The 57,671-nt window shown below is 68.2% G+C and carries 40 protein-coding genes, 5 tRNA genes and 1 rRNA gene (1 of these 46 running past the window's edge); 24 read left to right on the plus strand and 22 right to left on the minus strand.

Annotated elements, in window-relative coordinates:
- The first annotated feature begins 179 nt into the window (after positions 1-179).
- Positions 180-296 (plus strand): 5S ribosomal RNA (gene rrf / locus KGQ19_RS12540).
- Positions 297-699: 403 nt separating this feature from the next.
- Here the strand turns inward: rrf and KGQ19_RS12545 are convergent.
- From KGQ19_RS12545 to KGQ19_RS12580, 8 genes are all read right to left on the minus strand, one after another.
- Positions 700-773: transfer RNA gene (locus KGQ19_RS12545), tRNA-Ala, on the minus strand.
- Between the two features lie 59 nt (positions 774-832).
- Positions 833-1,651 carry a SepX/GlpR family protein gene (locus KGQ19_RS12550; protein WP_212009281.1) on the minus strand — a complete coding sequence of 273 codons (819 nt, stop codon included), beginning with the start codon at positions 1,649-1,651 and terminating at the stop codon, positions 833-835.
- A gap of 150 nt (positions 1,652-1,801) precedes the next feature.
- On the minus strand, positions 1,802-2,464 hold the full coding sequence (locus tag KGQ19_RS12555) for a GNAT family N-acetyltransferase (protein ID WP_212009319.1): 663 nt from the start codon (positions 2,462-2,464) through the stop codon (positions 1,802-1,804).
- A 68-nt stretch (positions 2,465-2,532) separates the two neighbouring features.
- The gene (locus KGQ19_RS12560) at positions 2,533-3,003 is read right to left on the minus strand and encodes a MogA/MoaB family molybdenum cofactor biosynthesis protein (protein WP_212009282.1); all 471 of its coding nucleotides are present in this window, start codon (positions 3,001-3,003) and stop codon (positions 2,533-2,535) included.
- Positions 3,004-3,125: 122 nt separating this feature from the next.
- Positions 3,126-3,199: transfer RNA gene (locus tag KGQ19_RS12565), tRNA-Phe, on the minus strand.
- A 119-nt stretch (positions 3,200-3,318) separates the two neighbouring features.
- A complete protein-coding gene (locus tag KGQ19_RS12570) occupies positions 3,319-3,720 on the minus strand; it encodes a YccF domain-containing protein (protein WP_212009283.1) in 402 nt (133 codons plus the stop codon).
- Between the two features lie 185 nt (positions 3,721-3,905).
- Positions 3,906-3,980, minus strand: a tRNA-Asp gene (locus KGQ19_RS12575).
- Positions 3,981-4,096: 116 nt separating this feature from the next.
- Positions 4,097-4,169: transfer RNA gene (locus tag KGQ19_RS12580), tRNA-Glu, on the minus strand.
- A gap of 196 nt (positions 4,170-4,365) precedes the next feature.
- Here KGQ19_RS12580 and KGQ19_RS12585 point away from each other — a divergent pair.
- Positions 4,366-4,438, plus strand: a tRNA-Lys gene (locus KGQ19_RS12585).
- Between the two features lie 175 nt (positions 4,439-4,613).
- Here the strand turns inward: KGQ19_RS12585 and KGQ19_RS12590 are convergent.
- Positions 4,614-4,850, minus strand: a complete 237-nt coding sequence (locus tag KGQ19_RS12590) for a site-specific integrase (RefSeq protein ID WP_212009284.1) — start codon at positions 4,848-4,850, stop codon at positions 4,614-4,616.
- 1,353 nt (positions 4,851-6,203) lie between these two features.
- Complete coding sequence (locus tag KGQ19_RS49510) at positions 6,204-6,641, minus strand: hypothetical protein (RefSeq protein WP_230418557.1); 438 nt, start codon at positions 6,639-6,641, stop codon at positions 6,204-6,206.
- On the opposite strand from KGQ19_RS49510, the gene KGQ19_RS12595 reads away from it, so the two are divergent.
- Entirely contained in the window at positions 6,598-10,290 is a 3,693-nt protein-coding gene (locus KGQ19_RS12595) for an FtsK/SpoIIIE domain-containing protein (RefSeq protein WP_230418558.1), read from the plus strand. The two genes, KGQ19_RS49510 and KGQ19_RS12595, sit on opposite strands and share 44 nt — an antisense overlap.
- A gap of 179 nt (positions 10,291-10,469) precedes the next feature.
- Positions 10,470-11,600 carry a hypothetical protein gene (locus KGQ19_RS12600; RefSeq protein ID WP_212009286.1) on the plus strand — a complete coding sequence of 377 codons (1,131 nt, stop codon included), beginning with the start codon at positions 10,470-10,472 and terminating at the stop codon, positions 11,598-11,600.
- Positions 11,601-12,193: 593 nt separating this feature from the next.
- On the opposite strand, the gene KGQ19_RS12605 is transcribed toward KGQ19_RS12600, so the two are convergent.
- The 3 genes from KGQ19_RS12605 to KGQ19_RS12615 all read right to left on the minus strand — a co-directional run bounded on the left by KGQ19_RS12605 (position 12,194) and on the right by KGQ19_RS12615 (position 14,940).
- Entirely contained in the window at positions 12,194-12,571 is a 378-nt protein-coding gene (locus KGQ19_RS12605; RefSeq protein WP_212009287.1) for a hypothetical protein, read from the minus strand.
- A gap of 124 nt (positions 12,572-12,695) precedes the next feature.
- The gene (locus KGQ19_RS12610; RefSeq protein WP_212009288.1) at positions 12,696-14,489 is read right to left on the minus strand and encodes an alpha/beta hydrolase; all 1,794 of its coding nucleotides are present in this window, start codon (positions 14,487-14,489) and stop codon (positions 12,696-12,698) included.
- Between the two features lie 118 nt (positions 14,490-14,607).
- On the minus strand, positions 14,608-14,940 hold the full coding sequence (locus KGQ19_RS12615) for a hypothetical protein (protein WP_212009289.1): 333 nt from the start codon (positions 14,938-14,940) through the stop codon (positions 14,608-14,610).
- A 275-nt stretch (positions 14,941-15,215) separates the two neighbouring features.
- Between KGQ19_RS12615 and KGQ19_RS49515 the strand changes: the two genes are divergently transcribed.
- The 13 genes from KGQ19_RS49515 to KGQ19_RS12680 all read left to right on the plus strand — a co-directional run bounded on the left by KGQ19_RS49515 (position 15,216) and on the right by KGQ19_RS12680 (position 28,022).
- Complete coding sequence (locus KGQ19_RS49515) at positions 15,216-15,809, plus strand: prepilin peptidase (protein ID WP_212009290.1); 594 nt, start codon at positions 15,216-15,218, stop codon at positions 15,807-15,809.
- 1,262 nt (positions 15,810-17,071) lie between these two features.
- On the plus strand, positions 17,072-17,512 hold the full coding sequence (locus KGQ19_RS12625; protein ID WP_212009291.1) for a hypothetical protein: 441 nt from the start codon (positions 17,072-17,074) through the stop codon (positions 17,510-17,512).
- A 491-nt stretch (positions 17,513-18,003) separates the two neighbouring features.
- Positions 18,004-18,534, plus strand: a complete 531-nt coding sequence (locus KGQ19_RS12630; RefSeq protein ID WP_212009292.1) for a hypothetical protein — start codon at positions 18,004-18,006, stop codon at positions 18,532-18,534.
- A gap of 40 nt (positions 18,535-18,574) precedes the next feature.
- Positions 18,575-19,234, plus strand: a complete 660-nt coding sequence (locus tag KGQ19_RS12635; RefSeq protein WP_212009293.1) for an SAF domain-containing protein — start codon at positions 18,575-18,577, stop codon at positions 19,232-19,234.
- 41 nt (positions 19,235-19,275) lie between these two features.
- Positions 19,276-20,055 (plus strand): CpaE/TadZ family protein, encoded by a 780-nt coding sequence (locus tag KGQ19_RS12640; RefSeq protein WP_212009294.1) that lies wholly within the window; start codon positions 19,276-19,278, stop codon positions 20,053-20,055.
- A 146-nt stretch (positions 20,056-20,201) separates the two neighbouring features.
- Positions 20,202-21,536 (plus strand): TadA family conjugal transfer-associated ATPase, encoded by a 1,335-nt coding sequence (locus tag KGQ19_RS12645; RefSeq protein ID WP_212009295.1) that lies wholly within the window; start codon positions 20,202-20,204, stop codon positions 21,534-21,536.
- Positions 21,533-22,450, plus strand: coding sequence for a type II secretion system F family protein (locus tag KGQ19_RS12650; RefSeq protein WP_212009296.1), 918 nt, complete (start codon positions 21,533-21,535; stop codon positions 22,448-22,450). The genes KGQ19_RS12645 and KGQ19_RS12650 overlap by 4 nt, the downstream gene beginning before the upstream one ends.
- Before the next feature lie 68 nt (positions 22,451-22,518).
- A complete protein-coding gene (locus KGQ19_RS12655) occupies positions 22,519-23,364 on the plus strand; it encodes a hypothetical protein (protein WP_212009297.1) in 846 nt (281 codons plus the stop codon).
- Positions 23,365-23,415: 51 nt separating this feature from the next.
- Positions 23,416-23,649 (plus strand): hypothetical protein, encoded by a 234-nt coding sequence (locus tag KGQ19_RS12660; RefSeq protein ID WP_212009298.1) that lies wholly within the window; start codon positions 23,416-23,418, stop codon positions 23,647-23,649.
- Entirely contained in the window at positions 23,646-24,101 is a 456-nt protein-coding gene (locus KGQ19_RS51825; protein WP_212009299.1) for a TadE/TadG family type IV pilus assembly protein, read from the plus strand. Before KGQ19_RS12660 ends, KGQ19_RS51825 begins: the two co-directional genes overlap by 4 nt.
- Positions 24,098-24,535 carry a TadE/TadG family type IV pilus assembly protein gene (locus KGQ19_RS51830; RefSeq protein WP_212009300.1) on the plus strand — a complete coding sequence of 146 codons (438 nt, stop codon included), beginning with the start codon at positions 24,098-24,100 and terminating at the stop codon, positions 24,533-24,535. The genes KGQ19_RS51825 and KGQ19_RS51830 overlap by 4 nt, the downstream gene beginning before the upstream one ends.
- Positions 24,520-24,966 (plus strand): TadE/TadG family type IV pilus assembly protein, encoded by a 447-nt coding sequence (locus KGQ19_RS12675; protein ID WP_212009301.1) that lies wholly within the window; start codon positions 24,520-24,522, stop codon positions 24,964-24,966. Before KGQ19_RS51830 ends, KGQ19_RS12675 begins: the two co-directional genes overlap by 16 nt.
- A complete protein-coding gene (locus tag KGQ19_RS12680) occupies positions 24,963-28,022 on the plus strand; it encodes an AfsR/SARP family transcriptional regulator (protein WP_212009302.1) in 3,060 nt (1,019 codons plus the stop codon). The genes KGQ19_RS12675 and KGQ19_RS12680 overlap by 4 nt, the downstream gene beginning before the upstream one ends.
- Before the next feature lie 107 nt (positions 28,023-28,129).
- Here the strand turns inward: KGQ19_RS12680 and KGQ19_RS12685 are convergent, their stop codons facing one another.
- The 3 genes from KGQ19_RS12685 to KGQ19_RS12695 form a co-directional block, all read right to left on the minus strand.
- Entirely contained in the window at positions 28,130-28,498 is a 369-nt protein-coding gene (locus KGQ19_RS12685; protein WP_212009303.1) for a hypothetical protein, read from the minus strand.
- The gene (locus KGQ19_RS12690; RefSeq protein WP_307856405.1) at positions 28,495-33,066 is read right to left on the minus strand and encodes an RHS repeat-associated core domain-containing protein; all 4,572 of its coding nucleotides are present in this window, start codon (positions 33,064-33,066) and stop codon (positions 28,495-28,497) included. Before KGQ19_RS12690 ends, KGQ19_RS12685 begins: the two co-directional genes overlap by 4 nt.
- Positions 33,067-33,941: 875 nt before the next feature.
- Entirely contained in the window at positions 33,942-34,319 is a 378-nt protein-coding gene (locus KGQ19_RS12695) for a hypothetical protein (RefSeq protein WP_212009305.1), read from the minus strand.
- Positions 34,320-35,286: 967 nt separating this feature from the next.
- Between KGQ19_RS12695 and KGQ19_RS12700 the strand changes: the two genes are divergently transcribed.
- Together KGQ19_RS12700 and KGQ19_RS12705 are read left to right on the plus strand one after the other, a co-directional pair.
- Complete coding sequence (locus KGQ19_RS12700) at positions 35,287-35,976, plus strand: response regulator transcription factor (RefSeq protein ID WP_212009306.1); 690 nt, start codon at positions 35,287-35,289, stop codon at positions 35,974-35,976.
- A 6-nt stretch (positions 35,977-35,982) separates the two neighbouring features.
- Positions 35,983-37,248: an MFS transporter gene (locus tag KGQ19_RS12705; RefSeq protein WP_212009307.1), complete on the plus strand. Its 1,266-nt coding sequence runs from the start codon at positions 35,983-35,985 to the stop codon at positions 37,246-37,248.
- On the opposite strand, the gene KGQ19_RS12710 is transcribed toward KGQ19_RS12705, so the two are convergent.
- From KGQ19_RS12710 to hppD, 6 genes are all read right to left on the minus strand, one after another.
- Positions 37,232-38,122, minus strand: a complete 891-nt coding sequence (locus KGQ19_RS12710) for a TIGR01777 family oxidoreductase (protein WP_212009308.1) — start codon at positions 38,120-38,122, stop codon at positions 37,232-37,234. The genes KGQ19_RS12705 and KGQ19_RS12710 overlap by 17 nt on opposite strands.
- Before the next feature lie 84 nt (positions 38,123-38,206).
- Positions 38,207-38,857, minus strand: a complete 651-nt coding sequence (locus tag KGQ19_RS12715; RefSeq protein WP_212009309.1) for a hypothetical protein — start codon at positions 38,855-38,857, stop codon at positions 38,207-38,209.
- Complete coding sequence (locus KGQ19_RS12720; RefSeq protein ID WP_212009310.1) at positions 38,854-39,813, minus strand: ATP-binding cassette domain-containing protein; 960 nt, start codon at positions 39,811-39,813, stop codon at positions 38,854-38,856. Before KGQ19_RS12720 ends, KGQ19_RS12715 begins: the two co-directional genes overlap by 4 nt.
- 11 nt (positions 39,814-39,824) lie before the next feature.
- The gene (locus tag KGQ19_RS12725; RefSeq protein WP_212009311.1) at positions 39,825-41,207 is read right to left on the minus strand and encodes an aminotransferase-like domain-containing protein; all 1,383 of its coding nucleotides are present in this window, start codon (positions 41,205-41,207) and stop codon (positions 39,825-39,827) included.
- A complete protein-coding gene (locus KGQ19_RS12730; RefSeq protein WP_212009312.1) occupies positions 41,204-42,304 on the minus strand; it encodes an alpha-hydroxy acid oxidase in 1,101 nt (366 codons plus the stop codon). Before KGQ19_RS12730 ends, KGQ19_RS12725 begins: the two co-directional genes overlap by 4 nt.
- Positions 42,304-43,392, minus strand: a complete 1,089-nt coding sequence (gene hppD / locus KGQ19_RS12735) for a 4-hydroxyphenylpyruvate dioxygenase (RefSeq protein WP_212009313.1) — start codon at positions 43,390-43,392, stop codon at positions 42,304-42,306. Before hppD ends, KGQ19_RS12730 begins: the two co-directional genes overlap by 1 nt.
- A 183-nt stretch (positions 43,393-43,575) precedes the next feature.
- Between hppD and panD the strand changes: the two genes are divergently transcribed.
- The 5 genes from panD to KGQ19_RS12760 all read left to right on the plus strand — a co-directional run.
- The gene (gene panD, locus KGQ19_RS12740; protein WP_212009314.1) at positions 43,576-44,010 is read left to right on the plus strand and encodes an aspartate 1-decarboxylase; all 435 of its coding nucleotides are present in this window, start codon (positions 43,576-43,578) and stop codon (positions 44,008-44,010) included.
- 71 nt (positions 44,011-44,081) lie between these two features.
- Positions 44,082-45,311 (plus strand): cytochrome P450, encoded by a 1,230-nt coding sequence (locus KGQ19_RS12745; RefSeq protein ID WP_212009315.1) that lies wholly within the window; start codon positions 44,082-44,084, stop codon positions 45,309-45,311.
- The gene (locus KGQ19_RS12750) at positions 45,311-46,477 is read left to right on the plus strand and encodes a nucleotide disphospho-sugar-binding domain-containing protein (protein ID WP_212009316.1); all 1,167 of its coding nucleotides are present in this window, start codon (positions 45,311-45,313) and stop codon (positions 46,475-46,477) included. The genes KGQ19_RS12745 and KGQ19_RS12750 overlap by 1 nt, the downstream gene beginning before the upstream one ends.
- A gap of 57 nt (positions 46,478-46,534) precedes the next feature.
- A complete protein-coding gene (locus KGQ19_RS12755; RefSeq protein ID WP_212009317.1) occupies positions 46,535-49,708 on the plus strand; it encodes a non-ribosomal peptide synthetase in 3,174 nt (1,057 codons plus the stop codon).
- A 9-nt stretch (positions 49,709-49,717) separates the two neighbouring features.
- Positions 49,718-57,671: part of a non-ribosomal peptide synthetase coding region (locus KGQ19_RS12760; RefSeq protein WP_212009318.1), annotated on the plus strand (this coding region is incomplete at its 3' end). Its footprint extends 6,797 nt past the window's final position; the window shows 7,954 of its 14,751 annotated nt.

Genomic DNA, 57,671 nt, shown 5'->3' on the forward strand with positions numbered 1-57,671 from the left:
GGCCGGGCGTGGAAGCTCCGTGAGGGGTGTAGCGGACCGGTACTAATAGGCCGAGGGCTTGACCACAAAGCTGATTCTTTTAAGCAAGATTCTTGCTGCTCGCATCCACTGTTTAGATCTGAGACCCCTACTGGCTTCAGGGACCGTCACGCGGTTTCTGGCTGGTTGTCTCGTAGTGTTACGGCCGCCATAGCGGTGGGGAAACGCCCGGTCCCATTCCGAACCCGGAAGCTAAGCCCGCCAGCGCCGATGGTACTGCCAGGGGGACCTGGTGGGAGAGTAGGACGCGGCCGGACTAAATTTGCCAGTAGGCCCCCGACAGGTTTCTGTCGGGGGCCTACTGCGTTTCCCGGAACTATGTCGGCCACATTCATTCAGCGCCATGCGCCCTGGTTTCGGCCGCGGGCGGGTTCGAGCATCAGGCGCCTGGGCTCGAGGCCCCACTCAGTAGCGATGCTGGGCCCGGCCCTTCACTGCGATCGCCGGCGACCCCTGCAGGACCCCGCTCGGCCGTCATGCCCGGCGCGCTAGCGCTCAGTTCCGCCGCTGGAGGTCTCTCACGGGTCGCCAGCGGGGCCGCGACTCCCGGTTAGCTCTGGCGGCCTCACTGCCTCGCTTCGCAGCCTTCTGTGGTGCCCCAGCTGGCGCCACGCACCAACAAAAAAGTCCCGGTCGACAATCGACCGGGACTTCTTTCTGTGGACCTGAGGAGATTTGAACTCCTGACCCCCTCGATGCGAACGAGGTGCGCTACCAGACTGCGCCACAGGCCCTCCAACGAGTCAGAAATCTATCACATGGCCCGACCCGTTCCGAAACTCGTTTTCCGGCGTTAGCCGTTGGCGGCCCTGCGGTACTCGTGCGGGGACTGGGCGGGGCGCCACACCGTGGACTCCGGATCGCGGACCAGAGGATCGGCGGAGCCTGGGGCCGGTGCTGAGGTGCGCTGGTCGGCCTGGCGCTGCTGGCGGTCGCGGCGGCGGTCGGCGGCCAGGGCGGCTTGGCGGCGGCGGTAGCGTTCGCGGGCGCGCTGCTTCTCGTCGCGGCGGATGTAGACGACGTAGCCCGAGAACAGGGCCGCGGGGGCGAGCATCGCCCCGATGTAGGCCAGGCCAAGGACAGTGCTCACGATGGCGCCCAGGGTCGCCAGGGCGAACAGGGCGGCGACCACGCGGCGGCGGCGCATCAGCAGCACTCCGCGGCGGCGGGCTGCCGTCGTGGCGCGCGTGGGCTTGGTGATCGACTGCTGGTGGGGCGGCAGTTGTGCGGTGACGGCCTTGCGGGACTGGGCGGCGGCCGGGGTCGGCTTCGCCGGCGGCTTGGGCATCGGGGCCGCGGCCGGCTTCGGCTTGAGGTTCTCCACCGGTGTCGGGAGGACGGCCGTCTTGCGCAGTGGCTGCTTCTTCTCCGCGGGACGCCTGTCCCCGGGGCGCGGGGAGAGGGCGCCGTCGGTGCCGGTGGCCGCCAAGGCCTCGTCGGCGAGCACCTTCTTCTCGAAGCGTTCGCTGCGCCCGAGGGTGCGGATGGCGGCCGCGTAGCGCGCCTTCTCGCGCGCCTCGTTCAGTTGCTCTTCCCTGCGCAGCCACACTGGGACGAGGTACACGGCCCAGGCGCCGACGATTCCCGCGTAGATGAGGCCGCTGCTGCTCACAACACAGCACAGTAGAGGGGCCGACGATCATCAAGGCGCATTCTGTCGGCGTGTCGTTGAGGTTGTGACGAGACTGTTGTGACAGATGGGGCCAGTTGATCAGTCTAGGGTGTCCGCTGTTCCCCCATCAAGCACGGTCCACACCATTTGTCACCCGGCTGGAGTAGTGCCGCTGCTCGAAAGAGTGACGCGCCAGCGGGCCAGCAGTCCGTCCGGCACCTCCTGGGAGGTCAGCGCGAACGCCTCGTGGTCCCGCCAGTCGCCGTCGATGTGCAGATACGCCCGGCGCAGCCCCTCGGGGCGGAAGCCGAGCTTGTGGACCACACGCAGACTGGCCGCGTTCTCCGGCCGGATGCACACCTCGATGCGGTGCAGTCCGGCGGCGCGGAAGCAGTGGTCGACGGCCAGGGCGACGGCGGTCGGGGTGATGCCGCGGCCGGCGACGGTCTCGTCGACCCAGTAGCCGATGTTCGCCGAGCGCAACGAGCCCCAGGTGATGCTGGTGACCGTGAGCTGGCCGACGAGCCGGTGGGCGACCGGCTTGGCCGGCCGGCGACCCCGGCGGCCGCCGTGCTCGTGTTCGGTGTCCGGCAGGCCGTCGAGCACGTCGGCGGGGTCGGAGGGCTCGGCGTAGTCGATGGCGAACGGCAGCATCCGGCCGGCCAGCGCCTCGGTGCGCAGCCGCCGCACCATCTGCCGGAAGGTGATCCGCCCGCTGGTGTCACCGGGCGGCACGGTGGCCTCCCAACGCGACAGCCAGGACCGGTTGCGCTCCTTCAGCTCCCGCCAGGCCGGGGCGTCGGACAACGCCAGCGGGCGCAGCCGTACTGCTCCGTCGCCCAGGACCGCCGGCCACGCGGCGCCCCACCCGGCGGGCCGGTTCAGTGGTCGCCCCCGTGCAACTGGTCGAGCGCGTGCGCGAGCACCCGCCCCAGGACCGCCATGCCGTCCTTCACCCCGCCCGGGGAGCCCGGCAGGTTGACGATGAGGGTGTTCCCGGCGACGCCGGCCGTGGCCCGGGACAGCGCCGCGGTCGGCACCTTCGCCAGCCCCTCGGCGCGGATCGCCTCCGAGATCCCGGGCACCTCGTAGTCGAGCACCCGCCGCGTCATGTCCGGGGTCTGATCCGTCGGCGAGATCCCGGTGCCCCCGGTGGTGACGATCACGTCGTAGCCCAGCGAGAGCATCCGCCGCAGCACGACCTCCACCGGCGCCCCGTCGGGCACCACCTCAGGCCCCGCGGCCGCGAAGCCGTGCTCGGCCAGCCGCTCCACGATGATCGGGCCCGTGGTGTCGGCGTACACCCCCTGAGCCGCGCGGTTGGACACCGTGACGACCATCGCACGCCGCATCGCGCTCCCCCTGTCAGGCTGAGTGTCGCCCGCCAACGCTACTCACTTTCCTCTCCGGGTGAGACTGGAAACGAAAGAACCCCGCCGGTCACCCGACGGGGTTCTGCACGCGTTCTTCGAGGTGGCCAGGGCCGGGGTCGAACCGGCGACCTTCCGCTTTTCAGGCGGACGCTCGTACCAACTGAGCTACCTGGCCCCACCGCGAAAGCGTCCGGTCGCCCGGACACCTGGAACAGCATACCGGATGGCGGGGTATACCTCCCACCGGGTTTGCGAAGCCCGCTTCCGCGGTACCGGGCAGTGCCGGAGGGCCGCTCAGCGGTATCCGTACCGGTGGTCCGCCTGGCGGGTGGTGACGATCTCCTTGCCCAGCGGGGCCAGCGAGACCGGGATCAGCTTGAAGTTGGCGACGCCCAGCGGGATGCCGATGACCGTCAGGCACAGCAGGACGCCGGTGATCGCGTGCCCGATGGCCAGCCAGATCCCGGCGACCACGAACCAGACGACGTTCCCGAGGAACGACATGGCCCCGGCCCCGGGCTTGTCGACGATGGTCCGCCCGAACGGCCACAGCGCGTAGTTGGCGATCCGGAACGAGGCCAGGCCCCAGGGGATGGTGATGATCAGGACGCAGCAGATGATCCCGGCCAGCACGTAGCCGATGGCCATCCAGAAGCCGCACAGCACCAGCCAGATGATGTTCAGAATGAAGCGCATGTCTCCCCGCATATCCTCGCGCCGGCTGTTCGAACGGAGAACGCCTGAGCCGATCATCGCGTTCCATCGCGCCCACGGCCAGCCCTGAGCGGCTGCTCGGGCGGCAACCGGGCCGAGCAGACCGAGCAGACCAGGAGTCCGGGGCGGAAAAGCAGAAGAGCCGCCTCGCGGCGGCTCTTCGTATGCGGTCCCGACGGGATTTGAACCCGCGACCTTCACCTTGACAGGGTGACGAGCACTCCTAGCTGCTCCACGGGACCTTGTATGTACTTGTACTGCCTTACGTTCCCAGCTCGGCCGGTTCCCCGACCGCTCGGTAGAGCATATCGGATTACCGCCGCAGTTCCTAACCACTTTCGGCCCAACTGGTACCGCGTACCCCCAACGGGATTCGAACCCGTGTTACCGCCTTGAAAGGGCGGCGTCCTAGGCCTCTAGACGATGGGGGCTGGTCTGCCCTCAACGTCCATCCGTCCGTCGGGGACGAGTTGAAGCATAGAGCACGATCAGCCCCGGGGCCAAAATGATTAGCGGCCCCACCCGCCCATTCGGTCGGCATGCGAGTCGCGGGCGAAGCAGTAACCGGTTCTGTTAACGACGACCGACCCGCTACCCTGGTACGCGACACACGCCAGGGGCGTGTGTGGGGCGCTAGCTCAATTGGCAGAGTAGCGGGCTTTTAACCCGTGGGTTGTGGGTTCGAGTCCCACGCGCCCTACGAACGAGTGTTCTGTATCCCCACTTTGGGGCGCCTTTTTGCTGGTCAGGGCGTCGTCTGGCAGGTCGGCGCCATTTCTAGCGTTGCCCTTGTTTGAGTACTCTGTCGCGCGCGGACGCGACTTTGATCATGGTTGATCGAAGATCGCGGCAAATACGCGGATAGGGTTTGGGCTCTACGCGTCCTCGTCGTCGTTCCAGTCGAGAGCACGCTCGATGCGCTTGCGGGCGACGTCCTCCTGGCCGTCGACGCATTTGGCGTAGGTGGACAGCAGCATCTCGACGCTGTGCCCGGCCCATTCGGCGACCTGCGGTGCCGGGACACCGGCGTTGAGCCGGGTGGACACGCATGTGTGCCGCAGGTCATAGGGGCGTTTGCCGAGCGGGGAGTCGTACTGGACCTTGGTCGGCACGTCGAGGCGGGCGCCGGCCCAGATTTTGGCGTAGGTGGCCGGTCGGATTTTCTCGCCATCTTCGCGGGTGAACAGCCGTCCGTCTTCGGGGGTTCCATACTCGGCCAGGTGGGCCCGTAGGATCTTTACAAGGCCCGGGCAGGCTGCGAGGGCCTCACTTGGGCGGAGCCCCGCGTAGTAGAGGATTGCGAAGAACGCGGACAGATGTGCTCCAGTGCGGCCGCGGCCTTGGTTTTTTACTGCGGCGATGAGCTCGCGGGCCTGGACCGGGCTGACGACGACGCGGCGGTCGGTCGTGGTGGCTTTTGCGCGGCGCGGACTTGGCGATCCAGTCCAAGGGGTTGACCCCCAGGCGACCGAGTTCGATGGCGTACTTGATGGCGGCGGACAGGCCCTTCATCTTATTTAGGAGGCACAGCCGCAGCCGTCGCTGCGTCGGCAACCGGGTTCTGAGACATTCGGCAGATCAGATCGCCGACTTGAGCTCAGACCGTCCACGGTGGTTCAGAACGCCGGTGGCGCGCCGCCGTGGCCAGGCGATGGCGGTCGGTTGAGGCGCGGCCACCAGGACACTGATCTCCACGCAGCTGATGACCGGCTTGGACGAACGCGACGGCTTCGCGAGCGTGACACCGATCGACGGTATCGAAGTGCTCTGGTCCTGCATGAAAGGCCACTACCGAGTCGACATCGACGCGCACGGGTAACAGGAGCTTGACAAATCAGGCCCGCTAGAGTTGAAGCTGATGTAATCAGGGAAGTTCCACTGTTGATCAGAGCTTTGACTCACGCAGCTGGCGAAGTCGATAATCGACGCACGATGGGCCGTGATCTGCGGTCTGAGCTCGCCGCATCCGACGAGGGGGAAGAGTCGGTGGAGCCAGGTTCAATTGCGTGTGCGCGCAGCTCCGTGATTTCGTCGGATACCGATCCGACGCGGCCTATGCGGCATGTGCATACGGTGCCGAAGTCACAAGCGTACGCAAGCATGGTGGATGACACTGTGGGGTTTCGGCGCAGTGAGTGAACTACCTGGTGGCGCCATATGCGCATGACCTTGACGATCGTCGATCCGCTCCAGGCAGCGAAGGCGGATATCGTACTGTCTGCCGACGACCAGACTCCTATAGCGAAGATCGCTGCGCTGCTGGCGAGACTGGTCGGTAGTCCCGGACCGAATGCGCCGGCCTTGTTCGTCGGCGGGGAGTTGGTCGGTCCGCACCACACCCTCGCTTCTTCACCGCTCCTGGAAGGGGCGGTGGTCTCGTTGCACGATCCGTCCGGGGGCCTGCCGTCCGAGCCGAGCGGGGCGTTCGAGGTACGAATTGTCGGCGGGCCGGCGGCTGGTCCGGTTCACCGCCTAGCTCCTGGCAGCGTCGACGTGGGCCGGGCACCCGGGATGCAGATTCGCCTGGACGACCCTGCGGTGCCGGACTCCGCGCTTCGGATCAGCCTCGACGTAAGCGGCGTGGTACGCGTCGCCCCGTTCGAGGGGACCGCCGCCACGTTGGACCAGATGCCGCTGGAGACACAGGCCGTGTGGCCTGTGGAGTCGCAGATCGCTATCGGGTCGACGCTGCTCGAACTGGGGCCGTACATGCCGCCGGACGCGGCGTTGATCGTGGCGGAGGACGGCACCGCACTTGAGTTCAACCGGCCGCCGCGGATCCTGCCGCCGGAGCGGCAGACCCGGTTCCGGCTGCCGGCGCCGGTCAGCGAGGAGCACAAGCGCCCGTTCCCGATCGTGATGCTGGTCGCGCCGCTGCTGATGTCGGTGGCGATGGCGGTCATGATGAAGCGGCCCGAGTACCTGATGATGGCCGCGATGTCGCCGGTGATGATGCTCGGCAACTTCTGGCAGGACAAGAAGTCCGGCAAGAAGACATTCGCCCAGCAAGCCGCCGAGTATGAGGAGAAGAAGGCCCGGATCGAGCAGGAAGCCCGAACCGCTCTGACCGCCGAGCGGCGGGCCCGGCTGCATGCCTGCCCCGACGCGGCGATGATTCTGGACATCGCCACCGGCCCGCGGATGCGGCTGTGGGAGCGGCGCCGCGAGGACGAGGACCACCTACTGCTGCGGGTCGGCACCCTGGATCAGCCCAGCGAAGTCGTTCTCGATGACCCCGAGCAGGACGAGCACCGGCGCCAGGTGGCGTGGACCCTGCCCGACGCGCCCGTGACAATCTCGCTGCGTGAGCGCGGTGTGATCGGGCTTGCCGGGACTGGGGACACCCCTCGGGCGATCGCGCGGTGGCAGCTCGCCCAGACCGCGACCTTGACCAGCCCTACGGACGTCCAGATATATCTGCTGACCGATCGTGAAGCCCAGCCGGTTTGGGATTGGCTGCGCTGGCTGCCGCACGTTAGTGCCGGAGAAGGTACACAAGCCAGCGCTTTGATCGGTCTCGACGCCACGACCGTTGCGCAGCGCATCGCGGAGCTCAACGCCGTAGTCACCGCCCGGACGAAGGCGGTAGCCACGGACCAGCATCGGGAGGCACGGTTCGAGGAACCTGACATCATCGTGGTCCTCGACGGCGCGCGGCGGCTGCGTGCCATGCCGGGCATGGTCCAGATTCTGGCGCAAGGGCCTGCGGTCGGCGTTTACGCTATCTGTCTTGATGCCGAGCAACGGTTCTTGCCTGGCGAGTGCCAGGCAGTTGCCGTCGCGGGCCCGGATGGTCTGCGGGTCCAGCAGGTCGGCGAGGAAGTTCTGCGAGGAGTCCGGCCGGATGCAGTCTCGCCGGTGTGGTGTCAGCGTTTGGCGCGTGGTCTGTCAGCTGTTCGGGTGGTAGCCGAATCCAAGGACGAGACCGGGATTCCGACATCGAGCCGCCTGCTCGATGTGTTGGGTCTGGAGCCGCCGACCAGCCAAGCGATTGCTGCGCGCTGGAGCATGGGCGGCGAGACGACGATGGCGATGTTGGGTGAGTCGTTCGACGGCCCGTTCGGGATCGACATTCGTCGCGATGGTCCGCACGGTCTGATCGCCGGTACCACTGGTGCCGGTAAGTCTGAGTTGTTGCAGTCGATCGTGGCGGCGTTGGCGGTGGCGAACAAGCCGACGGCGATGACGTTCGTGTTGGTGGACTACAAGGGCGGTTCGGCGTTCAAGGACTGTGTGCAGTTGCCGCACACCGTGGGTATGGTCACCGACCTGGACAACCACCTGGTGGAGCGGGCGCTGGAGTCGTTGGGCGCGGAGCTGAAGCGCCGGGAGCACATCCTGGCCGAGGCTGATGCTAAGGATATTGAGGCTTACGGCGACATCCGGAAGAAGGCTGCGTCGACCGAGGGGCGTCAGCAGCTGGACCCGATGCCGCGGCTGCTGATCGTGATCGACGAGTTCGCGTCGATGGTGCGGGAGTTGCCGGACTTCGTCACGGGTCTGGTGAACATCGCTCAGCGTGGTCGGTCTCTGGGTATTCACTTGCTGCTGGCCACGCAGCGGCCCTCGGGTGTGGTGTCGCCGGAGATCCGGGCCAACACCAACCTTCGGATCGCGCTGCGGGTGACCGACGGGAACGAGTCGACGGACGTCATCGATGACCCGTCGGCCGGGTTCATTTCGAAGTCGACGCCCGGTCGTGCCTATGTGCGGCTGGGTGCCAACTCGCTGGTGCCGTTCCAGGCCGGCCGCGTCGGCGGTCGCCGCCCCGGCGCGGCCGTCACAAACGTGCCTGCTCCTTGGGGAACCCATCTGTCGTGGTCTGCACTTGCTGTCCAGCCTCCGCGCGAGCCGGAGCCTCCCAAGGCCGAGGACGACGCGGAGATCACGGACTTGAAGGTGCTGGTCGACGCGATCCGCGAGGCGAACACGGCGATGCAGATCCCGCCGCAGCACTCGCCGTGGCTGCCGGCGTTGCAGGACGTGGTGTTGCTCTCCGACGTGCCGCCGGTGCGTCGGCACGGTGGTCACGACCTGGCGCCGGTGCCGTGGGGCATCGACGATCTGCCGTCGTTGCAGGCCCGGCGGGCGGCGGTGCTGGACTTCGGTTCGCTGGGGCACATGCTCATCGCCGGTGCGCCGCAGTCGGGGCGCTCCCAGATGCTGCGCACGATGGCCGGTGCGATCGCGTTGACGCAATCGACCGCTGATGTGCACATCTACGGGATCGACTGTGGTTCCGGTGCGCTGCTGCCGTTGACGGCGCTGCCGCATTGCGGTGCGGTGGTGCAGCGTCAGCAGTCCGAGCGGGCGACGCGGTTGATCTCCCGGTTGAACCAGGAGATCGCCAACCGCCAGGAGCGATTTGCAGCGCAGGGCTTCTCCGGCATCGTGGAGCAGCGTTTGTCAGTGTCGCCAGAGGAGCGGATGCCGCACATCATCGTGTTGCTGGATCGCTGGGATGGCTTCTTGGGCTCGCTGGGCGAGATCGACGGCGGCACGCTGACCGATGAGATCCAGCGGATCATGCGCGAGGGCCAGGGGGTCGGCGTGCACATGGTCATCACCGGTGACCGCCAGGTACTCAGCGGACGTATCTCGTCACTGACCGAGGACAAATTGTCCTTCCGGCTGCCGGACAAGCAGGACTTCAGCCTGATCAATTTGCGGCCACGCAAGCTCCCCGACGAGATCGCGCCCGGTCGTGCGTTCCGGGCCGAATCGGGTCTGGAGACGCAGGTCGCCTTGCTCACGCAGGATCCGTCCGGTCAGGCGCAGGCCGCTGAACTGGCTGCGATCGCCGAGCAGGCCAAGGCCCGCGACGCGCAGATCCCGCACTCGCGCCGCCCGTTCCGGGTGGACGTGCTGCCCAACCGGATCTCCCTGGCCGAGGCCTGGGAGCTGCGGGACGAGAGCTCGACTGCCCGCCCAGGCTTCGCCCTGGTCGGCGTCGGTGGGGACGAACTGGTGGCCGCCGGCCCTGATCTCTTCGACGGTGTCCCGTCTTTCACCATCGCCGGACCGCCCAAGTCCGGCCGCAGCACCACGCTGGTCTCCATGGCGCACTCGCTCATCGCCCAGGGCGCGTCAACCGTGCTCGTCGCGCCGCGGAAATCCCCGCTGAGGGACATGCGTGGCCAGCCAGGCGTCCTGGCGGTGCTCGAGGAATCCGACCTGAGCGCCGAGGATCTGGAAAAGGTGATGGAGGAAGCGCCCGGACCCGTCGTGGTGCTCGTCGATGACGGTGAAGTGCTGAAGGACGCTTCCGCGGGACGTGTGTTCAGCGACATCATCGCCAATGCTTCGGAGGCCAGCTGTGCGCTGGTCGTCGCCGGCGACGCCGAGGAGCTCGGTGTCGGATTCAGCGGTTGGCACACCGAACTGCGCAAGGCACGGCGAGGCGCACTGCTATCGCCACAAGGACCCACCGACGGAAACCTGATAGGAGCTCGAGTACCGCGAGGTGCCATCGGCGCTCAGATCCAGCCAGGCCGGGCTCTGCTTCAGTTGGGCGACGGGGCTTTGCGCACGGTCCAGGTACCGATGTCCTGACGATGGCCTAATCCGCCGGTGCAGCCCCAAGTTGGGGACGAACAGCGCATGAATGAGAGTTCTGATTCACTGCATGCCTCAGGAGGCCGACCTACCGTGCTGGTCGGGGCGTGCAGCGTTCTACGAAGTCACCGCATGATGTCGGCGCAGGCTGCGAACATGTGACAATGCGAACGCTCATGCAGGGCGAAGCCCCAGTCGCCTACGGCCAGATCTATGTGCTGAGCGCAGGCGGTGAAGACCCACAAGCGTGGGAGTCGATGGGTGGCCAGCGGAACGGGCTGTGCGGTGCCGCCCTGCCAGGCACGATATTCCTGATCACGGGCCTGCACACAGGCAGGGTCGCTTTCACGGTCGAACTCCACGACGCCGAGCCGGCGCCGGGCGGGGAGTGGGAGGAGATCGTCGAGGCGTCGTTCCGGCCGCTCGGTGCCACTTACCTCAGCAGTTGGGGCGGTGAACCCTCATGGTTACTGGATCTACCCGACACCGGCTACCGCGTCCGCTACAACGCGACCGGCATGGACGCCGCGCGTGAGGCGGACGCCGAGCTGGACGACGAACCCTGCGTTGACCGGTATCTCCTCCAGTTCTGGCCGGCCCCGCCGTCCCCAGACCGGGTCGTCAGACAGACCAGCCATGCGGCGGCCTACTGGCACGAGAACGCAACGAGTCAGCCGCCACCGCTCACTCCCGAAGAGAAAGCCGAGGCGCAACGTCTTGCCGCAGCCAAGGCCGGCGAGGCCGAGGAGCGCTCCTGGCTGGCGGCGGAGACGGACTTCTGGGGCGGCCGTCTGCCGAGTGAGAGCGTGCGATCGCTGCAAGGTTCGGCCCGAGCCGCCGCCCTGCTCGACTGCGCTCTCGCCGAACGCCTGGTCGAGGTCGGCGGCGAGGACCAAACCCGAGTCGCGCGCTGGATCGCGCGCCGGGCCATCGCCGAAGCCGGGCTCGGCGGCATCGCATGGATCGCCGACGCACTGAGGGCCGCTGACGCCGGCGAAACTCTTCCGCCGCTGTTCAGTGACGAACGTGCAGCCTGGGACCAGCTCTGGTCCGACCCCGAGGTCCCGGACACAGAGGTGACGACCGTCGACGGCCGGATCGACAACTTCCGGCAGCAGGCCGCCGCGCTGCCCACGATCTTCGCGCTCGACCTCGAAGATCCGCTGCGCGCGGTGTTGGAAGCGTTCTGGGCGGCGGCAGCCACATTCGGACAGGGACGGACCGGAGAACTTGCCGACGAGATCCGCCACACGTTCCCCGAGGTCTTTGATCCTTCGCGGCCGATCGGGCGGGTCGGGGAGGCCTAAGGGTGCTGCCAGCGCAGTACCAAACCCAGTTCGGTGAGCTGGTGAACGACGGCTCGGCGTTGGCGTTCGCTGCTGATCAGGCCAGGCGCGCAGCGTTGCGGCGTGGGTGGAGGCGGCCGCGGGGCTGATCGCTACATCCTGTGCGAGGGTGCTGGTCGGGTGGGGGCGGCGTAGCGCGCGCAACACCGCGGCACGTGTTCGCCCGAGCAGGGATGTGAGAGGTCCGCCGCAATGAGGCGCGTGTCGACATTGCGGTAGTCGGCGCGGACGAACGCGGCGGTCATGGCAGGCTGCCCAGGTCAGTCGTGCCGGTGACGCGGTCGGCGCCAGCGTCGGCGTCGCATGGTGTGGGACGGCGTCGTCGGGTCCGTACTTGAGCTGGCGGAGTTGTCGACGTCGGCGAAGTACGCAGGCGGCCCCGTGGCGATGACCACCACGACACCGAGCAGAGCCACTTTGGTTCGCTTCGTTACTTGGGGTCGCTTCCCGACGCAATACGGTCGATGCGGTCGAAAGGCTGGAGTCTTTGTTCCGGGAAGGTGTGGCTCCCGGCGTCAGAGGCCGCCGGGAGCTACCTGAAGGTGATCGAAGGATCACGATTTGGATGGTGGTGCGCCGTTTGGCCAGACGCACGGCGCGCTGATAGCCATACTCAATCCCTGACCGCCGGTAACGCTCTCCTCGAGGCCTATCCGAAACCCGTCCTTAGGGTTCTGGTAGGTGAGGATCGTCGAGGTGTCTTCGACGCTCTTGTAGCCGTTCTGGTTCGCGTAGGCACGGAGAGCGGCGAACATGGAAGGGTTATCCGTTGGGGGAACGTCTCGTAGGAAATTATCAAGACTGGCGTCGTACCTACCCTTCGGCCCGCCGTCGTTCGGGTCCTCGCACTCCGAACTGATGAGCCCCCCGTTGGCGACGAGTCGAGGCTTGACCGGAAAGATCGCGGCAATCTGATCCACGTAGCTCTGCACGCGCTGCTTCGCCTGGTCGAGGGTGATGGTCTGAGTCGCAGCGGGACCAGGGGTGCTAGACGATGAGCAACCCGTCATAAGCAGTAGCACAGCGGCGGAGATGGGAACCGCCAAGCGCTTCCGGTCAGCCATGCGGATTGCCTCCGACCGCGATCTGGCCGATCGCTTTGAGCGATGGTGAGTTTGTGTCCCAGTATTGCGAGTGCGAACCGCCATCAAGGACCGGTTTTCCGGAGACAGTCGGCAAGATATTCCCGCCGAATTCGGCGGCGGCTGGGTTCTGGCCGAACCAACCACCGTGGCTGCCCTCGTCGTTCAGCCACGAAATATAGGCTCCGGCGATGGGAATCCCGAGCAGAACTGCGTCGCCGTAGGTATTGAGCTGCGGTACCGGGTCGTTGGCCGCGGCACCGGCCCAGACGTGGGCCGGGTCGATATGGAGATCGGAGGCGTGGTCGACGCCGACACCGGGACTGCCGACGAAGATGACGCGGTCTACAGGTAGGCCGTGGTCACGCATAGTGAACCCGACTGCTGTGGTGCCGTAGCTGTGTCCGATGATCGTGTTCAATGACGGAGAGCCCAGATGCGTCGTGCGTAGACCGACTTCGAAACTGAGTAGCTTGCCTTCGGCGTCTTTCGCGTAGCCCTCGAGCGGGGAATCGGTGACGATGTTCTGCGGCGCGTCGTATCCCACCCAGGTGATCGATGCCGTGGCCTGGGTCCCGTTGCTGGCGTCGTTCGCGGAGTCGACCATTTTGTCTGACCGCGCGATGTCGTTGCCGATGGTGCCCAGCCGCGCGGTGGTACCTGGCACATAGGTGATGACGTTGTTCGCGGTATCCGGGTTATTGATCGCGACGATCGCGTGGCCCAGACCTTGTTCGTCCGACCCGAGCAAGAACGCCGGCGGCATGTCGGGATGGTTGTACAGCCGGTCGCTGATCGCCTGGAGGCCGTTGTACTGGTCTTGCAGCGCCTTGACTTTGTCGTTCCACGTGTCCCACTGCGCGCCCTGCGTGTCCTTCGATGGCTCGGTGGCCCTGAGCGCGTCCAGCCGTGTCTTGGCGTCCTGGAGTTGGAAGGCCAGCAAGATTCGGTTGGCCTTGTCCCGATCCACGCAGGGGATGCCGTCCAAGGATCCGATGACGTCTGGATGCTCATTCAGCAACTTGTCACGTTCAGCCTGCGATAGCGACGTCCACCACGCGGCGATCTCGCTCGGGTCGGCTCCCGGTAGCGGGAGCTCAGCGACATCGAGGTCCACTGCGGCTTGCGGAGCGAGGACGAGGTCGGTGACGCTGCCGCCGAAGGCCGCGAACCGTTCGTTGAAGTCGCCAGAGCTTTTGCCGCTGGCGCCCAGTTGTGCGGTGATGTCGTGTGCGCTGTCGGTTGCGCTCCTGATGGTGTCCATCCAGATGCGTTTTGCGTCGCGAAGATCGCTGAGCAGGCTTACCAAGTCTCCGCGTCGGTTTCCGATCGCCAGCCAGCTCTGCGCGATCTTGTCGTAGCTCGCCTTGTAGGCGTCATGGTCCAAGGTGCTGCTGCCGGCGTAGTCGTCAAGACGCGTCTCAAGCTCGGGCCTGTAGGGAATCGCCACCAGGGTCTGGACTGCGTCTTGGGACAACCCGCTGTTCACCTCCATCTCCTCGGCATCGTAGAGCGAGGCTGTGGCGAGCAGATCGATCTGACTCTGGATATCGGCAATCTTGCCGCTGAAGGTCGCGAATGCGTCCCCGACCTCCCGATATGCCTTCGCGGCACCGTCGAGCATGCCGGGGAAGGGCCCGGCCGCTTCGCGGAAGGCCTCTCCGGATCTACCCATCCACGTGGTGATCGCCGGGTCATTGATCAGGCTCACCGCTCCGCGCCATGACTGATCGACGTCATTGGCGAAGGAGTGGTAGCGATACGCCATAGTTTGCAGACCCGAGCTGTCCTGGGGGACAGGATCGGAGCCCAGCCCAAGCGGCCACCACTCGGTCGGACGGCCGGAACTCCCGCCGCCTGGAGCTACTCTGCTCATGTGGCGGCCCTCAGAGTCCGTACACGTGGTGGCCGACGATATGTCTTCCATCGGGATCTGTGGCTTGACCTGCCAAAGCTCCATCAGTTTGCCGGAAGCGCGTAACTGAATCGCGGCACATGGACGACAGCACGGAGATGAAGGAGTCTATTGAGGTTGCGGCTTTCGTCCAGGCCTCACTGAACTCGGTCGTCAGATCCGTCAGCTGGCTCTCGCCACCGAGACCAATAGGTGGATCGAGCGTCAGCGCGGACCCGTCCCACTGCCCTCGGATGCGGTCGACTTGGTCGGCGAACGTCGAGAGTCCATCAAGATCGAGTTGCAGGTCACCTGGCGATGTCATGGATCCCCCCTGAGCTATGACACCTTGCGTCCGAGACGACGCCGTTTGACGATATGAAGCGCCGACGGTCGGTGTCAACGCGTGATGCTACGGATCACGCTATGTAGTCGACGCCATTTCGTTCCTCGCTATGATGACGGCAGCCGTCAGATCGATCTCCGTCTTGGGGTCCGCAACAGCCAGAAACTCTGGCGTCGGGGGTTCACGTGGCCACATCAAAGTCTCAAACCTCTGTCGATCCAGCGGATCCCCTGCCGCCGACTGAGAATCCTCCTGTGGCTGATGTCTGCTCCGCCACGGTCGCGGCGCGGTGGCAGGACCTAGTCGCAGACACGCTCGCGCGGCGCTGGACGGTTCTGGCCCCTCTAACGGTCGCGCTCTCTGCCCCGCTGCTGCTGCGGCATCGCGAGGTCGTAGCGTGGCCCGCCTTGATCTTCCTTGCGGCCGTGTGCGTGCTGCTAGGTGCGGTGGACCTGCGCCATCGCCGCTTGCCCGTCGGCGTAGTGCTCGGGTCCTACCCGGTGCTGGCCGGGTTGTTGCTGGTTCCGGCGCTGGCACATCATGAGTTGTCGGCGTGGGGCCGGGCTACAGCGGCCGCGGTCGTGGTCGGCGTAGCCATGCACCTGATCCCGAACCGCATCATCGGCCACGGCGACGCCAAACTGCTTGGGTTGTTGGTCATGATGCCGGCCTGGTTCGGCTGGTCACTCGTGCTGCCGGCGCTGCTGGTGTTCTTCGTGCCGGTGGCCGTGGAGTCTGTGGCGCTGCTGGCTACGGGCCGCGCCAAGCGCGGCGACCAGATCGCGTTCGGGCCACCGCTGATGGTGGGTGCGTACCTCTACCTTTTGCTCACGGCCAAAGGCTGGTGAGTTCGGTGACTGCGGACGACTCCCAGTTGTGCGAGGCCTGAGGTGCTCAGGCGCGCCCAGGCGTCGATCGATTCCTTTCGGATACGGTGTCTGCGCACGTCAGATTGCTGATCTTGCTCGAGTTCGTTCACTCACGGGGAGAAGGGCATGACAAGCCACCGTCTGATCGCCGCGCTTCTCGGAGCTGCTGTGAGTTGTGCAGGGCTGGCCGGCTGCGGCGGCTCGAGCTCGAAGCCGAACGCCAGCTTGAATCAGACGTTGCCCTCTATCACGGCCTCGACGTCATCTACGCCAGCTCCGTCTACGACGACCACATCCGTAGACCCGATCTCAGCGGCAGTGCTCAACGCCTAGAAGGCCTATAGCCAAGCAAAGATCCAGATGTACGACGAGGCGACGTTCGACGGCAACCTGATGAAGTACGCCTCCGGCCAGGAAGTCCAAAAGCGTCAACACAACGATCTCGGCTCTGCGCCAGACCGGTGTCAACTACACCGGCACCCCGAACCCCAGCCCCACTGTCGTTTCGGTGACTGGCACCACTGCCCAGGTGCACGACTGCTTTGGCTCGACAACGTGGATACCGGTCTACTTCGGCGGGTCCTGCAAGGGCAAGAGCGCGCTCGCACAGGGAAGCACAGTCGCCGCACATCCACTGACCGCTACGCTGACCAAGCAACAGGACGGTCGTTGGTACGTCACCAGGCCACCAACGAGACGGCCTCATGCTGACCAAGATCGCAAGGTTCACGTCAGTGTCGGCATAGCCGCCGGTTGACGGCTGCTTCGGGCTCTTGCCCGCAGCTGCCACAGCCTCAAGATCCGCTTCGGTGGAAGCTGGCCGAGTGCAAGGTGCTCGAGTGCCATTACCTGCCTGGTACATCTCAGCTACCTGCCACCACCGACTTGGCTCCTGCTGGCGGCCAAGCGCAGGTGAGCTTGGAGACGGGCTGTCGCCCCTTGTCGATGGCTGCCGGAACTTCGAGGCCTGAAATGCTCAGGCGCGCACAGGTGCGGATCGATTACTGTCGGGTATGGTGTCTGCGCATGTCAGATTGCTGATTTCTGAGCTGGGCCGAGTTCGTTCGTTTTGGGGGAAGAACGTGACAAACCATCGCCATATCGTTGCGGTCCTCGGTGCGGCCGTGAGCTGCGCAGTGCTGGCAGGGTGCGGCGGATCGAGCTCGAAGTCGAACCCTGGCTTGAACCAGGCCCCCCCAAGCACGTCACCCTCCGCATCGTCAGTAACCACCTCGGCCGACATGACAGCGCAGGAGACGAGCGCCGTACTTGATGCGTACAGGGGCATGGTCAGCGTCACGGACCACGAGTTCGCCACGAACCTTCCGGATCCCGACCTGATGACGTATGTGAGCGGCAACGCCTACGTCTTCTTCAGCAACGCGCTGACGTACCAGATCACCAATAACATCGTCTATCCGGGGACGCCGCAGTCAACACCGTCAGTCACCAATATCACCCCTAGTGGCGCCACCCCCAGCGCAACAATCACCGACTGCTTCGGCGGTCCGAGCTATATCCCCGTGTTCTGGAAGACCAAGGACGGTCATAAGCAAGGAGACTCGGCCGTCGTTCCAGGGACTTCGGTCAAGGCACATCCGGTAACGGTGGTCCTGGGGGAGTCGGGCGGGCACTGGCTTGTGGTCAACTACATCCCCGCTGATCAGAGCACGACATGCTGAGCAGGTCGAGGGTGGCGGTGTCTGCTGTCGCGTCGGTGCTGGTAGCTGGAGTGCTTGTCCTGATCGCGAGCTTGGGGTTGATGGGATCAGCGGCTGCCTCACCGACCTCAACGCCGAGCGCGTCAGGCACCGGCACCGTGAGCTGCCCGCCGCAGGACATCGATCCTCGAACCCGCGCGTGCCACATTAAGGTCACGTCGCCCCCTGGCGGCCAACCGTCATCGACATCGTCTTCTTCGAAGGGCGGATCTGGCGGAGGTGCCTCACAGTGCATCCTCAACGACCCGATTCTCGGACAGAAGATCGTCGACTGCCACCTCGACGGATTCGGCTGGTACGAGAACAACTGTTATTACCGTTTGTCAAACCCCCAGCCGCCGCCGAGCGATACCGTCTGGGCTGGGGAGCCGCCTGGCGGAGCGGCATATGACGCGAGGTGTTTCGGGGAGACCCGGTTCGGCCCGTCCTGGCCGGGGACGTTGCTGCTGCCTATGAAGATTTGGCTGCAGAACCCGCCGCCGACGGGTAACGGACCTACACCGACCGATCTGGCCAAGCAGGCGCAAGCCGAGATGACGCTGAACGGTCCGACGATCAGTACTGCACCGACGACAGGTGGATCCGGGCTCGTCGGAATGCCTGTGTGGCTTTGGACAGCGCAGACGCCGCAGACGTGGGGGCCGCAGTCCAAGACGGCGACAGTTCCGGGATTGAGCGTAACCGCAACTGCGACCGCGAAATCGATCACCTGGGATATGGGAGACGGACATCAGTTCTCCTGTGCGAACCCCGGGACTGCATACGCGCCGTCGTACGGTAGCGCCGCATCGCCGAACTGCGGCTACACCTACACCCAACCGTCAGGCGGCAATCCGGGCGGCGACTACAAGATCACTGCAACGACAATCTGGCAGGTCTCGTGGGTGGCTTCCACTGGCCAGACCGGCACGCTGCCGCCGGTGACTACGCCGCCGTCGACTACCACCGTCAAGATCGGTGAGTTGCAGGTCGTCAATCACTAGCCGCTACGAGATACCAAGCTAGGGAAAGGGTGCAGCCGTCGTGGCCGACACCACGTTTTATCCGAATGCCGCCACTGGCCCCGTCATTCCGGCCGCGGCGCCGCGGGCGGTTCCACCGCGGCGCCGGCGCCCGGGGATCATCGCGTTGTCCGTGGCCCTGATCCTGGCCGGCGCGCTGGGTGGCGTGCAGCTTTACAACAGTGTCGGGCACACCTATGAGGTATTGGCGGTGGCTAAGGCGGTGCCGGTCGGGGGGATGATCTCGGCTGACGACCTGACTACCGTGCGTATCTCGCTGGATCCCGGGATCAAGCCGGTTTCGGATGCGGGCCTGGTTGTGGGCAAGCGGGCAGCGGTCGGGCTGGTGCCCGGCACGCTGATCACCAGGGGTGAGGTCACCGACGCCCAGCTTATCGGGGCGGGTCAGGTGCAGGTCGGTATTGCGACCACCGTCAATCAGCGTCCTGCCACGCCGTTGAACCCCGGGCAGAAGGTGACGCTCATCGGTATCCCCGACTCCTCGGGCGGTGGCCCGACGCTCTCGGCACCGGTTTCCGGCACGGTGGTGCTGGTCGGCCCGGCGGACTCGCAGCAGACGGTGGTGGTCGACGTCGCGATTTCAGCGGATCTTGCTCCGCAGGTTGAGCCGGTCGCGGGTCAGGGCAAGGTGGGGATCGTGCTGGATGGGTCGGGGAGCTAGTGGCTGTCATAGCTTTGACCGGCTCCACCGGCGCTCCAGGTGTGACCACCACGGCGCTGGGCCTGTTGCTCACTTGGCCGCTGGCCTCGGTTGACCGCAGAGTCATCCTTTTGGAGGCCAGCCCGGACGGTGGTCGGATTGCCGCCGGCTTTCTGGAGGGCCAGCTTGGCGGGCGCTGGTCCCTGCACAACCTGGCAGCTTCGATTTGGCAGGACACCATCAGGGAGACGTTCGCCCAGCAGTTGATCGACATTGGCCTCAAGGAACGAGGTCAACGGCTTGCCCTTCCCGGGCTGCGTGGTCCGGCGCAGGCTTTGGCTATGGAGCCCGTGTGGGATCCGTTGGCGACCTTGTGCAGCTCGCTGGACTTGTCCGGCACTGACGTGGTGATTGATCTGGGTCGTCGGGGCGCCTTCGGTTCTTCGGCCGCGCTGGCGCTCAGCGCGGATGTCGTGGCATTTGTGGTGCGGCGGCGGCTGGCGTCGTTGGACGACGCAGCCGCTCGCATCGAGGCGCTGCGGCCGATGCTGGTCGAGGCGGGCAACGCCGACGCACTGCGCCTGTTGATCGTCGGCGACGGCCCCTACGACAAGAATGACATCGCGCGGCAGATGGGTGTGCCGCTGCTGGCCGATGAGCTGCCTTATTCGCCCAAGCACGCGGTGCCGCTTTCAGACGGCCCCGCAAAGGGCGTAGACATAAACAGTCCTCTGATGCGGGCTTACCGGTCGGCCGCACATCGCGCTGTGGAGGTCATTGCTGAACGCCGGGCCCGGCTCCTGTACCCCGGTCCGAGCGCAGGCACGGGGAGCTATCGTTGACCTCGAACAACGTGATCAGGTTCTCCGGGCCCAGCGCGCCACGCCCGCCGGTATGGCCGCCAGAGGGGTCCCAGCCGGTCATGGTGCCTGAACCCACCCCGTCTCCGGCATCACCGCCGCCGCGGCCACCAGTCGATTACGCAGTCGTGGCGAAGCTGAAGGCGAGGATCGCAACGCAGCTGCAGGAGATCATCAAGGCCAACCCGAAGATCAGCGAAGCCGACCAGAGACAGTACGGCCGAAAGCTGATCAACGACGCGGTCGGCCGGTGGTCGACGGAAGGTGCGGCCCGTGGGGTGGCGCAAAATGAAGCCGTCTATTCGGCCTACGTCGAGGCCCTTTACGACGCTCAGTTCCGGCACGGCCGCCTCCAGCCGTATCTGAATGACCCGAACGTTGAGAACATCCTGATCAACGGATACAAGGATGTCTGGGTCGACTTCGCCGATCGTCCACGCCAGCAGGTGCCTCCGATCGCGGATAGCGACGAGGAGCTGATGAGGTTCTTCCAGAACCTCGGTCAGCGGTACGGCGGGAACAACGCCGAGCGCGAGTTGTCCAACGCCAACCCGATGCTGGCGCTGCGTTTGGGCGACGGCTCCCGTATGCAGGCGGTGGTACCGCCGATCACTCCCGCGCCGTACGCCACCATCCGCCGTCACCTGGTCAAGGACCTCGGGCTGAACGACATGATCAGGCTCGGCACGCTCGACCCGATCCTGGCGACGTTCCTGGCGTCGCTGGTGAAGGCACGTAAGAACATCCTGATCTGTGGTGACCAGGGCGCCGGTAAGACGTCGCTGTTGCGGGCGATGGCCCGCGAGATCAACGACGGCGAACGGGTCGCCACCATCGAGACCGAGTACGAGCTCTACCTGCACGAGTTCCTTCCGCAGGTGGTGCCGATGGAGACTCGGCAGGCGAACGCCGAGCGGGTGGGGGAGAAGTCCGACGGTTCCATCTCCGTCGGAGACCTGATTCCGGCGGCGCTTCGCATGACGCTGTCCAGGATGATCGTCGGTGAGGTCCGCAGCGACGAGATCGTCTACATGCTGCGCGTCATGACCTCCGGCTCGGGTGGCTCGATGAGCACCATGCACGTGCGGAGACCAGAAATGATCTGGGACCGCATCGCCGAGCTGTGTGCCGAGTCTGGTGTGCCGGCAGACCTGGCCTATCGGCTGGCTACCAACGCCATCGACTTCGTCGTCTTCGTGACGTTGCTGGACGAGACTCTGATCGGAGGCCGCCGGCACCGGTTCGTCTCACACGTCGTCGAAGTCGCCGGCCGCGGTGAGGGCTCAGCTCCCGCCACCAACACCATCTTCGGCCCGCGCAACGGCGACCCTCGTGGAGTGCCGCTGATGCGGCCGGCGTGTGCGGATGATCTTAGGCGCGTGAACTTCAATCTGAGTCATCTGGACGGCGGCCATGGCGCGTGGATGCAGCCGTTGAAGCTGGTAGTGGGGTCGCAACGATGACGGCCGGAGAACTGCTGGCTCTGATGGCCGGCGGCGCGCTGGTGACCGGGATAGTGCTGCTTGTCGCCGGGGTCTATGGCACCGATGCGCCAAAGGCTGAGAACCCTTTCGCCGGGATGATCGCGCACTGGCCACGCCTGGGGGAGACGGTCGAGCAGACCGCACGCCGCCGCCAAATGCAGCTGCTTGCGTGTGCTGTGGGAGCGCCGGTGTTGTGGTTGGTCACTGGCTGGTTCGCTTCAGCAGTGTTGCTTGTTGCTGCGGTATTCGGGATTCCGTGGCTGCTGGCCCCCACCCGTAGCCATAAGGGAGCGATTGACCGGCTTGAGGCGCTGGCCGAGTGGACCCGGCACTTGTCCACCCAGCTGCAGAACCTGGGCATCGAGCAGGCCATCAAGGCCAGCATGCGGACCTGCCCAGTGGCTCTGCAGCGGGAGGTCGGGACGTTGGTGGCTCGGTTGAATGCCGGCTGGGACTCGGACGACGCGGTCCGGGCGTTCGCCGGCGATATCGGTGACGCCACCGGCGACACGGTTGCTGCGGCGCTGCTGCTGTCGCTGCGCGATCGGGGCCGAGGGTTGTCCAGGGACCTGTCTGACTTGGCGGACTCTCTGCTGCAGAACGTCAGTATGCGGCGGGAGATCGAAGCGGAGCGGGCCAAGGCGCGTACCACGGTGAAGTGGATGTTGTACTTCATCGTCGGTGCGGCCGTGGTGGGGCTGTTGGATCGCTCGTACATGAAGCCGTACACCACGCTCACCGGGCAGTTGGTACTGCTGGGGCTGTTGGCGATGCTTATCGGGATCTTCGTGTGGCTACGGGCTCTGGTCTCTGACAAGCCGGCACCTCGGTTTCTGGTCATCGACTCGCGTAGCCCCGTGAAGCCTGCACGGCCGAAGGAGGGTCCGAAGTGAGCATCATGATGCCCCCCGCTTCCTGGCTTGTGGCCGGTGCAGCGGTCGGCGGCGGGATCGCGCTGCTGGTGCGGGAGCTGCTGCCGGCCCCGCCGCAGTTGGGCGCGGCACTGGAGCGGCTGCGTACGACGGAGCAGCCGGCTGCCGAGATCCGCGGTCGTGCCTGGACGAACCGACGGGTTATGGAGGAATCGCTGGGATCATGGCTGGTCCGGCACGTCGCGACTCTTCCCGGGGTCGGCCTCCCGCGCAAAGATCTGAGACTCATCGGTGAAAGCGTCGAGCGCTTCTTGATCACAAAGGTCGGTCTGGTCCTGCTGGGCCTGGCGGTGCCGCCCTATCTGGCCGTCGTCGCAACAGTGTTGGGATCGACTCTGCCAGTCGTCATCCCTGCCGTAGGCGGTATCGCAATCGCCGTCATCATGTGGTTCCTGCCGGACATGGACGTCAAAAGCAAGGCAGCTCGGGCCCGGCTGGAGTTCGCCTATGCCGCTGAGGCGTACCTGGACTTGGTGGCGCTCAAGAGGATCGGTGATTCCGGTACTGCTGAGTCGCTTGAGCAGGCTGCTCGCGTCGGCTCCGGATGGGCGTTCGTCCTGCTGCAGGACGCGCTGTTGGAAGCACGGCTGAACCACGAGCCGCCATGGGACGGGCTGCGACGCCTGGCGGAGGAACTGGACCTACCCGATGCCGAGAGTATCGCCGACATCGGCCGGCTTTCCGGTGAGGACGGCGCCCGGATCTATGAGACATTGCGGGCCCGCGCTTTGGCTGTGCGTACCCGGCTACTGAACTCGCAGGCGGAGCGGGCCAAGGCCGCCACCAGCCAATTGGATGCGCCAGCGGCGTTGCTACTCGTCATCATGTTGATCTTGGTCGGGTATCCGTTGTTCGCCCGGATCCTGTCCTCCTGACACGGGCCTCACTACGCGACCCGAACTTGCCCGATTCGAAAGGAAATCCTGATGCAGTACCGATTCAAGGGCGTGCCGGTGCCATCGACGCTGGTGCCCTTCGCCATATACCTGGAGGTTTTGGAACTCCGGATCCGCAAGACCGTCGGCGAGGACCGTGGCGAGGGCGCTGTCAGCGCCGCGATCGTCATCGTGGCGATCGTCGCTATCGCCGGCGCGATCGTGTTCGCGCTCAACGGCCTGAAAGACAAGACCGTGTCGAAGGTCAACAGCACCAACCCGTGACGACCCTACGTCGGCCCGCCGTGTCCACCCGGTGGAGCACCAGACTCTCGCGGTGGCGCGCTGTGGCGTGCCAGGACGAGGGCAACGGGCCGATCTCGACGGCGATCGTCTTCCCAGTAATGCTTGGCTTGGTGTTCGTCGGCGTGCAGCTGGCGATGGACTACTGGGTTCACGCCGTGGCGATCTCCGCTGCCCGCGAAGGCGCCCACGCGGGAGCCGCCTATGGCAAGACTCCCGACGACGGCGTTGCCGCCGCGTGGGGCAAGCTGCACCAGCTCGCTGGAAACGGCGCCACGCATCTGGCTGTCGATCCGCAGGGCAGTACCGACACGCAGGTACAGATCAACATCAGCGGCAATGCGGCCAGTCTGTGGCCGTTCGGGCCGGGACCGAAGTTCCACGTCACGATCACCGTCCCGGTGGAGCGATACGTCGCCGGGGGCGCCCCGTGAAATGGCTCCGTGGCGACCGCGGCAACGCGGCGATCGAAGCTGGAATCATCGCCCCAGCTCTGATCGCTTTTCTGTCCCTGGTGTTCTTGGTCGGCCGAATCGTCTTGGCCCGCGCTGCTGTCGATGAGGCCGCCCGCGATGCCGCCCGGCAGGCTTCGATCTCCCGGACCGCCGCCGCTGCGCGCTCACAGGCGCTGAACACTGGTACAACCACGTTGATCAACAACGATCTGCACTGCAGCGAATTCAGTGTGGATACCGGCGGACCCGATCTGGACGCTCAGTTCGCCAAGCCCATCGGGACCCTGGCACAGGTTCACGTGACGGTGACCTGTGTCGTCTCATACGCGGACCTCGGGTATCCGTGGCTTCCCGGTAGCAAGAAGATCACATCCGAGTTCTGGTCCGTGATCGACTGGTGGAGGCCCAGGTGAAACGGCTCCTACGCACCGCAGCCGTCGGCGATCGCGGCAGCGTCTCCATCTTCGTGGCCATCTGCCTTATCGGCTTGATGGGCCTGATCGCCCTGGTATTCGATGGCGTCGGCAAGATCAACGCTCAAGAGCGGCTGGATGACATCGCTTCTGAAGCGGCCCGGGCCGGTGCCCAAGGTGTCGACCCCACACTCGCGATCCCCGGCACCACGATCAAGGTCGATCCCGGTCGCGCGATCACCTTGGCCGGCGACTACCTGAACCAGTACAAGCTGAAGGGTCAGGTCACCGTCAACCCGGCCGGAACCGAGATCGACGTCCAGATCGACAGCAGCTACACGCCGCTGTTCGCCGGCTCCATCGCGAACCTCGACCTCGGCATCACCGGCCACGGACACGCCGACCTCGTCTACCGGGTGGACAAGCAATGAGACCAGCACGTCAGACCTCCCCGCTGCGCCGGCTGCGTGAGATCGCCGTCGGCTTGCTCAGCCTGCTTGTGCTGCTCGCGGCTACTTTGGGGCTGCCGGTGCTGCTGTACGTGGTCACCAAGGGACTCCTGCCGCACCACACCCCGACCACCAGCGGCGTCCGGGATCTGTTCACCAAGAAGGACAACGGCTCGACGTTGCTCGCGGCTGTCGCGATCGTGGCCTGGCTGGGCTGGGCGGCGTTCGCGGTCAGCGTGCTCATCGAGATCCCCGCCCGCTTGTCCGGTCGTGCCGCGATCCGCGTACCGGGACTTGGCTGGTCGCAGAAGACTGCCGCCGGGCTGCTGTCCGGGATAGCGCTGCTGCTGACAGCTGCCCCCGGCCTGGCCACGGTGCACACCGCGGTTCCACACCTTCCAACTGTTGTGGCGACGACGGCCTATTCCCAGCCAGCTCAGATGACGACAATGTCGCAGCAGATCAACGTCGACAGCCACGGCGAAGCCCATACGACCACCTACGTCGTTCAGCCTGGCGACAGCCTGTGGAAGATCGCAGAGGACCATCTGGGCAGTGGCGATCAGTATCCAGCGATTGCCGCGTTGAACGACGGGCACGTGATGCGTGACGGCACGGTCTTTCACGCTGAGGTATTCCTGCAGCCGGGCTGGACGCTGCAGGTCCCCGTTCGCGCTGTGGCAGAACCGGTGCCAGCGCACACGGGAATGCATGACACCGCGGAGAGCCAGCACGTTGTGCAACAGGGCGAGTCCTTGTCGGAGATCGCCGGACACGACTACGGCGATTCGGCGCAGTGGCCAAGGATCTTCGCCGCGAACGAGGGGGCGGAGCAGAACGGTGGACACTTCACCGACCCGAATCTCATCTTCCCAGGTGAGAGACTGACGATTCCGTATCTCCCGGCGCCATCTGCGGCCCCAGGGCCGTCCATCGTTGCGAATCCAGATCCTGCCAATCTGGTCCACCACGCGCCTATGACTCCCTCCGCCCCGAGCCAAACACAGCATGACGATGCTGCCAAGGCCGTAGAGAGCATTGCAGACGCGCTGGGCGATACGGAACGACCAGCTACTTCGATGGCTCCGTCTCAGTATTTTGTGACATCACCGCAGGGGTCTGCGGATTCCTTCCCGCCTTCTGGCAGCTCGGCGTCGGCCGTCACCGCGTCTGAGCACGAACAGAACATCTTGCTCGTAGTCTTCGGTATATCGGGCATCTCCGCGTCGACGTTGCTCGCGCTGCTCGCACAGCGCAGGAAGATCCAACAGAACCGCCGAGTGGTCGGTCACCGGATCGCCATGCCCGGCTCTCAGGCCGCAGGCCTGGAACGACAGCTACGCGCCGGCGCCGATCCGGCCAACCGGGATTTCCTCGACCGCGCGCTGCGTACCTTGGCCAAGCACTCGGCCGACACCGGCCGCCTCATACCGGAGGTCGCGGCCGCCATCGTGCGTGAGGGCGGCGTCGAGCTTCGACTCAGCCACCCGTGCCCGCCGATCGCACCTTTCGCAGCACTCAACGATGCCGCGTGGTGGTGCGCCAAGGACCAGGCGAAGCTGCTTGCCCGCAAAGCGGCTGCCGAGCAGCCGATCCCGTATCCGGCGTTGGTCATGATGGGGCAGACCGGTGGTGGCGAACCTGTGCTGCTCGACCTGGAGCACTACGGGGTCGTCGAGATCGGCGGCGATCAGCGGCAAGCCGCCGGGGTCGTCCGCTCCTTGGGCGTGGAGCTCCCTTGGTCGGACTATGTTTCTGTGGCGCCTGCGGGTATATCGCTGGATCCGGCGCTCGCCCGCAATCAGGTTCGTCGCGACCCGCCCGAGCAGGTGCTGCCCGCTCTTGAACAGTGGGCACAGGCGGTGGGTGACGCGCTTCCGGAAGGTGCGGGGAGCGGGACAGAGGCACTTCGGATGGCCAGGATCGGGCAGACCAACCCCGGCGTGACTGAACCCCGGGTACTGCTGGGCGCCGGGGAATGGGTTACCCCACAGCGGGCCGAGCAGCTGAGCTCGCTTGCGCAAAGGCAACCGCGGGCCAGTACGGCCGCGGTCATCGCCGTCGGCGACAGCGTCGTACCAGTGGGCCACCGCATAACCGTCGACGGGGCCGGCGAGGCTCTATTCCATGACCTGAACCTCTCCGTGACTATGCAGCGCGTCGACGAGGAGCAGCATGGCCGACTGATGAGCGTCGTGTCGCCTACTCAGCTCCCAAGCATCATCGAGCCCGGGTGGCAGGTCGGCCTTGATGCGTTCAACCGAGCGGTTGCGAAACAGCCGAGCTCCGGTGAACCAGTCGCGCAAGACACGGAGCATCAGGAGGTGTGGGTCAGAACTCTGGGAACGATCGATGTATGGGGCACCGCATCGGTCACTGATCCGAAACTGGTCGAAACAGCCGCGTACCTCGCACTCCATCCAGGAACCGGCATCACAGGACTCAGCACCGAACTCGGCATCGCCACCCAGGCCGCCGGAACCCGGCTGGCCCAGATCCGCGACGCCTTCGGCCTCGATCACGAGGGAAGCGAACTGCTACTGGCCGCCCCCGATGGCCGATTCGGCTTCACCGAGCGGGTTGGTTGCGACTGGACTGCCTTCGAGGAACATCGCCGGAACGGCCGCTTCATGCAGGCTCTGGCCTTCGTCCGCGGCGAACCGTTCGCTGACGCCTGGCCCGGCCGCTATGCCTGGGCCGAGCCGTATCGGCAGGTGATGATATCGACCATCATCGATGTCGCTCACACCCTCGCGCAGACCTGCCGTGAAGATCGCGACTTCGAGTCCGCCAGGTATGCCGTCAGCCGAGGCCTGCTCGCCGTCCCCTACGCCGAGCTGCTGTACCGCGACCTGATGCTGGTGGTCGGTGATGAGGCGCGTCCCGACCGCGATGAGGAACTGGCGACCTTGTTCGCCACCTTTAGCAACATCTGCGATGAGCATGGGATAGAACCCATGCCGGATACAGTTGCGGTGATGCAGCAGCTCAACGGCCTCGGCCGCAAGACTACGCCCGGCCTTCGGTCGGTGTCATGACTATCGTCGACGACACCTTCGGTGTCGCGCGAGACGGCGACTGTCTGTACGGGAAGACGATTTCAGCGGTTTGCCCCTGACGGCAGGCAAGTCGCTCCTCAAGGTCGCTACGCCAGGTGTGCCGGCCACGCTTCCAGCCGCTGAACGATGCCACCCAGTCGTTCCTCGAACTCGTCAACGGTCAGCTCGGTAGTACGCCTGCGATGCCAGAGGTCGTCGAGCTCATCGTCGAGATCACCCAGTTCCATCAGCTTGTCGGCTGCGGCCAACTTGGCTGCGACCCAGTCGTCGGCCAGTGGGGCGGGGGAGCCCGGGTCGCGGTTTTTGTTGTTTATCACTGCGATCGTGCATCGCATCTCGGCGCTGATGCCACGTCCGACCAGCTCGATCGTCTGGAAGGTCGTGTCGTTGTCGTGCAGTATTTCGTCCAGGAGGGCGAGGATCCTCGAGCTGTGGATTGTTGGCTTGTCGGTCACGAGCCTCCTCCAAGTAGTCCTCTGGCCCAGCGCTGCGCGGCGAAATCGGTGGGAACGTCCAACCCGCCGGCTGACAAGGTCTTCGTGCAGAATGTCAGACAGTTGTTGTCCCGCAAACTATAGTCCTTGGTTACCCCGAGATTATCCTTCATGTACTTGATGGCTGCTTCAGAGTTGGGGAGTTCGAAAGGGATCGAGAAATCCGGAGGCTCTCGCAGGTTTAGCCCGCCTTCGTTGCCCAGGAGGCGAATTTCAGTTGGCCCCCCTGGATGTGGCCATAGATCCTGATGCCTGGTTCCGGCGCCTTCGGCCACCTCAATGCTGAAGTGTCCGTATTCGCCGATCCTTGGATAGTAGTGCAGTGTTGCAAGGCCTGGTGTGGGAGCTTCCGCAGTCTCGCAGAGTCCGAGCGGGTCGAAGAACGTTAGCGGGTTGAGAACATAGGAGTGGTCGTTCGGTGACGGACCCAGGCCGAGCGGGTCCGGTGTGAGGTAGTTGGCGGTATCAGGGTCGTAATAGCGGTTCAGGTTGTAATGCAGACCGGTTTCGTCGTCGTAGTACTGCCCCGGAAAGCGCAGGGGACAGTCCACGTCGGCGTCAGCTCTGGTGGAGATGGTGCGACCCCATAGGGTCGTCGTGGTGCGCCAGGCGATCTGGCCATCGGGCGTGACGAGTTCGGTGGGTGTGCCGATCAGGTCGGTGACGATCGCATGGAAGGTCTCGTCGATACGACTCTGGTCTGCGTCGGCTGCCCAACTGCGTTGCCGCTGCGCTGCAGGTTGGAAGGTGCCCGGGTCGTAGTCCCATGTCAGGGCGACAAACACCCCGTCATCACCGCGTGTGAGCCGTTCGGCCACGCGCATGCCGTCCCACGTGAAGCGGATCTGCTCGGCGACAGTGCCGTCGTCTCCCAGCCGGTACTTGCCGGTGCGGCGGCCGATCGGGTCGTAGCTGTAGCGCCAGGTGCCGTAGTCGGGAGTGGTCGCTTCTACTAGTTGGTCCTGGGAGTCCCATGTGTAAGCCCAGGTCTTGCGTCGGCCGTCCAACGTTCGGCGGACGGTGCGCACCAGACGCCCGGTCTCGTCGTACTCGTGGTGCGAGCGGCCGAACTGGTGAATCAGTGTGCGCTTGGCGTTGGCCGGTCCGCCCGCGGCACTTGGGTCGCCACTTGCTACAGGCGTCGCCAGGTTTCCATATGCGTCATACGCGTAGGACTCGTGCCAGTCTTGCGCGCTGATCGCAGTTACGCGACCGGAAGTATCGGACGCGATGAGACGAGTTCCCCTGACGCTGTCTTGGAGCTCGACAGGGACTCCGTCGGGACGCCAAGTCCAGGAGCGGCTCAGAATCAGGTCGGGCTCTGTGAGACCGGAAGCGCCCAATCCGTTCTCTGCATACGGATTACCGCGCTGTAGGCGTTCGCCAGTGGGCCGGCCGGCGGCGTCGTATTGCCGGACCAGCCAGCTGTCGGTGCCGAAGCCGCGATGGGTCTGTCTTCCTGCCGCATCGACGACGAAATCCAGGCGGCCGGTACCAGCGTTCAGCCCGATTGCACGACCAGCCGCGTCGTAGGTCCATTCCGACTCGGCTCCCGAGGAGGCGACTCTGCGGATTCGGCGCCCGACCGCGTCGTACACGTAGCGTGTCGTGTGCTCGCCCACAGTCTCGGCGAGAACTCGTCCCAGCGGATCGTGCTCGTATGCTAGAACGCTGCCGCCCGGACCACTCGCATCGGCCATGCGCCCAGCAGAGTCGTAGGAATAGCAATACTCACCTTCGGGGGTCTGCCGTGCCACTACGCGACCGACGGCATCGCGGACGAGAGTGATCACCTGCCCGGCCCCCGTGGTTCGTTCGACTATGCGCCCAGCCGCGTCATATGAATAGCCAAGGCGGCGCCCGACGAAATCGGTCTCCTCCGTCAAACGGCCGGATGCGTCATAGGCGTAGCTCCAGGTGCCACTGTCCGGGTTCGCGACGGCCAGCAGGTTGAGCTCGCTGTCGTACCGGAATGTGTGTCGAACACCGTCTGGGCCGGTCCTTGCGGTCAGCGTGCCCATCGGTCCCGGCTCGAAGGCGGTGATCGCGCCGATCGGGTCCACGGACTCAAGCAGTCGTCCGTTGGCGTCGTGTCGCCATCGCACGGTGGCTCCGCTCGGATCCGTACGGGAAAGCGGCAGACCTTCGGCGCTCCATTCGAATCTCGTGACCGCCCCCAGTGGGTCGGTTACTTGGACCACACGGCCGACCTGGTCCCGGACGGCGCGTGTCGTGTGGCCGAGCGGATCGGTCTCCGCTATGACCAGGCCGGCCGCATCGGTGGTGAACCGAGTTGTCGCACCGAGGGCATCCGTGCGGGTCAGCAATGAACCTGTCGGCGTGTATTCGAACCTGGTCACAGCGCCGGTGGGGCCGATGAGGCATATCAGGTTGCCGCGTTCGTCGTGTTCTTGCTGCCAGGTCGTGCCGTCCGGGCCGGTGGTCTCGACCAGTTGGTGCGGTGCGCTGTACCCGAGTGACGTGACCGCGCCGTCGGCTGCGATGACGCGTCGCACGTTACCGGCATCGCCGTACTCGAACGTGGTCTGGTTTCCGAGGGCATCGGTATGGGACAGGATCCGGCCGTCGCGATCCGTTTCGGTGAGCTTGGTATTGCCGAGTGGGTCGATCTCGGTACGGACGTGACCGTGCTCGTCGTACTGGTACGTGGTCTCGTGTCCGAGGGAGTCGGTGGCCACGGTGGTTCGGTTGCTCGGGTCGTAGGAGAACGTCCCTGACAAGAATTGGCCCTCGCCTCGAACCACCCGGCCAAGGTGGTCGTAGTGGTAGGCGTAGCGGTAGCCGGAGCGGTCCTCCCACGCGACGATTCGGCTCTGCTCGTCCCACTCGTACCGCAGCGGCAGGCCGGAGGAGTCCACCACGCCCACCAGACGGCCGTGCTCGTCATAGTCGAACCGTCGCAGCGTTACGTCAGACCCGGAATCCGATACGGCGGGATCGACCAGCAATCGCAGGGCCGTGATCCGTGGCCCGGCTGCGGTAAGGCTGCTATCCACAGCGATCCTGTAGCCGGGATGCTCGACCATCTGCGGAGTGCCGGAGGCGTCGCGCACGATGCGGATCTGGTTGCCGTTGCGGTCCGATATCGCCGTCAGGTCCCGGATCTGTCCGGCCGCATCCTGGTAGTGCACCGTCGAGAAGTGATAGGTCTTGCCCGACCAGGAGTCGCTGATCCGAATCTCATCGGTCTGCCGGTTCCACACCAGCGGCCAACGACGGCCCCGTTGAGGCAGCACTTCGAATTCGTCGGCGGGCACCGGGTAGTCCAGACGTTGTGCATCGTCCCCGGCGAAGTGGATACCGGCTTCGTTGATCGACAGCCGTTGGTCCAGCGTCGAGGACCAGCCGGGGCCGAACAGACGGCCTGTGGCGTATCCAGAGGTGTAGGCACGGCGTAGCACTAACGGCAGTACCCCGGGCAACTCCACGTCAGTCGCATCGGTAAGCATCCACCCGGACACCACGTCTACGGGGTCGAGCTCGGTTTGCGCGTCCTGATTGCCATCCGCGGTGCGCGCTTGCTCTCCGACTGCGTTGCCTTCGCCTTCCGTCGTGACAGCAGTTTCCGTCCCGGCAGTGTTCTCAATGCCCTCTGCCTCGCTGCCGACAACGTTGCGTTCCTCGCCTTCGGCCTCGCCACCGAGCTTGCCCAGAACTTTGCCGCCCACCGCGCCCAAGGCTTTACCGCCGAGAGAGGTGGCACCTAGCATTCCGGCGCCCATCAGCGCGTCGCCGAAGTGGCCTTGCATGGCATCGCCACTGATCTGCAGGCCGGTGCTGGCCAGCGCGACCAGGTTGTCGGCCTCGGCCAGGCCGGCGGTGACGACGTCGACACCGGGGATCCAGGAGGTGGCCAGGGCCAGGACGTCCAGGACCGGGGCGATCTCGTTGGCGACCTCGGCGATCTTCCCGCCCCACTCGGACAGATCCGCGCCGAGGTGTTGCCACCAGTGCTTGTTGTGGATGCCGTCCGATTGGGCGTGATGCATCGCTTTGGCGCAGTCCTTCGCTGCGGTGATGCGGTCGTTGTAGGCCTGGTGCGCCTGCGCGGTCAGCGCGGCCATACGGTTCTTGGCGTCGCTGAGGTTCTTCTGCGCGATGTCGTGGTCGGTTTGGGCGTCGGCGACAGCGTGCGGGTTGGGGTTGACGGCGTGGGTCTGCTGCGCACCTTTCAAATCGTCCGCGGCCGTGTCGGCGTTGGTCGTGGCGCGCTGTAGATCGATCTGCGCGTCCTGTGCCTGACGCAACGCCGCATCGGCCTTGGCCTGCGCCGCCTGCAACTTCGGCGCGTACGCCGACAGCGCGTCGGAGGCTTCGCTGTAGGACGTGTACAGCTTCTGCAACCGACCTGGCAACGAACCGAAGTTCGCCTTGAAAGCATCGGCGGTCTGACCTACCCACTGCAGTGTCGCAGTGTCCCTACCAAAGGAATTCAAGCCTTGGTATGCCGACTCCACATCGTGCGCGAAGTCACCGAACTCCTTGGCAAGCGCCTGAACCGACTCCACGACACCAGGTGTCGGGTCCCCGTCCAAACCCAAAATGTCCCAACCAGACGGACGCGTCAACGGCCAGCCCTCCCCCGAGTCTGAACTTCTGCTTGCTCACGCAAGCAGTCGGTGGGACCAGGATGCTGCCCAGATCGCCGACGCCTTGCGACAGGCAGCGAGTTTACAAAGTCGACCGCGTGCGCGGTAACCCCCGAGGTTGAGGCAACTACTCACTGTCGTGTAGCGCCCCACGGCGTCTCGTGTTTGGTCATGAGTAGGTCCGGACCGCCCGGGTCACGAGGGCCTGTCTCGCCTCGGAGCCTACCGAATAGGGCAAGGTGCGGGGCCATCTATCACCGGCTAATACTCCCCGGCCAACCAGTGTGTCGCGGATCCGATAGACGCCCAGTACGACGCCCCGCATCGCGCGGTAGCGCGCGGCACGATCACCACGGCATAGCAGCGAGCTATCGGGAGGGCGGGCGGCGGGTCAGCTGGTCGGCCAAGACGCGTTGGCCAGCACGTTGTGATGAAAGCCTGGGTCGTCCGACTCCAGGCCCAGGGAGTACTGAAGCCGGTCGGGCGGCGCACCGCCTCGGCGGACGCCCGGTCGGTCGCCGGAGTCCTCTTCGGGTTGCTCGCACGCGCGATACGGGCCTTGAGATCCGGGACCTGACGACTCGAACTCGGACGAACGGACCCTCGGCAACCGTCGGCGAGGCGTATGTGCAACTGCCCCACCGAAGCACTCGATCATGTCGGATGTCCGAGGAATCCCAAGGGAGTCAAGGTCAGATACTCCGAAACACTAGGCCAGAGACGGCGCCCCCGTTCTCTCGCCATCCATGACCCACACATCAGTCCTCGATTTGCGCGGCTTTTCCCGCCAGCGGTCAGCCCTGATCGACGCCGAGGAGCGTGCCCGCTTGACCGAACGGCGTGGCGAGGTTCTGGATGAGTTCGACGAACATCTTCTTGTTTCTGGAGGCACCGATGACACCCGCGGCCCAGCCCGAGGAAGCACTGGTCAGCCGCACCACTGTCGTTCCGGGTTGTGGACCGGCGAAGATCGTGAGGCCGACCTTCACGGACTGCCGCTTCCCGGCGAACGCCCCGAGCAGAATCGTCAGCGGGAGGCTGCCACGCTTCGCATGGCCTGTCGTGTAGTCGTTCCACACAGTCGTGAATCCGGCGGTGCGAAGGACCTGGTCGGCCATGGAGCGAACGTTCTCGGCCTCTCCCTGGATGAGGAAGTCTGCATAGCTGCTCAAGACCGTTGGCTCCTCGTGGTTGATTGAGGCGACTTGGGTAGTGCGCGACGAGTGAGGCACGGCCTGTCGTGCTGTGCGGCGTGCGGCAGCTTAGGTCGAGCCGGCTTTGGACGGCAATACCTCCTGGGCTCGGCAGCTGCTTCGCGAAGAGCTCGGCAGCACCGCCGTCAAACGTTCACTCGGTCAGCGGCAAGCCGTGCGATCCGCAGCGCGAGAGTTCTCGGCCACATCAGTTTTGCGAAAGCGGTGAAAGCCGAGATCAGTCAGGAGCGCCCAATTTCGTCGGCTCGCGGGTACGACGGGTCGAAGGAGCATCGCGGAGCAATCCAACGCGGTGCGGACCGTCTCGGTGATCACGGCTAATACGCGCCCAAATCGGCGACGGCGCGCCCGACGCGACTGCTCCGCAGCATGACAGGACCGGTGTATTCGAATCCGGGTTCGAGTCCCACGCGCCCTACCCCACGATCCTCCTGCCGCGGCGGTTCCGCGCAGGTCAGCGATACGACGTCGGCCGCCGGAGGCTGACTGGCGCAGCAGGGTGGCGCGCCTGTCCGTGAACGCGGTCGCGGGTGCCGGCTCATGATGGCACGGGGGTCCTCGTCGCGTCCCGTCGTGGGTTGGTCAGTGGGGTCGCGGGGTTTGTCGGAGGCTCCGGGCGGGATTTCTGGACTGTTCGTCCGTGGCTTGACTACTGGATGAATATTCCGGGTCGCCGACTGCTATGGCAGGAGCCTGGGCTGGGGTTCGGGGGTGGTCGGCGGAGGGCTCAAGCGCGGATCGTTTGACCAGGGTTGCAGTGCTCTGTTTTGATCGGTCAAGGGTTCGATCGATGTCGACTGATCCCCAAAACACAGTGTTGACTGCCAGAAACGGGGTCTGGCCAGGAGACCTGGGGTCGGTGGGCGGACCCTGCGTGTCATGGCACACCCTGCTTCGGCGTTTGTCCGAGTGAATGAGGTTTGCTGTGTTCAAGCCCGATACTGTGAACCGCCCTCGGTCCTGCACCGTCGCGGTGGCGGAGCCCAACGACGTGGTCCGGCTGGGGTTGGCGGCGATGCTCTGGGCGTTGGAGTCGGTGACCGAGGTGGTGGCGTTGGCTTCGGCCGGCGACGGGGCCGAGGAGTTGCGCTCCACGAATGCTGATGTGGTGCTGGCTTCTTGTTCTCTGGAGTCGGAGGTCCTGGACGACATCCAGCGGTGGGCCGATGAGCGCGGCGCCAAGGTCCTGCTGGTCATCAGCAGCGCGGACGATCCGCGGTTGCCGGAGTTCGCGCGGCGGGCCGCCGACGGGCTCGTGCTGTTGGAGGGCCTGACCGTCGAACACCTCGGTGGTGCGCTGGCCACGTTGGGGCGCGGTGGGCAGGTGGCGGTTCCGGCCCGGCTGGCGCGGCAGCTGATCTTCGGTACCCAGTCGCAACGGCGCGCCGACTTCTGGCATCGCAATCTGTTGACCCAACGGGAGACGGACATCCTCCAGCTGCTCTCGCAGGGCTACAGCAACAAGCAGATAGCCCCGCGGATCGGCATCTCCGAGCACGGGGTGAAGCGGCACGTGGGCAACATCCTGGCCAAACTCAACTGCTCCAACCGGACCGAGGCCGTGTCCTACGCCCTCCGGCAGAACCTGCTCACCGCCGCGCCCGCGGCGGGCTGACCGGTGGTGGGAACGGCCGTCGGGGATCCGGCGGCGCCGACCGGGGTCGGTCCCGACCGCCGGCGCGACTTCCGCACGTACTGGCTCGGCCAGAGCGTGAGCGTGGTGGGGGACCAGGTGGCGGCGTTCGTGCTGCCGACCATCGCGATCACCGGGTTCGGTGCCTCGGCCTTGCAGGTCGGCATCCTGAACACCGTCAACACCGGCGCCTACACGCTGCTGGGCCTGTTCGTCGGGGTGTTCATGGACCGGACCCGGCGCCGACCGGTGATGATCGTCTCCGATCTGGTCCGGGCCGCGGCCTTCGGTGCCGTCCCGCTGCTGTCCGCGGCCGGGCACCTGGGCATGGGCGTGCTCTACGTGGTCGCCGCGATAGCCGGGGTCTTCGCGGTGTTCTTCAACGTCGCGAGCCAGTCGCACCTGCCGGCGCTGGTCGGCTCGGACTTCCTGGGCACCGCGAACGCGCGCATGGAGATCTCCAACACGCTGAGCCTGGTCGTCGGGCCGACGCTCGGCGGCCTGCTGATCCAGTGGTGGGGCGGGCCGACGGCGATGTCCGTGAACGCGGTGTCGTTCCTGTTCTCCGTGGCCGGCGTCGTGCTGCTGCGGACGCCGGAGCCGCCGATGGAGGCCAGGGCGGCGAGCCCGGTCTGGCACGATCTGCGCGAGGGCGTATCAGTACTCTGGCAGCATCCGGTGCTGCGCCGCACGACGATCGCCTCGGCCGCTCGCAACTTCGGCAACACCGCCGTCAACACCGTGCTGCTGCTGTTCGCCTACCGGGCGTTGAAGCTCTCCAGCGGCGTCGCGGGGCTGCTGTTCGCCTCGGGGACGGTCGCGGCGGTGCTCGGCGCCTGGACGGTGTCCCGGCTGCGGCGCCGGCTGGGCACCGGGGCGACGCTGCTGGCGGCCAACGGCGCCGGCGCGGTGTGGGTGCTGGCCCCGTTGGCGTTGGCGGTCCCGGCGCTGCCGCTGTTGATCCTGCTGCGGGTGGTGTCCTCGTTCTCGCTGCCGTTGTGGAACTCGATCGTGGTGACCCTGCGGCAGGGCGCGGTCCCGGCGAACCTGCTGGGCCGGGTCAACGCCACGGCCGGGACGTTGAACTTCTCGGCCGTGCCGGTGGGCGCGCTGGCCGCGGGGTTCGGAGCCCAGGCCGGGTCGGCCGCGTTCGGGACCCGGACCGGGCTGGCGCTGACCATGATGGCCGCGGGGATCTGCTCGGCCGCCGGGACCGTGGGTCTGCTGAGCCGGGAGGTCAGGACCCTGCCTTGAGGACCGCCTGCAGCGCGGCGCCGAGTTCGGCGTGCCGGAACTCGAATCCGGCCGCGGTCAGTACCTCGGGGACGGCGCGCTGTCCGGTGTAGAAACCGTCGGCGTACTCCCCGAGCGCGGCCCGCAATACCGGGCGCGGCAGGGTCCAGAGCGCGGGGCGGCCGAGGGCGCGGCCGAGCGCCGCGGCGAATTCGCGTTGCGGACGCGGATCGGGTGCGGTCACGTTGACCGGGCCGGCGACCCCGTCGGCCGTCATCAGGAACCGTACGGCCGCGGCCGCGTCCGCCATGGTGATCCACGGCAGGTACTGGTCGCCCCGCCCGAGTCGGCCGCCGAGGAAGGCGCGGAAGGCCGGGGCCTGTGCTTTGACCACACCGCTGTTCCGGCCCAGCACGGTGCCGAAGCGCAGGAGCAGCAGCCGCGTGTCCGGACCCGCCGCCTCGGCGGCAGCCTCCCAGTCCCGGCACAGCTCGGCGTGGAAGCCGGTGCCGACCGGATCGCCTTCGCCGACTTGGCGATCCTGCGTGTCGCCGTAGTAGGCGGTCTCCGAACCGTTCAGCAGCAACGGCACCCCGCAGTCGCGGACCGCGGCGGCCAGTGTGTCCGCGGCGATGACGCGGCTGTCCCGGATCTTCTGCTTCTGCGCGGCGTTCCAGCGCTTTCCCGCCAGACCGGTGCTGTAGAGGTTCACCACCGCGTCGAGCCCGCTCAGGGCGCCGGCCGGGATCCGGCCGTAGGACGGGTCCCAGCCGATCTCGTCCAGCCCCCGCGACTCGCCGCGGACCAGGCGGAACACCGTGTGTCCGCTGTCGCCCAACTCACGGACGATCGCGGAGCCCAGCGCACCCGAGGCGCCGGCGACGGCTATTTTCATGGGATTCTCCTTCGGCGTTCGTGCGGGAGTCAGGCGGAGGCGAGGTCGGCGGCGGTCTTCGCGGCGACGTCGACAAGTTCCCGGTCAGTCCAGGCGAACAGCGATGTACTGCGTCGCGGCACCCGCCGCGGCGAGGAACAGGAGTCCGGCGGCCGCGTAGCCGACGAAGCCGACGCCGGCGCTCGGATGGCCGCCGGTCATGGCGTGCAGCATCGGGTACACCGGAGGCAGCGGCTTGGCCAGGATCACTCCCAGCACCAGCGCCAGCCCGACCAGCACCGAGGCCCCCGGCCGGCCGATCACCAGCCGCGAGCACAGCAGTCCCAGGCCGATGCCGACCGCCGCGCAGGTGAGCTCCGCGGCGGCACCGAGCAGCACCGAGCGCACCAGCACCGTGTGCGAGCCCGAGATGACCGGGTAGCCCAGCCCGATCACGACCATCCCGACGCAGAACGTCGCCGAGACGGCGACGGCGGCGGCGAGCGGACCGCGCGCGTTGCCGGCGTTCACCACGACGATCGTCCGGCCGACCGGTTCCTCGATGTTGACCACGGCCGCGGTCAGCCAGGTCGCACAGGCCAGTACCGATACGGCGGCCGCGGCGTAGACACCGAGCAACGGACCGCTGTCGCTGCTGGTGAGGACGGCGAGCAGGGCCAGGAAGAAGACCATCGGGGCCACGTAGCGCTGGGAGTGCAAGGCGGTCGAGAGGGTGTAGCGGTACAGCGCTTTCATCGCTGGCCGCCGATCTGGTTCGCCGGGTTCGCCGGGCCGCTGCCGACACCGCTGACGCCGCCGACGCCGCCGACGCCACGGACACCGCCCGAGCCGCCGACGCCGTTCGCCCCGGCCGTGACACCGCCGAGCAGATTCGGCGGCTCGGCGGCATCGTTGTGCCGCACTCCGTCGACAGTCCACCCGCCCTGCAACGCGACCAGCAGCAAGGCATCGCACCGGTCCCGGTCCACGCGTACCCGGACCACATCGCCGGTGGCCTCCAGCGAGCGCGTCCCGGCCAGCCCGCGCAAATCAACGGCCTGCGGTCGCGTCGCCCGCAGCAGGACTTCCGACGCCGTGTCGTGCACCCGCGTCGGGAGGGCCTGCCGGGACAGCCGTCCGGCCTCGATCCGGTAGACCTCGGTCGCGAGCCCGCCGGTGATCGCCTCGCGGTGGTCGGTGAACACCACGGCGCCGCCGGAGCGTGCCGTGTCCACGATGATCTGGGCCAGTACCCCGTGCGCGGAGGCGTCCAGCCCCGACCACGGTTCGTCCAGGATGAGCAGGCGTGGCGGCATCAGCAGGGCCTGCGCCAGGGCGACCTTCTGGGCGTTGCCCTTGGACAGCTCGCGGATCGGGGTCTTGGGACCGCCGACCAGGTCCAGCCGGGTCAGCAGTTCGGTCGCCCGCTCGGCCGAGCGGGCCGTACTGAGACCCTTGATACGGCCCATGTGCGCCAGGTACGCCTCGGCGGACAGCCGGGTGCTCGTGGGGAACCGGTCCGGGACGTAGCCGATGACGCCCGGGTCGCCGGTGCGGGTGCCGGAGCTGGGTCGGCTCACCCCGGCCAGAACCCGCAGAAGCGTCGACTTGCCTGAGCCGTTGCCGCCGGTGACGGCCTGCACCGTCCCCGGCGCGGTGGTGAAGTCGACGTCGACCAGGACCGGACGGCCCGGCCGATAGCGTTTGCTCACAGACTGGAGAGTCAGCACCGGGGAGGTTCCTTCTGTATCGAGGTATAAGAGTCGAGCCCCGTTATTGTCTGTTCCAGATGCCTGCTATCGGTATCAATACGCTTGGATTCAGCCTTTTCGGTGGTCGTCGCGAACAAGGCGGCCAGTCGGTCGAGTCCGTCCTCGATGCGTTCCGGGGTGAGCACGCTGCAGGACAGCCGGATCGCCCGCGCCGCGCCGGGCCCGGAGGCGAAGTGCCGCATCGGTGTCCACAGCACGCCGAACTCCCGTGCGGAGCGTTCCAACAGCGCGTCGTCGGCGTCGAAGGGCACGGACAACACCAGGAAGAAGCCGCCGTGCGGCCGGTTCCAGGAGATGCCGGAGCCGGCCGGGAACCGCTTGGCCAGGGCTTCCAGCAGGGCGGCCATGTTGCGCCGGTAGACCGCGATCTCCCGCTCGTTGGCCTGGACCAGGCTGCACCCGTGGGTCAGCAGTTTGCCCGCGACCACCGCCTGGGCGATCGGCGAGGTGTTCACGGTGAGCATGCTCTTGATCTTCGCCAGCTCGTCGGCCAGGAGTCCGCCGCCGACCGTCTCCTGGTCCGCGACCAGGTACCCGACCCGTGCGCCCGGCATCCCGGTCTTGGCGAAGGAGCCGAGGTAGACGACCCGCCGTCCGGTGTCGATCGACTTCAGCGTCGGCGGCCGCTCGTCCCCGGCGGAGAACAGCCCGTAGGGGTTGTCTTCCAGGATCAGGAAGTCCTCGGTCTCGGCCAGCTTCAGCAGCGCGTGCCGGTCGGCGGTCGACAGGCTGATACCCGAGGGGTTCGAATGGTCGGCCACGATGTAGCAGGCGCGCGGGCGTCGGCCCTCGGCCTTGAGCCGGCGGATCGCCTCGGCCAGGGCGGGCAGGTCCACGCCGGCCGGGCCGCCGGGCACGGCCACGGTCGGCAGGTCGGCCAGCCGCGCCGCGCCGACGATGCCGACGTAGGCCGGTGCCACCGTGAGCAGGACGTCCCGTTCGTCGGCGCGCAGGGCGCGCAGGACGAGGAACATCGCTTCCTGGCATCCCACGGTGACGACGATCGACTCCGGCGCGGCGTGGATCCCCTCGTCGATCGCCAGATGTTCGGCGACCAGGTCGTCGATGACGCCCTTGGTGCGGCCGTACTGGAACAGGATCCGGCAGACCTGTTCGTCGGTGAGGCCCTTCTCCTGCCGGAGGTAGCTCTCGAACCGCTCCAGGTATTCGTGGATGAGCCGGGTGTCGAAGAACTCTTCGTAAGGCCGTCCGGGCGCGAAGGAGACGGCGTCGGGATAGCGGTTCGCTATCTCGTTGAGGAAGTTCATCGAGTCCAGCGCCGGATCGGACAGTGAGGCATGCAGATCCGTCACCTTGATGGCCGCGGTGGTCATACCGATCCCCTCCAGATGGTCAGCGTCCGTGCCGCCGCCGGATCCGGACAGCCGGCCAGGCCGAGCGCCTCGGCGAATTCCTGGTGGAACAGGCCGAGGACGCGGTCCGCCCCGGCCTCGCCGTCGGCGGCCAGGCCCCACAGCGCCGGCCGGCCGATCAGCACCGCGTCGGCGCCGAGAGTCAGGGCCCGCATGATGTCCAGGCCGCTGCGTATCCCGCTGTCGAACAGTACGGTGCCGCGGTCGCCGACCGCCTCCCGGACCGCCGTGACCGCGTCGGCCGAGGCGATCGCGCCGTCCAGCTGACGCCCGCCGTGGTTGGAGACCACGACCGCGTCGGCTCCGAGGCTGATCGCCTTCGCTGCGTCCCGCGGATCCAGGATCCCCTTGACAATCAATGGAATCGACGCGGCCCGCCGCAGCTCGGTCAGGTCCGGCCAGGTGAAGGCCGCGAAGGTGGCGGCGGTGTGCGCGGCCACCGCGGAGTCGCCGACGACCGCCTGCCGCGCGCCGGCGGCTGCGCTCGAATCCGTGAAGTTGGCGGCACTGACGTGGGCCGGGACCGTGAACTCGTTGCGCACGTCCCGCAGCCGCCGCGCCATCCACGGCACGTCGACCGTCACCATCAGCGCCGCGCATCCGGCGGCCTCGGCCCGGCGGACCAGGTCCCGCGACTGCTCCCGGTCGCGCAACGGATACAGCTGGAACCACGTGGTGCCGCCGACCTCGGCGACCTGCTCCAGCGGGGTGCTGCTCATGGTCGAGACCGTGAACGGGATCCCGGCGCGCTTCGCGGCCCGGGCCAGGGCGAGCTCGCCGTCGGGGTGGACCAGTCGCTGGTAGGCGATGGGCGCGATCGCCGCGGGCATCGCGGCCCGGACCCCGAACAGATCGGTCCCGGTGTGCCGCCCGCTGAGGTCACCCATAGCCCGCGGCACGAGGGCGACGCGGTCCAGGGCGGCGCGGTTCGCGGCCAGGGTGGTCTCGGCGCCGCTGCCGCCGGCGACGAAGTCCCACACCTCACCGGGCAACCGCGCACGGGCGATCTGCTCGAATTCGACCACCGACTGGGCGCCGGGCCCAGGTGTCGTCAGCATCAGGACCCTGACTGCTCCAGCTCGACCGCCTCGTACAGGGCCTTGATGTTGTTCGACCCGAACAGCCGGGCCCCGGCCCGTTCGATGACCTCGAAGAAGAGCGTGCGCCGCGGGTGGGTGGAGCGGGTGAACAGCTGGAACAGCTCGCCGCCGTGGTCCTCGTCGACCAGGATGCCCGCCGCGCGCAGTTCCGCGATCGGGTGGCCGGCCGGCACGAACCGGTTCGGCAGCAGGTCGTAGTAGGTCCCGGGGGTCTTCAGGAACTCCACCCCGCGGTGCCGCATCGACTCGACCGCGTGGACGACGTCGTCGGTGGCGAACGCGATGTGCTGCACGCCCGCGCCGCCGTGGTCCTTGATGAACTGGTCGATCTGCCCGGGCGCGCAGTTCACGTCGGGCTCCAGGATCGTGAAGGTCACGCCGCCGGACCGGCTCTGCACCACCTTGGAGTCCATGGCCTGCGAACCGACGATGATCCGCTCCTCGAACGTCTGCCGGAAGCCCAGGGCGGTGGTGTAGAAATCGATCGTCTGGTCCAGGGACCGGTTCGGGACGCAGACGGCGAAGTGGTCCATCGTGTGCAGTCCCGGCGCGTCGTCCGGTTCGGGGGCGGCCACGCCCGGCGCTCCGGGAAGAGGGCTGAAGCCCGGCGGCAGGACCGCGTCCGTTGTGGGTTCGCCCTGCAGGAACGTGTGGGTGACGTCGCCGAACGCCCGGATCGAGGCCGTGCGCACCCCGTCGGGACCGTCATGGGGCTCGGCCATCGCCGGGGCGCCGGCCGCCACCGCCGAGGCGAAGACCGCGTCCACGTCGGTGGTCCGCATGGCTATGTCGGCGACGCCGGGGCCGTGGGAGAGCACGTACGCGGTGCAGGGGTGGTCGTCGGTCAGGGCCTCGGTGAGCACCACCACCGCGCGCCCGCCGATCAGCGCCACGCTGCGGAAGCCCTGTTCGCGGGAGCCCGCGACGCCGGCCGGCCGTAGGCCGTACCGGTCGGTGAAGACGTCGCGCCAGGTGTCCAGATCCTCGACGTGGAGTTCGACATGGGCCAGGTCGAGGTCGGTGCCGACCGGTGCTTGGGTATGCATGGCTCCCCGTTTCGCGTCGCAGAACGATCGCCTTTCACTATCGCAACGGTCGCCGCACCGGCGATGCCCGTTCGGGGTGCCCGTTCGGCTACCCGAACGGGCACCCCGAACGGCGCTCCGTCCCGGCCGCCGCCGCACCTAGCATCCGAAGTGATCGAGGACGACCACGGGGAGGTCCACCACATGTCCGCGACCACCATCGCCTTTCGCGACATGCTCAAGTCGAAGATCCACCGGGCCACGGTGACCCAGTCCGACCTGCACTACGTGGGTTCCATCACCGTCGACGCCACCCTGATGGCCGCCGCCGACCTGCTCCCCGGCGAGAAGGTCGACGTCGTCGACATCGACAACGGCAACCGGTTCTCGACCTACGTGATCGAAGGTCCCGCCGACAGCGGCGTGATCGGGGTCAACGGCGCCGCGGCCCGCCTGGTGGCCCCCGGCGACCTGGTGATCGTCATCTCCTACTCGGCGGTGGCCGAGGAGCACGCCCGCTCCTTCCAGCCGCGCATCGTCTTCGTCGACGCCGAGAACCGCATCGCGGCCGCGGGTTCGGACCCCGCGGCGGCGCCGGCCGGCTCCGGCCTGCTCCGGGGCGACGCCGCACAGGTCTGATCCACCTCCGCACGTTTTCCGCGCCCTCGGCGCGTCCTGGTTTCCCGGTTCCGCTCTTGGAGACACCTGCCATGGATTTCGAAGCGCTCACCACGCTGCCCGCCGCCGAGCGGATCACCGAGCTGTTCGCCTACTTCGCCGACCGGCGCGCCCGCGAGGCGGCCGGGCCGAGCAGCCAGCCCAACGTCTGGGAGGTCTTCCGCTACGAGGAGTCGATGGCGGTCCTGTCCGACTACGAGACCTTCACCAGCGACAAGACCGCGCTGATCCCCGAGGACCAGAAGCGGCTGGCGCAAGCCGCCCGCGGCAACTTCATCGGCATCGACCCGCCGCTGCACACCCAGATGCGGGCCCTGGTCAACAAGGCGTTCACGCCCAGCACGATCGCCAAGCTGGAACCGCGCATCCACGACCTGTCCGAGAACCTGCTCGACGAGGTCTTCGGCGCGGCCGAGCCCGGTGGCGAAGCCGCCTTCGACCTGGCCCAGGACTACGCCAGCCAGCTGAGCGCCTCGGTCATCGCCGAGCTGTTCGGCATCCCGCAGGCCGACCACAAGGTGTTCTGGACCTGGTCGGACGGTCTGATCGGGTCCCGGCCGTTCGGCGAGCTGGGCACGGTCGACGAGGAGGCGATGCGCAAGATCGGCAAGCTGCTGGAGGAGGCCAGCCTCTATCTGCTGGCACACGTCGCCGAGCGCCGCGCCGATCCGCGCGAGGACCTGACCAGCACGCTGGCCAGTGTCGAGATCGACGGCAGGAAGCTCCAGGACGACGAGATCTTCGGCATCATCGCCATGTTCCTGATCGCCGGCCACATGTCCACCTCGCTGCTGATCGGCAACACCGTGATGGGCCTGGCCGAGCACCCCGACGCGCTGGCCGAGGTGCGCGCCGACCCCGGTCTGCTGCCGTCGGCGATCGAGGAGGTGCTGCGCTGGCGCCCGGCCCTGATCCGCGACCAGCGGGTGGCCCGGGTCGACACGGTTCTGGGCGGCACCCCGATCCCCAAGGGCGGCAACGTCTGTGTCTGGCTGGCCTCGGCCAACCGCGACGAGCGGGTGTTCGCCGACGGCGCGCGCTTCGACATCCACCGCGACCCCAACCCGCACCGCGCGTTCGGCAAGGGCATCCACTTCTGCCTCGGCGCGCCGCTGGCCCGGCTGGAGTCCCGGATCGCGGTCGAGGGCCTGCTGCGCCGCACCTCCGACATCGTGCCGCGGGACGGCGTCGCGCTGCATTCCTCGGTCGGCCTCATCGGCCCGGTCCGGCTGCCGGTATCGGCGACCCTGGCAGAACGCTGATGCGGGTCCTGGCCACCGCCGCGCCGGGCTCGGGGCTCTTCCTGCCGACGGTCCCGCTGGCCTGGGCCCTGCGCGCGGCCGGGCACGAGGTGCTGATGGTGAACACCGGCGCCACCTCGAACGCCGTGGCGGCCAGCGGTTTCTCGACCGTCGACGCGGCTCCGGGCGTCGACGTCCATGCCGAGTTCCTGGCCGCCAGCCAAGCGGTCCTGGCCGCCACCGACGGAACCCGGCCCAAGCGTTCGGGCATGGGGATGTTCGGCGAGGCGATGGCCGACGGACTCCTTCGCGCCGCGGAACACTTCCGTCCCGACCTCGTGGTGTCCACCCTCGAACAGGGCGCGGGGGAGTTGGTGGCGGCCAGGTACGCGATCCCGTATGTGGAGCAGAGCGTGCGGCTGGCCTGGGCCGGACCGGACGAGCAGGCGGCGAAGTACCGCGCCGCCGTCGCCGAGTATCTGCTGCCGACCCGGGAGCGGCTGGGTATCTCAGTGCCCTACACCGAGCCCGCCGCCTGCCTCGACATCCGGCCGGCGAGCCTGGGCGGCCACGACTCCAAGACCGAGTGGCCGCTGCGGTACGTCCCTTACAACGAGGGCCGGGTGCTGCCCGACTGGATACTCGACCGCCCGGACCGGCCGCGGGTGTGCGTGACGATGGGCAGCGTGCTGGGCAGCCTCCCGGCGGGTTCGGAGCTGAAGCAGCTCTATGTGGCCGTGGTCCGGGAGATCCTGCTGGAGCTCGCGGGTCTGGGCGTCGAGACCGTCGTGGCCATGGGCGAATCCGACCTCGAAGGCGTCGGCGAGCTGCCCGAGTCGGTGCGGATCGCGGGCTGGACGCCGCTGAGCGCGCTGTTGCCCACCTGCTCGGCGATCGTCCACCACGGCGGCGCCGGCACCTCGCTGACCGCGCTGGCCCTCGGCGTGCCCCAGGTGGTGCTGCCGCAGGGCGCCGACCAGCCGGCCAACGCCGCCGTGCTGGCCGAGCGGGGGCTGGCGGTCCTGATCCGGCCGGAGACGATCAGCGCGGCGGCGGTGCGCGACGGCCTGGCGCGGGTGCTCGACGAGCCCGGGTTCGGCTCAGCCGCCGAGGCGGTGCGCGCCGAGATGCACGCGATGCCCAGCCCCGCCGACGTCGCCGGAAGCCTGGCCGCCCTGGCCGGCTGAGGACCCCGCGCCGGCCCCGTTGTGGAAGTCCTGACCCACGAAGGTGAGAGATCCGCGATGACCATCACGACGACCCCGGTCCCCCTCGCTGCGGCCCAGGCCGGGATGTGGTTCGCCCAGCAGCTGGACCGGGCGAACCCCATCTTCGCCGGCGGCCAGTACCTCGACATCGAGGGGGCCGTGGATCCGGAGCTGCTCCGCCAGGCCGTGGTGCGTGCCCTGCTCGAATCCGAGGCACTGCACGTCCGCTTCCTCGCCACCGAATCCGGCCCGGCGCAGATCCCCGTGCCCGGCGAGGTCCCGGTTCCGCTGGAGGACCTCAGCGGCGAACCGGACCCGAAGGCCGCCGCCCTGGCCCGGATGTGGCAGGAGATGGCCCGGCCGATCGACCTAGAGCAGGGCCCGCTGTTCACCTGCATCCTGTTCCGGGTAGCGCCCGACCGCTATTTCTGGTTCAACCGCGCGCACCACATCGTCTGCGACGGCTACACCTCCTCGCTGGTCGCGGGCCGCGTGGCGCAGATCTACTCGGCCCTGGCCACCGGGGGATCGCCGGAGGACGGACGGTTGGGGCCGGCCGCGAGCCTGCTGGACGCGGACGCGGAGTACCGGGCCGGCGAGCAGTTCCACGCCGACCGCGAGTACTGGACCGACCGGCTTGCCGGGGTCGGGGAAGTACACGGGCTCTCTGACGGCACGGCGCTGCCGGCCCGCACCTTCCTGCGCGAGACCGTGGAGGTCGGCGCCGACGTCCGCGACGGATTCCAGGCGCTGGCCCGCGGGGTCCGCACCAGCCACTCGGTCGTGGTCTGCGCGGCCATGGCGGTGTACCTGAGCCGGATGCGCGGGGTCCGGGAAGTCGTCATCGGCCTGCCGGTGGCCGCCCGGTTCGGGGCGGTGCAGAAGAACACCGCGGGCATGGCGGCGAACGTGGTGCCGCTGCGGCTGGACGTCGATCCGGCTCTGAGCCTGGCCGAGTTCGTCCGCCGGACCGCCGACGAGATCAAGAAGGCGCTGGCGCATCAGCGCTACCGGTTCGAGGACCTGCGTCGCGATCTGAAGCTGACCGGCGGCCAGCGGCTCTACGGGCCGTCGGTGGACGTGCTGCGGTTCCAGGAGGACCTGGGCTTCCACGGCGCCAGGGCCACCGTCGACATCCTGTCCAACGGCCCGGTCGAGGACTTCAACCTCGCCGTCTACAGCGGCGCGAGCATCCCCGGGCTGCGGGTGTGCCTGGACGCGAACCCGAGGCTGTACCCCACCGATGTGCTCGCGGGGCACCGGGACCGGCTCGCCGTCCTGTTCACGGCGATCGGCGCGGCCGACCCCGCTGTGCCGATCGGCGACCTGGAATTCCTCCTCCCGGCCGAGCGCGCGGACCTGCTCGGCGACTGGTACGGGCCGACGACGCCGGTGGATCCCACCGACATCGCCGATCAGCTGGCCGGGCAGGTCCGGCAGCACCCCGACCGGGTCGCAGTGGTCTGCGACGGCGAACAGCTCACCTACGCCGAGCTCGACGCCCGGGCGAACCGCCTGGCCCGCCGCCTGGTCGCCGAGGGCGCCGGACCCGAGCGGTTCCTCGCCGTCGCGCTGCCCCGCACCCCGGACCTGCTCGTCGCCCTGCTCGCGGTCCTCAAGACCGGCGCGGCGTATGTGCCGCTGGACGTGACCTACCCCGCCGACCGCATCGCGTACATGCTCGAACTCTCCAACCCGGTGCTGGCGCTCGCCACGGCCGGGACGGAATCCGTCCTGGCCTCGGCGCCCGCGGTTCCGCGCCTGTTGCTGGACGACCCCGAGGTGCGGCGCGACCTGGAGAACCGCTCGCCGGACCGGCTCGCCGAGGGCGAGCGGCCGGTGCCGCCGCGGCCGGGGAACCCGGCGTACGCGATCTTCACCTCCGGCTCGACCGGCAGGCCCAAGGGCGTGGTCATCACCCGGCAGGCCCTGGCCGGCTTCACCGCCTGGGCTGTCGAGGCCCTGGGCCGCAATACCCTGGCTCACACGCTGGCCGCGACCTCGCTCAGCTTCGACCCGTCGGTGCTGGAGATCTTCGCGCCGCTGCGCTGCGGCGGCACGGTCGAGCTGCTGTCCGGCCCGCTCGCCCTGGGCGGCCGCGAGCTGTCCGGCGGGTACGCCGGCTCGGTGCCCTCGGTGATGGCGACGCTGCTGAGCGGGCCCGGCGTGCAAATGACGGCCGGGACGATCGGCTTCACCGGCGAGGCGTTGAGCGGTTCGGTCGCGAACCGGGTGCGCGAGGCCGTGCCGGGCTGCCGGATCGCGAACCTGTACGGGCCGACCGAGGTCACCGTCTACGCCACGGCCTGGATCTCAGAGCCCGGAGACAGCTCCGCCCCGCCGGTCGGCCGGGCGCTGCCGAACACCCGCGTGTACGTCCTGGACGACCGGCTGCGGCCGGTGCCGGTCGGCGCGGTCGGCGAGATCTACGTCGAGGGCGCCGGCCTGGCCCGCGGCTACCTGGCCCGGCCCGACCTCACCGCCGACCGCTTCGTCGCCAGCCCCTTCGGCGTCGCCGGCGCGCGGATGTACCGGACCGGTGACCTGGGCCGCTGGCGGACCGGCGGCGTCCTGGAACACCTGGGCCGCGCCGACGACCAGGTGAAGGTGCGCGGGTTCCGGGTCGAGCCGGCGGAGGTCCAGGCCGTCCTCGGGCGGCTGCCCGGCGTCCGGCACGCGGTCGTGGCCACCCGCGGCGCCACCGCCGACACCAAGCGACTGGTCGCCTACGTCGTCCCGGCCGAAGGCAGCACCCTGACCTGGCCGGAGCTGGCCGTCCGGCTCGGCGCGGACCTCCCGCCCTACATGGTCCCCTCGGCCGGCGTCATCCTCGGCACCCTGCCGCTGAACCCGAACGGCAAGCTGGACCGCGCCGCGCTGCCGGAGCCGGAAGCCGCCGCCGAGACCGGCGGTCGCCCGGCGCGCACCCCGGCCGAGGCCACGCTGTGCGAGATCGCCGCCGAGCTGCTGGGCGTGCCGCGGATCGGCATCGACGACGACTACTTCGCCCTCGGCGCCAACTCCCTCACCGCGGTCAAGCTGATCGCCCGGGTGCGCTCGGCGCTGAACGTCGAGCTCGACCTGCGCGCGCTGTTCGACGCGCAGACCATCTCCCGGCTCTTCGACGACCACCTCACCGCCGCGCTGGCCGCGGCGAGCGCGGACCCGGCGCGCCCCGCCCTGGTGCCCCGCCCCCGCCGGATCCCTTAAGGAGCAAGCATGATCCCGCTCTCGTTCGCCCAGCGCCGGCTGTGGTTCCTGGAACAGATGGGAGAGGGCGGCGCCGCCTACCACATCCCGCTCGAAGTCCGGTTGACCGGCGACCTGGACCGGGCGGCGCTGCGCGCGGCGCTGGCCGACATCGTCGGCCGGCACGAGGTGCTGCGCACGGTCTTCCAGGACCGGGACGGCGAACCGGAGCAGGTGATCCTTGCCGGGGACCAGGTGCGGATCGAGCTGCCGGTGCTGCCGGTCGGAGCCGATGACCTGGCCCAGAGCCTGGACGCGACCGCGGCCCGGCCGTTCGACCTGGCCCGCGAGATCCCGTTGCGGGCCACGCTGTTCGAGCTCGGCGCGCGCGAGTACGTGCTCCTGCTGGTGGTCCACCACATCGCCGCGGACGGCTGGTCGATGGCGCCGCTGGCCCGCGATCTCACCGTCGCCTACCAGGCCCGGTGCTCGGGCCCGGCGCCGGAGTGGGAGCCGCTGCCCGTCCAGTACGCCGACTACGCCTTGTGGCAGCGCGATCTGCTCGGCGCTGACAACGACCCGGCCAGCAGGCTGTCCCGCCAGCTCGCCTACTGGGGCGGCGCCCTTGACGACCTGCCGGACCAGCTGACGCTGCCGTTCGACCGGCCGCGGGGCTCCCGGCCGGCCCGCGAGGGCGGTTCCGTGTCCTTCCAGATCGACGCCGACACCCATCGGGCGCTGGCCGGGCTGGCCCACGAGCGCCGCGTCAGCGTGTTCATGGTGCTGCACGCCGGGCTCTCGGCCCTGCTCACCCGGCTCGGCGCCGGGACCGACATCCCGATCGGCGTCCCGGTCGCCGGCCGGACCGAGGAGGGGCTGGCCGAACTCGTCGGGTTCTTCGTCAACACCCTGGTGGTCCGCGCCGACACCGCCGGCGACCCGGCTTTCGGCGCGTTGGTCGACCGGGTCCGGGACGCGGCCCTGAGCGCGCTGACGAACCAGGACGTCCCCTTCGAGCGCCTGGTCGAGGCGATCAATCCCCAGCGGTCGGTGTCCCGGCACCCGCTGTTCCAGGTACTGCTGGCCGTGCAGAACAACACGACGCCGGTCCTGGAGCTGCCGGGCCTGACCGTCGCCGCCGAGCAGCGGCAGATCGGCGCGGCCCGCTTCGACCTGGCCGTGCACGCCGTCGAGCGGTTCGCCGCGGACGGCGCCCCCGCGGGGCTGGAATGCCGGCTGGACTACCGGTCGGACCTGTTCGACCGCGGCACCGCCGAGGCGATCGCGACCCGGTTCGTCCGGTTGCTCTCCGGCCTGGTCCGCGAGCCCGCCCTGCCGGTGTCAGCGATCGAGCTCACCGACGCCGCCGAGCGGGATCTGGTGCTGCGGGAATGGAACGGCGAAGTCCGCGACGTCCCCTACGTCAGCGTGCTCGACCGGTTCGGCGCGAACGTCGCGGCCACTCCCGATGCCGTCGCGGTCGTCGACGATGCCACGTCCCTGACTTACGCACAGGCCGACGCCCGCACCGCCCGGCTGGCCGCGCTGCTGGCCGAGCACGGTGCCGGACCGGAGACCTTCGTCGCGGTGCTGCTGCCCCGGACCGCCGACCTGATCGTGGCTCTGCTCGCGGTGCTGAAGACCGGGGCCGCGTACGTCCCGGTCGACTCCGGCTATCCGGTCGAGCGCGTCGCCTACCTGATCGGGGACGCGCGGCCCGGCGTGGTGGTCACGGTCGCGGAACTGACCGGCCTGCTGCCCGCCGACGGTCCGGCGGCCGTGCTCCTGGACGATCCGGCCACGGCCCGGCGCCTCGCCGATCCGCAGGCGCCGTCGGCTCCCGCGGTCTTGCCGGACCCCGACCAGCTCGCCTACGTCATCTACACCTCGGGCTCCACCGGGCGCCCCAAGGGCGTCGGGGTCCCGCACAGCGCGCTGGCCGCCTACACCTCCCGGGCTCTGGACGCCTTTCCGGCGGCGGTCCGGCCGAGCACCACCGGCAGTACCCTGCTGCACGCCTCGATCGCCTTCGACGCCACGGGCACCTCGATCTATCCGCCGCTGGCCGGCGGCGGCAGCGTCCGGGTCGGGGTGCTCGATCTCAGCGGCCCCGACACCGGTCCGACCGCGCCGCCGAGCTTCCTGAAGGCCACGCCGAGCCACGTCGCCATCCTCGATGAGCTCCCGGAGAGGTTCTCGCCGAGCGACACCCTTCTGCTCGGCGGCGAGGCGCTGCACGCTGAGGCCGTGGCGCGCTGGCGCGCCGCGCACCCCGGGGTGGAACTGATCAACGCCTACGGGCCCACCGAGACCACGGTGAACTGCGCGGAGAACCGCATCCCGCCGGGCGCCGAGCTGTCCGCCGGGCCGGTCCCGTTCGGCCGGCCGTACTGGAACACCGGGATCTACATCCTCGACGAACTGCTGCGGCCGATGCCGCTGGGCGTCCCCGGCGAGATGTACGTCTCCGGGCCGCAACTGGCCCGCGGCTACCTGGGCCGGCCCGGTCTGACCGGCGAGCGGTTCGTCGCGAACCCGTTCGGGGCGCCGGGGACCCGGATGTACCGCACCGGCGACCTGGCGTTCTGGCGGCCCGACGGTCAGCTGGTCTACGTCGGCCGGGCGGACGAGCAGGTGAAGCTGCGCGGATTCCGCATCGAGCTCGGCGAGGTCCAGGCGGTGCTGGCCGAGCACCCGGCGGTCGGCACCGCGGTCGCGGTGCTGCGCGACGACCTGCCCGGCGGCCCGGGCATCGTCGGCTACGTGGTGGCCGCCGAAGGCGGGCTGCCGGATCCGGAGGACGTCAGGCGCACGGCCGCCGGGGTGCTTCCGGAGTACATGGTCCCCTCGGCGATCGTGGTCCTGGACGCCATCCCGCTCACCTTCAGCGGGAAGCTGGATCGCAGGGCCCTGCCGAAACCGGACTTCGCCGGCGGGATCGGCGGCCGGGCGCCGCGCACCCCGGCCGAGGAGGTCCTGTGCGCGGTCTTCGCCGAACTGCTCGACCTGCCGACGGTCGGCGCCGACGACGACTTCTTCCAACTCGGCGGGCACTCGCTGCTGGCCACCCGGCTGGTGAGCCGGGTCCGCGCCGCCTTCGGGGTGGAACTGCCGATCCGGGCCGTGTTCGAGGCCGCGACCCCGGCCGGGCTCGCGGCCCGGCTCTCGGACGCGGGCCGGGCCCGCACGGCGGTGCACCGGGTGTCCCGGCGACCCGCTGAGCTCCCGCTGTCCTACGCCCAGCAGCGCATGTGGTTCCTCCAGAAGATGGATCCCGAGGCCACCGCCTACAACGTCTCGCGGGTGATCCGGATCCGCGGGACGCTCGACCACGATGCCCTGACCGCCGCCGTCGGCGATCTGGTGCGCCGTCACGAGTCCCTGCGGACGCTGTTCGTCGAACTCGACGGCGTCCCGGTCCAGCGGATCCTCGACGCGGCGCTCGCGCGGCCCACGGTCGAGTTCTCGGCAGCCGACGGCGACGAATCGACGCTGCGCAGCACGCTGGCCGACGTCGCGCGCCGCGGCTTCGACCTGTCCGCGGACCTGCCGATCCGAGTGCGGGCCTTCGAGCTGTCCGCCGAGGAGTCGGTACTGCTGCTGGTCATGCACCACATCGCCGGCGACGGCTGGTCCATGCTGCCGCTGTCCGCCGATCTGGCCTTCGCCTACGGCGCGCGCCGTGCGGGCCGCGAGCCCGATTGGCGGCCGCTGCCGGTCCAATACGCGGACTACACCTTGTGGCAGCGCGAACTTCTCGGCGCCGAGGACGACCCCGACAGCGCCATCTCGCAGCAGCTGGCGCACTGGCGGGCCGCGCTGGCCGACCTGCCGCGCGAGCTGGACCTGCCGACCGACCGGCCCCGGCCGGCGGTCCTGGGGTCCAGCGGCGGCGCCGCGCCGGTGGCGGTGCCGGCCGAGCTGCACGCGCGCCTGCTCGACCTGGCCCGCGCGCACGGCGTCAGCCTGTTCATGGTGCTCCAGGCGACAGTCGCCACGCTGCTGACCCGGCTCGGCGCCGGGGACGACATCCCGCTGGGCACGCCGGTCGCCGGGCGCACCGACGTCGCGCTCGACGACCTCATCGGCTTCTTCGTCAACACCCTGGTGCTGCGCACCGACACCTCCGGGGATCCGACGGTCGCCGAGCTGCTGGGCCGGGTCCGGGAGATGAACCTGGCCGCCTACGCGCACCAGGATGTGCCGTTCGAGCGGCTGGTCGAGGTGTTGAACCCGGTGCGCTCGCTGTCCCGGCACCCGGTGTTCCAGGTCTTCCTCGCTCTGCAGAACAACGCCTCGGCCGTGGTGGACTTCCCCGGCCTGGAAGCCGTCGTTGAACCGGACGCGGCGGTCGCGGCCAAGTTCGACCTCGCCTTCAACTTCCGCGAGAGCTTCGGGGCGGACGGCTCGCCCGCGGGCATCGGCGGCGCGGTGGAGTTCGCGGCGGATCTGTTCGAGCCCCGGACGGCGGCCGGGCTGGTGGACCGGCTGGTCGCGTTGCTGACGGCGTTCGTTGAGGCTCCGGACGCCCCGGTGCACGGCATCGACATCCTGACCGAGGACGAGCGGTCCTGGCTGTGCGCGCCGCCGACGCCGCAGACGCCGCCTGCCGCGTCGGCCGGGCTGACGGTCCTGGACGCGTTCAGCCACTGGGTGCGGGCCACCCCTGAGGCCGGTGCGGTGAGTCTGGGAAGTCGCACCCTGACTTACCGCGAGCTGGATCAGCGGGCTGACGCTGTCGCGGCACGGCTGATCGCGGCGGGGGCCGGGCCCGGGACGCCGGTCGGCGTGTTCCTCAAGCGCTCGCCGGAACTGGTGGTCGCGATCCTGGCCGCGTTGAAGGCGGGCTGTGCCTATGTGCCCTTGCACGAGGCGTATCCGGCCGACCGGCTGAGGTGGATCCTGGACGACGCGGGCGTGGCGTTCCTGCTCACTGATGCTGGTGGCGCGGTCGCAGAACTCGCCGGAGAGCGTGAGGTGCTGGTTGTCGACAGCGCCGATGCCGATTTCAAGACCGATACCGAGGCCGTCCCGTCCGGCGTGATCGATCCCCGGCAGCTCGCCTACGTGATGTACACGTCGGGCTCGACCGGTGCGCCCAAGGGCGTCGCGGTGACCCATGCCGGGCTGCTGTCGCTGGTCGAGGATCCGAGCTGGCAGACCGGCCGGCACGAGCGGGTGCTGATGCACGCGCCGTACGCGTTCGACATCTCCGACTACGAGCTCTGGGTCCCGCTCACCCAGGGCGGCCGCGTGGTGCTCGCCCCGCCGGGCCGGCTCGGCGTGGACGACCTGGCCGGACTGATCGAGCGGGAACGGATCACGTCCGTCCACTTCACCGCCGGTCTGTTCCGGGTGGTCGCCGAGGAGGCACCGCAGTGCCTGGCCGGCGTGCGGGAGGTGCTGGCCGGAGGCGACGTCGTGCCGCCGGCCGCCGTGGAGGCGCTGCTGGGCAAGTGCCCGGACGTGGTGTTCCGGCAGCTGTACGGCCCCACCGAGATCACTTTGTGCGCCGCGCAGTTCGAGGTGCGGGCGCCGTACGAGGCCGGAGCGCGGGTGCCGCTGGGGCACGCGCTCTCCGACTCGCGGGTGCACGTCCTGGACGACCGGTTGCGGCCGGTCCCGCCGGGGGTGGTCGGCGAGATCTACATCGAGGGCCCCGGCCTGGCCCGCGGGTACGTGGGCCGCCCCGACCTGACCGCTGAACGGTTCGTCGCCTCGCCTTTCGGAGCGGCCGGGAGCCGCATGTATCGCACCGGCGATCTGGGCCGCTGGAACGCGGCGCGGCACCTGGAGTTCGCCGGCCGGGCCGACGACCAGGTGAAGGTGCGCGGGTTCCGGGTCGAACCCGGCGAGGTGGCCGCCGAACTGGCCGGGCACGGCGCGGTGGCGCAGGTGGAGGTGCTGGCGCGCGAGGACCACACCGGGCAGACCCGGCTCGTCGGCTACGTCGTGCCGGAGTGGTCGGCGCTGCACGACCGCCTGGAGGAGGGCAAGCTCGAGCAGGTCGCCGAATGGCGGCAGATCTACGACGCGATGTACGCCGCCGAGCAGGACGTCCCGTTCGGCGAGGACTTCTCCGGGTGGGCCAGCAGCTACGACGGCGAGCCGATCGCGCTGGAGCAGATGCGCGAGTGGCGGGCGGCGATCGTGGACCGGATCCGCGAGCTGGCGCCGCGCCGCGTCCTGGAGATCGGGGTCGGCAGCGGACTGATCCTGTCCCAGCTGGCCGCCGACTGCCAGGAGTACTGGGGGACGGACTTCTCCGCGGAGGCGATAGAGGCGCTGGGCCGACGGATCGCGGACCGGCCGGAGCTGGCCGGGGTGGTGTTGCGGCAGCAGGGTGCGGACGACGCGTCCGGGCTGCCGGAAGGCTTCTTCGACACGGTGGTCGTCAACTCCGTCGTGCAGTACTTCCCGAACAGCGAGTACCTGGAGAACGTGCTGCGCCGGGTGGTGGACCTGCTCGCCCCGGGCGGGGCAGTCTTCCTCGGCGACATCCGGCATCTGGGGCTGCTGCGGTCGTTTCACACGGCCGTCGAGCTGACCTCGGGCCCGGCCGCCGACCCGGACGCCGATCCGGACGCGGTGCTGCGCGCCGTGGACCGGCGGGTCGTCCGCGAGAAGGAACTGCTGATCGCGCCCGAGTACTTCCACCGGCTTCGCGGCTGGCTCGCGGACGTCGGCGGTGTGGACGTCCGGGCCAAGCACGCCGTGTTCCACAACGAGCTGAGCCGCTACCGCTATGACGTAGTCCTGCACAAGAGGTCCGCGGCTTCCGTGGCCGCATTCGACGATGCCGACGTGCTGCGCTGGAGTCACGCGGAGGGTTTGGCGCCGGTGGCCCGGCACCTGGCCACCCGGCTGCCGGACGCGCTGCGGCTGCTCGGCGTGCCGAACGCACGGGTCCTCCCCGAGGCGTCGGCTGCCCGGATCCTCCAGGAAGCAGGCCCGATCGAGCAGATCCGGGCGGCGCTGGACACTCCGGGTGGAGTCGACCCCACGGCCGTCGAGGAGCTCGGCGCGCGGCACGGATATCGGGTCCTGGCCACTTGGTCCGCCGCGGACGCCGAGCTCGGCACCTTCGACTACCTGCTGGTGAACGCCGCCCGGTTCCCGGCCGGGACACCGATCTCGACGCGGCCGTCCGCGCCGGCAGCGGCGGTCCCGACGACCGAGCTCATCAACAGCCCGGTGACGTTCCGGGAGTCCGCGGAGATCAGTACCCTGCTTCGCGATCATCTGGCCGGGCGGCTGCCGGACTACATGGTGCCGTCCATGTTCGTGGTCCTGGACGCGCTGCCGGTGACCGCGAACGGCAAGCTGGACCGCGCCGCACTGCCGTTCCCGGACTTCCTCGGCGAGGCGTCCGGCCGGGCCCCGGCAGACGATCGGGAAGCCCTCCTGTGCACGCTGTTCGCCCAGGTCCTCGGGCTGCCGCGGGTCGGCGCCGACGACGACTTCTTCGTCCTCGGCGGACACTCCCTGCTGGCGATCCGGCTGGTCAACGCCGTCCGCTCGGCCTTCGGCGTGGAGCTGACGGTCCGGGCGGTCTTCGAGGCGCCGCGGGTCAGCGCTCTGGCGCGCGTCGTCGCCTCCGCCGATCAGGCCAGGCGTCCGGCCTTGGCCCCCGTCGAGCGTCCGGCGCTGCTCCCGCTGTCCTTCGCGCAACGACGGCTGTGGTTCCTGGACCGGCTCGAAGGCCCGAACGGCGCCTACAACATCCCGATGGCGTTGCGGCTGACCGGCGCCCTGGACCGGGCGGCGCTGCTCGCCGCGCTGCGCGACGTCGTCGGCCGGCACGAGAGTCTGCGCACTGTGTTCCCCGACAACGACGGCGAACCGGTCCAGGACGTCCGCCCCGAGGTGACCGTCGAACTCCCGGTCGTGGCGGTGCCGGAGTCCGGCCTGGCCGCCGCCGTGGCCGAATCGGCGGGTGCGGGCTTCGAGCTCGACGCGCGGGCGCCGATCCGCGCGGTGCTGT

Source organism: Catenulispora pinistramenti, from assembly GCF_018274385.1.
GTDB lineage: Bacteria > Actinomycetota > Actinomycetes > Streptomycetales > Catenulisporaceae > Catenulispora > Catenulispora pinistramenti.

Coding starts and splice junctions, on each gene's coding strand:
- KGQ19_RS12610 (WP_212009288.1), bottom strand. CDS start 14,489: ATGGCGTATCGCTACCACTCCTTCGCCAATGACGTCGATCAGTCATGG.
- KGQ19_RS12715 (WP_212009309.1), bottom strand. CDS start 38,857: ATGAAAGCGCTGTACCGCTACACCCTCTCGACCGCCTTGCACTCCCAG.
- KGQ19_RS12570 (WP_212009283.1), bottom strand. CDS start 3,720: ATGCGCTTCATTCTGAACATCATCTGGCTGGTGCTGTGCGGCTTCTGG.
- KGQ19_RS12725 (WP_212009311.1), bottom strand. CDS start 41,207: ATGACCACCGCGGCCATCAAGGTGACGGATCTGCATGCCTCACTGTCC.
- panD (WP_212009314.1), top strand. CDS start 43,576: ATGTCCGCGACCACCATCGCCTTTCGCGACATGCTCAAGTCGAAGATC.
- KGQ19_RS12710 (WP_212009308.1), bottom strand. CDS start 38,122: ATGAAAATAGCCGTCGCCGGCGCCTCGGGTGCGCTGGGCTCCGCGATC.
- KGQ19_RS12745 (WP_212009315.1), top strand. CDS start 44,082: ATGGATTTCGAAGCGCTCACCACGCTGCCCGCCGCCGAGCGGATCACC.
- KGQ19_RS12625 (WP_212009291.1), top strand. CDS start 17,072: ATGACAGCGCAGGAGACGAGCGCCGTACTTGATGCGTACAGGGGCATG.
- KGQ19_RS12560 (WP_212009282.1), bottom strand. CDS start 3,003: ATGCGGCGTGCGATGGTCGTCACGGTGTCCAACCGCGCGGCTCAGGGG.
- hppD (WP_212009313.1), bottom strand. CDS start 43,392: ATGCATACCCAAGCACCGGTCGGCACCGACCTCGACCTGGCCCATGTC.
- KGQ19_RS12755 (WP_212009317.1), top strand. CDS start 46,535: ATGACCATCACGACGACCCCGGTCCCCCTCGCTGCGGCCCAGGCCGGG.
- KGQ19_RS12615 (WP_212009289.1), bottom strand. CDS start 14,940: ATGACATCGCCAGGTGACCTGCAACTCGATCTTGATGGACTCTCGACG.
- KGQ19_RS49510 (WP_230418557.1), bottom strand. CDS start 6,641: ATGACCGCCATCGCCACCGACATCAGCAGCGGCGCGACCAGCATCACG.
- KGQ19_RS12680 (WP_212009302.1), top strand. CDS start 24,963: ATGAGACCAGCACGTCAGACCTCCCCGCTGCGCCGGCTGCGTGAGATC.
- KGQ19_RS12650 (WP_212009296.1), top strand. CDS start 21,533: ATGACGGCCGGAGAACTGCTGGCTCTGATGGCCGGCGGCGCGCTGGTG.
- KGQ19_RS12630 (WP_212009292.1), top strand. CDS start 18,004: ATGAAGATTTGGCTGCAGAACCCGCCGCCGACGGGTAACGGACCTACA.
- KGQ19_RS12595 (WP_230418558.1), top strand. CDS start 6,598: ATGCTGGTCGCGCCGCTGCTGATGTCGGTGGCGATGGCGGTCATGATG.
- KGQ19_RS12730 (WP_212009312.1), bottom strand. CDS start 42,304: ATGCTGACGACACCTGGGCCCGGCGCCCAGTCGGTGGTCGAATTCGAG.
- KGQ19_RS12660 (WP_212009298.1), top strand. CDS start 23,416: ATGCAGTACCGATTCAAGGGCGTGCCGGTGCCATCGACGCTGGTGCCC.
- KGQ19_RS12600 (WP_212009286.1), top strand. CDS start 10,470: ATGCAGGGCGAAGCCCCAGTCGCCTACGGCCAGATCTATGTGCTGAGC.
- KGQ19_RS12750 (WP_212009316.1), top strand. CDS start 45,311: ATGCGGGTCCTGGCCACCGCCGCGCCGGGCTCGGGGCTCTTCCTGCCG.